The 57,671-nt window shown below is 70.2% G+C and carries 45 protein-coding genes (2 of these 45 running past the window's edge); 17 read left to right on the top strand and 28 right to left on the bottom strand.

Going from position 1 to position 57,671, the window contains the following annotated elements; all coding sequences use genetic code 11:
- From QBE02_RS06630 to QBE02_RS06615, 4 genes are all read left to right on the top strand, one after another.
- On the top strand, window positions 1-617 hold the 3' portion of the coding sequence (locus tag QBE02_RS06630; protein WP_279367613.1) for a glycosyltransferase family 2 protein. The gene continues 319 nt to the left of window position 1, outside the view; the window shows 617 of its 936 coding nt (coding positions 320-936); the start codon falls outside the window, past its left edge; its stop codon occupies window positions 615-617.
- A 62-nt stretch (window positions 618-679) separates the two neighbouring features.
- The gene (locus QBE02_RS06625; RefSeq protein ID WP_279367612.1) at window positions 680-1,207 is read left to right on the top strand and encodes a hypothetical protein; all 528 of its coding nucleotides are present in this window, start codon (window positions 680-682) and stop codon (window positions 1,205-1,207) included.
- Complete coding sequence (locus QBE02_RS06620) at window positions 1,204-3,039, top strand: hypothetical protein (RefSeq protein WP_279367611.1); 1,836 nt, start codon at window positions 1,204-1,206, stop codon at window positions 3,037-3,039. The genes QBE02_RS06625 and QBE02_RS06620 overlap by 4 nt, the downstream gene beginning before the upstream one ends.
- Before the next feature lie 113 nt (window positions 3,040-3,152).
- Window positions 3,153-5,129, top strand: a complete 1,977-nt coding sequence (locus QBE02_RS06615; protein ID WP_279367610.1) for a glycosyltransferase family 4 protein — start codon at window positions 3,153-3,155, stop codon at window positions 5,127-5,129.
- Window positions 5,130-5,218: 89 nt separating this feature from the next.
- Here QBE02_RS06615 and QBE02_RS06610 read toward each other — a convergent pair whose 3' ends face one another.
- Window positions 5,219-6,379, bottom strand: a complete 1,161-nt coding sequence (locus QBE02_RS06610) for a glycosyltransferase (protein ID WP_279367609.1) — start codon at window positions 6,377-6,379, stop codon at window positions 5,219-5,221.
- A 269-nt stretch (window positions 6,380-6,648) separates the two neighbouring features.
- Between QBE02_RS06610 and QBE02_RS06605 the strand changes: the two genes are divergently transcribed.
- Complete coding sequence (locus QBE02_RS06605) at window positions 6,649-8,361, top strand: glycosyltransferase family 2 protein (RefSeq protein ID WP_279367608.1); 1,713 nt, start codon at window positions 6,649-6,651, stop codon at window positions 8,359-8,361.
- A 36-nt stretch (window positions 8,362-8,397) separates the two neighbouring features.
- Here QBE02_RS06605 and QBE02_RS06600 read toward each other — a convergent pair whose 3' ends face one another.
- The 6 genes from QBE02_RS06600 to rfbA all read right to left on the bottom strand — a co-directional run bounded on the left by QBE02_RS06600 (window position 8,398) and on the right by rfbA (window position 15,830).
- Window positions 8,398-10,494 (bottom strand): glycosyltransferase family protein, encoded by a 2,097-nt coding sequence (locus QBE02_RS06600; RefSeq protein ID WP_279367607.1) that lies wholly within the window; start codon window positions 10,492-10,494, stop codon window positions 8,398-8,400.
- Between the two features lie 53 nt (window positions 10,495-10,547).
- Window positions 10,548-11,465, bottom strand: a complete 918-nt coding sequence (locus QBE02_RS06595) for an NAD-dependent epimerase/dehydratase family protein (protein WP_279367606.1) — start codon at window positions 11,463-11,465, stop codon at window positions 10,548-10,550.
- Window positions 11,462-12,469: a GDP-mannose 4,6-dehydratase gene (locus QBE02_RS06590; RefSeq protein ID WP_279367605.1), complete on the bottom strand. Its 1,008-nt coding sequence runs from the start codon at window positions 12,467-12,469 to the stop codon at window positions 11,462-11,464. Before QBE02_RS06590 ends, QBE02_RS06595 begins: the two co-directional genes overlap by 4 nt.
- Window positions 12,470-12,550: 81 nt before the next feature.
- Complete coding sequence (locus QBE02_RS06585) at window positions 12,551-13,963, bottom strand: bifunctional dTDP-4-dehydrorhamnose 3,5-epimerase family protein/NAD(P)-dependent oxidoreductase (RefSeq protein WP_279367604.1); 1,413 nt, start codon at window positions 13,961-13,963, stop codon at window positions 12,551-12,553.
- Window positions 13,963-14,958, bottom strand: coding sequence for a dTDP-glucose 4,6-dehydratase (rfbB, locus tag QBE02_RS06580; protein WP_279367603.1), 996 nt, complete (start codon window positions 14,956-14,958; stop codon window positions 13,963-13,965). The genes QBE02_RS06585 and rfbB overlap by 1 nt, the downstream gene beginning before the upstream one ends.
- A gap of 2 nt (window positions 14,959-14,960) precedes the next feature.
- The gene (rfbA, locus tag QBE02_RS06575; protein WP_279367602.1) at window positions 14,961-15,830 is read right to left on the bottom strand and encodes a glucose-1-phosphate thymidylyltransferase RfbA; all 870 of its coding nucleotides are present in this window, start codon (window positions 15,828-15,830) and stop codon (window positions 14,961-14,963) included.
- Window positions 15,831-16,116: 286 nt separating this feature from the next.
- Between rfbA and QBE02_RS06570 the strand changes: the two genes are divergently transcribed.
- Window positions 16,117-16,893 (top strand): ABC transporter permease, encoded by a 777-nt coding sequence (locus tag QBE02_RS06570; protein ID WP_279367601.1) that lies wholly within the window; start codon window positions 16,117-16,119, stop codon window positions 16,891-16,893.
- Window positions 16,850-18,133 carry an ABC transporter ATP-binding protein gene (locus QBE02_RS06565; RefSeq protein WP_279367600.1) on the top strand — a complete coding sequence of 428 codons (1,284 nt, stop codon included), beginning with the start codon at window positions 16,850-16,852 and terminating at the stop codon, window positions 18,131-18,133. Before QBE02_RS06570 ends, QBE02_RS06565 begins: the two co-directional genes overlap by 44 nt.
- Window positions 18,134-18,300: 167 nt before the next feature.
- On the opposite strand, the gene QBE02_RS06560 is transcribed toward QBE02_RS06565, so the two are convergent.
- Genes QBE02_RS06560 through QBE02_RS06525 form a run of 8 tightly spaced genes read right to left on the bottom strand, consistent with a single transcriptional unit; the run spans window position 18,301 to window position 27,984 of the window.
- Window positions 18,301-19,242: a UDP-glucuronic acid decarboxylase family protein gene (locus tag QBE02_RS06560; RefSeq protein ID WP_056226823.1), complete on the bottom strand. Its 942-nt coding sequence runs from the start codon at window positions 19,240-19,242 to the stop codon at window positions 18,301-18,303.
- 48 nt (window positions 19,243-19,290) lie between these two features.
- Window positions 19,291-20,172 (bottom strand): glycosyltransferase family 2 protein, encoded by an 882-nt coding sequence (locus QBE02_RS06555; RefSeq protein ID WP_279367599.1) that lies wholly within the window; start codon window positions 20,170-20,172, stop codon window positions 19,291-19,293.
- A 37-nt stretch (window positions 20,173-20,209) separates the two neighbouring features.
- A complete protein-coding gene (locus QBE02_RS06550; RefSeq protein WP_279367598.1) occupies window positions 20,210-21,271 on the bottom strand; it encodes a glycosyltransferase family 4 protein in 1,062 nt (353 codons plus the stop codon).
- A 37-nt stretch (window positions 21,272-21,308) separates the two neighbouring features.
- A complete protein-coding gene (locus QBE02_RS06545; protein WP_279367597.1) occupies window positions 21,309-22,553 on the bottom strand; it encodes a lipopolysaccharide biosynthesis protein in 1,245 nt (414 codons plus the stop codon).
- The gene (locus QBE02_RS06540; RefSeq protein WP_279367596.1) at window positions 22,550-23,677 is read right to left on the bottom strand and encodes a glycosyltransferase family 4 protein; all 1,128 of its coding nucleotides are present in this window, start codon (window positions 23,675-23,677) and stop codon (window positions 22,550-22,552) included. Before QBE02_RS06540 ends, QBE02_RS06545 begins: the two co-directional genes overlap by 4 nt.
- Complete coding sequence (locus tag QBE02_RS06535) at window positions 23,677-24,873, bottom strand: glycosyltransferase family 2 protein (RefSeq protein WP_279367595.1); 1,197 nt, start codon at window positions 24,871-24,873, stop codon at window positions 23,677-23,679. Before QBE02_RS06535 ends, QBE02_RS06540 begins: the two co-directional genes overlap by 1 nt.
- The gene (locus tag QBE02_RS06530; RefSeq protein ID WP_279367594.1) at window positions 24,870-26,066 is read right to left on the bottom strand and encodes a glycosyltransferase family 4 protein; all 1,197 of its coding nucleotides are present in this window, start codon (window positions 26,064-26,066) and stop codon (window positions 24,870-24,872) included. Before QBE02_RS06530 ends, QBE02_RS06535 begins: the two co-directional genes overlap by 4 nt.
- Window position 26,067: 1 nt before the next feature.
- Complete coding sequence (locus QBE02_RS06525) at window positions 26,068-27,984, bottom strand: DUF6541 family protein (protein ID WP_279367593.1); 1,917 nt, start codon at window positions 27,982-27,984, stop codon at window positions 26,068-26,070.
- Between the two features lie 166 nt (window positions 27,985-28,150).
- Between QBE02_RS06525 and glf the strand changes: the two genes are divergently transcribed.
- Together glf and QBE02_RS06515 are read left to right on the top strand one after the other, a co-directional pair.
- Window positions 28,151-29,287, top strand: coding sequence for a UDP-galactopyranose mutase (gene glf, locus QBE02_RS06520; protein WP_267786378.1), 1,137 nt, complete (start codon window positions 28,151-28,153; stop codon window positions 29,285-29,287).
- Between the two features lie 7 nt (window positions 29,288-29,294).
- Window positions 29,295-31,337, top strand: a complete 2,043-nt coding sequence (locus QBE02_RS06515) for an acyltransferase family protein (protein ID WP_279367592.1) — start codon at window positions 29,295-29,297, stop codon at window positions 31,335-31,337.
- A 45-nt stretch (window positions 31,338-31,382) separates the two neighbouring features.
- Here QBE02_RS06515 and QBE02_RS06510 read toward each other — a convergent pair whose 3' ends face one another.
- The 3 genes from QBE02_RS06510 to QBE02_RS06500 form a co-directional block, all read right to left on the bottom strand.
- Window positions 31,383-32,354, bottom strand: a complete 972-nt coding sequence (locus QBE02_RS06510) for a glycosyltransferase family 2 protein (RefSeq protein ID WP_279367591.1) — start codon at window positions 32,352-32,354, stop codon at window positions 31,383-31,385.
- Window positions 32,351-34,264 carry a glycosyltransferase gene (locus QBE02_RS06505; RefSeq protein ID WP_279367590.1) on the bottom strand — a complete coding sequence of 638 codons (1,914 nt, stop codon included), beginning with the start codon at window positions 34,262-34,264 and terminating at the stop codon, window positions 32,351-32,353. The genes QBE02_RS06510 and QBE02_RS06505 overlap by 4 nt, the downstream gene beginning before the upstream one ends.
- Window positions 34,265-34,361: 97 nt before the next feature.
- A complete protein-coding gene (locus tag QBE02_RS06500) occupies window positions 34,362-35,762 on the bottom strand; it encodes an O-antigen ligase family protein (RefSeq protein WP_279367588.1) in 1,401 nt (466 codons plus the stop codon).
- Between the two features lie 61 nt (window positions 35,763-35,823).
- Here QBE02_RS06500 and manA point away from each other — a divergent pair, with 61 nt between their 5' ends.
- The 4 genes from manA to QBE02_RS06480 all read left to right on the top strand — a co-directional run bounded on the left by manA (window position 35,824) and on the right by QBE02_RS06480 (window position 41,768).
- A complete protein-coding gene (manA, locus tag QBE02_RS06495) occupies window positions 35,824-36,978 on the top strand; it encodes a mannose-6-phosphate isomerase, class I (protein WP_279367587.1) in 1,155 nt (384 codons plus the stop codon).
- A 146-nt stretch (window positions 36,979-37,124) separates the two neighbouring features.
- On the top strand, window positions 37,125-37,448 hold the full coding sequence (locus QBE02_RS06490; RefSeq protein ID WP_074694106.1) for a WhiB family transcriptional regulator: 324 nt from the start codon (window positions 37,125-37,127) through the stop codon (window positions 37,446-37,448).
- Between the two features lie 88 nt (window positions 37,449-37,536).
- Window positions 37,537-40,380 carry a glycosyltransferase gene (locus QBE02_RS06485; protein ID WP_279367586.1) on the top strand — a complete coding sequence of 948 codons (2,844 nt, stop codon included), beginning with the start codon at window positions 37,537-37,539 and terminating at the stop codon, window positions 40,378-40,380.
- Complete coding sequence (locus tag QBE02_RS06480; protein ID WP_279367585.1) at window positions 40,377-41,768, top strand: DUF5719 family protein; 1,392 nt, start codon at window positions 40,377-40,379, stop codon at window positions 41,766-41,768. Before QBE02_RS06485 ends, QBE02_RS06480 begins: the two co-directional genes overlap by 4 nt.
- A 36-nt stretch (window positions 41,769-41,804) precedes the next feature.
- Here QBE02_RS06480 and QBE02_RS06475 read toward each other — a convergent pair whose 3' ends face one another.
- Window positions 41,805-42,236 carry a hypothetical protein gene (locus QBE02_RS06475; protein ID WP_431844593.1) on the bottom strand — a complete coding sequence of 144 codons (432 nt, stop codon included), beginning with the start codon at window positions 42,234-42,236 and terminating at the stop codon, window positions 41,805-41,807.
- Between the two features lie 300 nt (window positions 42,237-42,536).
- Here QBE02_RS06475 and QBE02_RS06470 point away from each other — a divergent pair, with 300 nt between their 5' ends.
- Window positions 42,537-42,743 carry a DUF3499 family protein gene (locus QBE02_RS06470; RefSeq protein WP_103206488.1) on the top strand — a complete coding sequence of 69 codons (207 nt, stop codon included), beginning with the start codon at window positions 42,537-42,539 and terminating at the stop codon, window positions 42,741-42,743.
- Between the two features lie 93 nt (window positions 42,744-42,836).
- On the opposite strand, the gene QBE02_RS06465 is transcribed toward QBE02_RS06470, so the two are convergent.
- Window positions 42,837-43,667, bottom strand: a complete 831-nt coding sequence (locus QBE02_RS06465; protein WP_279367584.1) for an RDD family protein — start codon at window positions 43,665-43,667, stop codon at window positions 42,837-42,839.
- A 16-nt stretch (window positions 43,668-43,683) separates the two neighbouring features.
- Here QBE02_RS06465 and QBE02_RS06460 point away from each other — a divergent pair, with 16 nt between their 5' ends.
- The 3 genes from QBE02_RS06460 (at window position 43,684) to katG (ending at window position 47,500) form a co-directional block, all read left to right on the top strand.
- Window positions 43,684-44,679 (top strand): stage II sporulation protein M, encoded by a 996-nt coding sequence (locus QBE02_RS06460; RefSeq protein WP_279367583.1) that lies wholly within the window; start codon window positions 43,684-43,686, stop codon window positions 44,677-44,679.
- A gap of 110 nt (window positions 44,680-44,789) precedes the next feature.
- A complete protein-coding gene (locus QBE02_RS06455; RefSeq protein ID WP_279367582.1) occupies window positions 44,790-45,251 on the top strand; it encodes a Fur family transcriptional regulator in 462 nt (153 codons plus the stop codon).
- Window positions 45,248-47,500: a catalase/peroxidase HPI gene (gene katG, locus QBE02_RS06450; RefSeq protein ID WP_279367581.1), complete on the top strand. Its 2,253-nt coding sequence runs from the start codon at window positions 45,248-45,250 to the stop codon at window positions 47,498-47,500. Before QBE02_RS06455 ends, katG begins: the two co-directional genes overlap by 4 nt.
- Before the next feature lie 183 nt (window positions 47,501-47,683).
- Here the strand turns inward: katG and QBE02_RS06445 are convergent, their stop codons facing one another.
- The 8 genes from QBE02_RS06445 to QBE02_RS06410 form a co-directional block, all read right to left on the bottom strand.
- Window positions 47,684-48,643: an NAD-dependent epimerase/dehydratase family protein gene (locus tag QBE02_RS06445; protein WP_279367580.1), complete on the bottom strand. Its 960-nt coding sequence runs from the start codon at window positions 48,641-48,643 to the stop codon at window positions 47,684-47,686.
- Window positions 48,640-51,318: an alpha/beta fold hydrolase gene (locus QBE02_RS06440; protein ID WP_279367579.1), complete on the bottom strand. Its 2,679-nt coding sequence runs from the start codon at window positions 51,316-51,318 to the stop codon at window positions 48,640-48,642. The genes QBE02_RS06445 and QBE02_RS06440 overlap by 4 nt, the downstream gene beginning before the upstream one ends.
- Window positions 51,315-52,337 (bottom strand): 3-oxoacyl-ACP synthase III, encoded by a 1,023-nt coding sequence (locus tag QBE02_RS06435; RefSeq protein WP_279367577.1) that lies wholly within the window; start codon window positions 52,335-52,337, stop codon window positions 51,315-51,317. The genes QBE02_RS06440 and QBE02_RS06435 overlap by 4 nt, the downstream gene beginning before the upstream one ends.
- A gap of 125 nt (window positions 52,338-52,462) precedes the next feature.
- Window positions 52,463-53,764: a DUF58 domain-containing protein gene (locus QBE02_RS06430; protein ID WP_279367576.1), complete on the bottom strand. Its 1,302-nt coding sequence runs from the start codon at window positions 53,762-53,764 to the stop codon at window positions 52,463-52,465.
- Window positions 53,764-54,771 carry an AAA family ATPase gene (locus QBE02_RS06425; protein WP_056226876.1) on the bottom strand — a complete coding sequence of 336 codons (1,008 nt, stop codon included), beginning with the start codon at window positions 54,769-54,771 and terminating at the stop codon, window positions 53,764-53,766. The genes QBE02_RS06430 and QBE02_RS06425 overlap by 1 nt, the downstream gene beginning before the upstream one ends.
- Window positions 54,768-55,946 (bottom strand): DUF4350 domain-containing protein, encoded by a 1,179-nt coding sequence (locus tag QBE02_RS06420; protein WP_279367575.1) that lies wholly within the window; start codon window positions 55,944-55,946, stop codon window positions 54,768-54,770. The genes QBE02_RS06425 and QBE02_RS06420 overlap by 4 nt, the downstream gene beginning before the upstream one ends.
- On the bottom strand, window positions 55,943-56,596 hold the full coding sequence (locus QBE02_RS06415) for a DUF4129 domain-containing protein (protein ID WP_279367574.1): 654 nt from the start codon (window positions 56,594-56,596) through the stop codon (window positions 55,943-55,945). Before QBE02_RS06415 ends, QBE02_RS06420 begins: the two co-directional genes overlap by 4 nt.
- Window positions 56,593-57,671: the 3' portion of a glycerophosphoryl diester phosphodiesterase membrane domain-containing protein gene (locus tag QBE02_RS06410; RefSeq protein ID WP_279367573.1), read on the bottom strand. Its footprint extends 283 nt past the window's final position; only the last 1,079 of its 1,362 coding nucleotides appear in the window; its start codon lies off the right edge, out of view; its stop codon occupies window positions 56,593-56,595. Before QBE02_RS06410 ends, QBE02_RS06415 begins: the two co-directional genes overlap by 4 nt.

The raw sequence follows: 57,671 nt of genomic DNA, 5'->3' as shown, positions 1-57,671 counted from the left end.
TCGACGCGACGACCTCTGACGCGGCCGTCGCCGTGCCGACCGAGATCGTCTACGAAGAGAAGCGCGGCGGGGCGTGGGTCGAGGTCGGGCGCGCACCGTTCTGGGCGGGCATGCAACGCATCTCTCTGACCGAGATGCTCAGCGTCAATCGAGCCGTCCCCATCTCCGTGCTCTACCGGCGGTCGATCCACGACGAGATCGGTTGGTACGACGAATCCCTCGACGCCGTCGAGGACTGGGACCTCTATCTTCGGATCCTCCGGCACGGCGGGATCGGCTTCCTCCCGGGAGAACCGCTCGCTTTCTGGACGCAGAGACCGGATGCCGCCGGTCTCGACGCCAACAGCATGTTCGCGCTCACCGAGGCGCACGCCGCCGACGATGCACGGGTGCGCGACCGGGCACTTGCGGAGTGGATCGGGCGGGAGGGGGATGGGCTGCCGTTGTACCTCGCTGCCCTGCACACGGAGCTCACCGCGCACCTCGACGAGCGTCTGCAACAGACCGCGGCCCGGATGCGCGAGGAGATACGGGACGACCTCCGGCGGGAACTCGACGCGCATCAGCCGCTGTGGTCGCGATTGCGGCGTCTGCGGCGCAGGGTCGTCCGTCGGTAACGACCTGGTGTCTTGCGGCGTGGGTGGAGGCGAGTCTGCGCCCGCACACGCATAATGTTGCCGTGAAGAACGCCTTCGACGCTGCCGTACCGTCCTCCCTCCGGCGCACGCGCGTCGTGCTGCCCGTGCTGCTCCTGGCCGGGGCTCTGTCGTTCTCCGGATGCGCCGGGGCTGCCGGCTCCGCAACCCCCACCCCGAGTCAGACCGCGTCGGCGTCGACCGCCTCGCCCACGACGTCGCCCGAGGCCACCCGCACGCCCTCGCCGACCCCGACTGACGGGGGATCCGCAGCGACGGACGCTCCGTACAACGGCCAGATTCTGATCATCACTTCCGAGGTCCGCGACGGCACCCTCGAGGTCTCAGCAATGGTGCCGGGGGTCTCCGAGTCGGGTGGGACGTGCACGCTCACCCTGGTGTCTTCGGGGGCGAAGGTCGACTTCACTGCGAACGAAGGGAAGGACGTGACCTACTGCGGTCTCATGTCCATCGCCGTCGGAGACGCGACCGACCCGGCTTTCCAGGTCACCTACTCGTCGCGCACCACGTCGGCCACGTCCGCGGTGACGACGGTCGAGCCGACCTCGTGATCCGTCCCACCCGCCGCCGCCTCGCGGCGATGATCGCGGTCTGGGCTTGCGCGCTCGCTCTGCTCGTGGCCGCCCCTCTCGCGCTCCCCGCCACGATCGCCCCCGTGCATTCCGCCGCGGCAGCCACTGCCGCGGACTGGAACCCGGGCAACATCATCGACGATTCCGTCTTCTACGACGGCAACGCCATGGGTTCCCCCGAAATCCAGGCTTTCATGGAACGCCAGGTGCGCAACTGCCAGTCGGGGTACACCTGCGTCAAGGATTACCGGCAGAACACGGACAACAGGCCCGCCGACAAGTACTGCAATGGCTACTCCGGTGCGGCGAACGAGAGCGCCTCGACCATCATCGACAAGGTCGCTCGCTCCTGCGGCATCAGCCAGAAGGCGCTTCTGGTTCTGCTGCAGAAGGAGCAGGGTCTCATCACCTCGACGGCTCCGTCGTCGTGGAACTACTCCGCGGCGACCGGCCAAGGATGCCCGGACACGGCCCCGTGCGACAAGGCGACCGCCGGTTTCTTCTACCAGGTCTACTACGCGGCGCGTCAGTTCGAGGTCTACCGTCTCAATCCGACGTGGTGGGGTTACCAGTCCGGTCGGTGGAACAACATCCTGTACAACCCCGATGGCGGGTGCGGCACGCAGCGCGTGTACATCGAGAATGCCGCAACCGCCGGCCTTTACATCTACACCCCCTACGTACCCAACCAGGCGGCCCTGAACAACCTCTACGGCACGGGCGACGGATGCTCGGCCTACGGCAATCGCAACTTCTGGCGCACCTTCACCGACTGGTTCGGATCGACGCGCGAGCAGAACCACCGGATCGTTTCCGTGGCCAACGACATCTATCTCGTGTCCGGCAACCGTCGGTACCACATGCCGCCCCACGCGTGGGCGCAGTGGCAAGCGGCATTCGGCGATCCGTCGGCAGTGACACGTGGGTACCTCGACCGTTTCGCGGACGGCGGCGATGCGAGCCTCTACGTGCGCAACTCGACCACAGGCGCCGTCTACTACCTTGATTCGCGGGAGCTGCACTACTTCGACAGCTGCGAGCTCATCGCCCTCTGGGGCGGGAATTGCCAGAATCTCATCATCGACGTGACGGGCGCCGACCTCGCGTCCCTGAGCGTGGGCAAGCCGATGAGTCCTTTCGGACGAACCGACTCGGCGGCGACGGTCTACCGGATGGCCGGCTCCGAGATGCAGCCGATGTATGACGACGCGGTCGCCGCGACGTACAACCTCGGCACCGTGCCGTATGCGGCTCTCCTCCCGGGTTCGGTCGTGGCGCGTTACCGCGTGTCGACGCAGACCCGTTTCGCGAACGGCCAATTCATCATGTTCGCCGGTGACAGTCGTGTGTGGCTGCCTACGGGCGACGGTCGTCTCTTCTATCTGCCCTCCTGGACGCGTGCTGCCGAACTCGGCCTCCCCTCCGGCGTCTTCAGCACGAATGTCCCCACCTCGGCCGCTTTCAACTGGCCGCAGATCGGCAACCTGGAGCCCTTCGTCTCGTGCGGCGGGAGCAACTTCTATGCGGCTTCGGGGTCCCTGCGGCCCGCAACTGCCGCGGCGGCCGAGGGTTTCGTCGTCGCGTCGCTCGACCCGTCCACATGCTCCGCGCTGGCCGTGACGACCGAGGGTGCTGGTTTGGTTTTCATCCGCCCCGCCGATGACACGCGGATCTTCTACGCCGTGGGGGGCGCATACCGCCATGTCACCTCCGTGCCGCAGCTCCAGAAGGTCGCGGGCACACCCTCGCCGCGCGTCCTCACCATCAGTCGCGAAGCGTTGGCTCTGCTGAAGATCGGCCCCGCGTACTGACCGTCCCGGACGAGGGACGCCGGGGCCGGGACGGGGACGTCACGCAATGCCACCTAAACTTGGGTGGTCTGTGGTCGAAAGGATCGTGAATGTTGGATCGGTTGCCTCGCGCGGTGTCTCGTCGTCTCGCGCGCCTCATCGAGCGCGTATCGGCGGCGCTGTTCCAAGCCTCGCTCCTGGTCGAGCTCGGTCCTCGGGCCTTCCGCGTACGCCGTCGTGCGCTCGGTCAATGGCGAGCCGTTGAGGGGCTGACGTTTCCGAACGGCATCTCCACCGCTCTGACCTCGCAACGTGCCGCAGGCTGGTACACGATCTTCCGCCCCCAGCTGGTGATCGCCCTGTACGGCACCCCGTCGCCTTCCCTGGGCGCGTGGATGACGCGTACCGCGGGCCGCATGAACGTTCACTTCCTCGTAGGTGATGCGGCGGTTCCCTTCACGCGCAGCCTGTCCGCCGAGACCTGGACCCGCACCGGCGTGCGGGGAGCGGCGGAGTTCGACCTGACGGAGGTTCTGGCCTACATGCACGGGCGACGGCGCAGGTGGGATCTCCTCCTGCTCGACGCCGGTCAACCTCTTCCCGAGATCGCCGAGCTCATGCATCTGCAATTCGCAGCCCATGAGTACCAGCCGGAGAAAGAGACCGGCTTCGTCACTCCCGCCTACCGCGTCGACGGTGTGGTCACGAGCGGGTTCCAGTTCGATCGGCGCAAGGGCGAGTACGTTCCGAGTCCGAGCAGCGTGAAGGACTACGGCCAGGACTCCATTCCGCGCTACGTGCTTACCGCCCCCGCCCATGGCTTCTACGCGACCTCCTTCGCGCTCGACCGTGTAGACGTCCCCACCCGCCACCTGTCCGGTACGCGGCTCGACGTTCAGGTCGCGGAGCTCGTGCGTAAGGGCTGGGCGGGCAACATCCGCACCCTGTGCTTCAGCCCCGTCGTCTTCGATGTGAGAGCACTCCCGAGCTTGTCCGTGAGCTCAGATGCTCGCGAGTGGCTCATGCGGCGTACGGTGTCGGAGGACGGTGAGCGGGTCCGGGTGATCTTCGTCCTGACGGCCACATCGATCAGCGGCGGGATCCGCGCGGTTTTCCAGATCGCCAACGGGTTGGCCGAGCGGGGAATGGACGTCGAGATCTGGTCGTTGCAGACGGCTCCCACCTGGTTCGAACTCCACGTCCCCGTCCGCACCTTCGACAGTTACGGCGATCTCCTGCTCTCCCTGCGCAATGCCGATGCCATCAAGGTGGCGACGTGGTGGGAGACGGCCGAGATCGTGTGGTTGGGATCGGTCAACCATGGCCTCCCCGTCTATCTCATCCAGGAGTTCGAGACGTGGTTCTTCCCCGACGACCAGGTCGTCCAGGCAGCCGTCGTCGCGGGCTATCGGAGCGAGTTCCTCGGCATCACGGAGGCGAGCTACCAGGTCGGCGAGCTGGAGCAGATCGGCATGACGGCGACGCTCGTGCCTCACGGTTATGACGAGACGGTCTTCCATCAGCTCGCCGAAGTCCCTCGCGAGGAGGACACGGTGCTGGCTATCGGGCGGTCGTTCTTCCAGAAGAACTTCGCCATGACCGCTCGCGCGTGGCGGGCGATGGGGGAGCGCCGCCCCCGGCTGCTGATGTTCGGCACGGAGCCCGACATCCTCGAGGACGAGCGGACGGAGTACGTCGTCCGCCCGCTGGATCCCCATGTGAACGAGCTTTACAACACGGCGACCATGTTCGTTCAGACCTCGCGCCATGAGGGTTTCTGCCTCCCGGTCCTCGAAGCGATGGCGGCCGGGTGCCCCGTCATCACCACGGATTCTCACGGTAACCGCGATTTCTGCATCGACGGCGAGAACTGCATCGTCGTCGGGCAGGACGACGACGATGCCCTCGTGGCAGCTATCGACCGTCTCCGGTCCGATCCGGAGGAACGGGAACGTCTCCGGCAGGGCGGTCTCGAGACAGCGGAGCGGTACCGCTGGCCGCGCGTGCTGGACATCGTGGCGGAGTTCTACTCGCGCGCCGCGAGTTCCGGACTCGCAGCGGAGCCGTTCAGCGACGCGGGCATCGACCAGTCGTCGTCGAAATCCACCTGATCCGCGGCGTGGTGCTCACCCCGAGGGATGGGCACTGTCCCGCGGGGTCTCCCCCGAGATGAGAACCTCGGGGGCGCACCGCGCGGCCGCTACGGCGTACCGTCAGCAGCCTCGGCCGTGGCTTCCCCGGGCACGAGGAGGACGTCCCAGTTCTCGACCACCATGCGGAGTGGGCGGGTTGTTTCCGACCATCTCCAGGCGTCGCGAACGGCGTCGATGTGACGCCCCACGCGGCGTCGAACGCGGCGGTGCGTCAACTCGATGATGCCGGCTTTCATGGCCGCCACGTCCTCGCACGCGACGACGACCCCCAGGTCTTCGTCGCGGATGTACTCGGCGAACCAGTCCCCTTCGGTGACGATGCTGGGGAGATGAGCCCAGAAGTGGTCGAGGATCCGGGTGCGGAACGCATAACGCGTTTCGAATGAGGGCCGGTGCGCCGATACCGCGGCATCGGCCCCCAGGAGGTAATCCGCACGGTCGTCGGCGGGAACCCAGCCATCGACGAAGTACACGCCCTCATCGAGCACGCCGAGACGCTGAGCAAGCGATTTCGCCCGCTCGACCGACGGCGGCGCCCCGATCAGTTCGTTCGGGTGCGTCGTTCCGTAGAACGCCAAACAGACCGGATGGCCCTCGCCGCGGAGCTCGGCCACGGCGCGAATCGGGGTCTCGGCGTCGAACCAGTCCCAGATGCCGCCGGCCCATACGAGAAGGAAATCCTTATCCTGCAGTCCGAAGTCCTCGCGTAGGGCGGATCTTTCGGCCACCGGGTCGTCGTCTTGCATACCGAACGGGGCGAGCCCGATGATGTCGGCCACCTCGCGTCCGCGGAGGGTGCTCGGACGAAGAGCGCCGGATGCCAGCGCGTAACCGATCCAGAAATCGCGCTGTCTGTCGTTCGACGTGACGAAGTATGCCCCGATGCGCAAGGCCACTCGGAACTGATGGAGTACATCGTCGAAGACGCGGTCTTTCTGTCGCGCATCGGTGAACCCCCCGATGTTCTCAGCCCCGATGGCCTCGGCGGGGAGGGCGTTGTACAGGTCAAAGATGAAGCGGACCCCTGTCGCGGCGCCACGTGTGATGACGTCAGGGTCGAGGGTCTGGCTGTAGACGACATCGTGCTCCCCCATCATGCCGACCAGCTCATCGCCGTCACCGTAGGTGCGGACGGTGAATGGTCCGGTGCTCAGGAACGGAACCGAAGCCACGTCGCCCGCACTCACGGCAAGCGTCACCGTGGACACGCGAGACAGCTGCTCTGCGATTCGGACCGCTCGGATACCGGGGCCCGCCATGCGCTCGCCGACGACATCCGTTGCGACCACCAGCAACCGCGATCGGGCGACGTCCGCGTTCGTGATCGATATCATTGGGTTTCCTGACTCGCTGATGGACGTAGACCGACATGTTGCAGATTCTTCACGGCGCCGCCAGGCGCCTCTACCGCTTGATGCCGGAGACGTGGAAGGGGAAGTACCGCGACCGCCGTACCCGCCGTTCCTATCTTGCCAACATGATCGGCGGCCCAGCCGACGAAACGACTCTGGTGGCGGCGAGGGCCTGGTTCCGGCACAATGCCCGACCGGTCACGATCGTCATCCCCAGTTACAACGACGTCGACCTCATCCGGGAGGCGGTCGCGAGCGTCGAGCGCACGTGCGAGCACGCCGAGTGGGAGATCGTCATCGTCGACGACTACATCGACGTCGAGGTCGTCGCCCAACTGCGACAGCTCGAGAACTCGCGGGTACGCGTCATCGAGAAAAGCGAGAGGCGCGGGTTCTCCGGGACGGTCAATGTCGGTATGTCCGAGGCCCCCGGCGACATCATCCTGCTGAACAGCGACATCGTCGCCCAGCCCGGCTGGCTCGAGATCCTGCAGTACAGCGCGTACGCGATCGACGCCCGAATCGGCCTCGTCAGCCCTCGCCTGGTCTACCCCGACGGCCGCCTGCAGTACGCGGGGCACTATCACGCACGTCAGCATGCACCGCAGTGGTGGAGCCATTTTCACACCGGTGCGCCGGCGACACGGCCGGTCGCCAACGTCGCCGGCTACAATCGTGGCGCCTCCGGGGCATGCCTCTATGTCACGCGCGAGGCATTCGATCGTCTGGGGGGACTCGATGACGAGTTCTGGCTGGGTTTCGAAGACGTCGACTACGCGATGCGCGCGTGGAAGCTCGGCATCCGCAGCTACTACCAGCCTGCAGCCCTGCTCGTGCACCACGAATCCGCGAGCCGCGGGTACAGCCAAGGGCACCGCGAGCTCGCCTCCATGCGGCGCTTCTGGGCGCGGTGGGAGGATCAGCTCCTCACGCGCCGTCTGCCGGAAGACGCCCCGCTCGACATCGTCTTCGGTCCGGCCTCAGGCTCACTCTGGGAGGCCTACGTGCGGCGCATCTGCGACGCGCAGGCCGGCCGCGCCGTGTCGTATCACCGCGTCTCCGATGCGGCACGCGACGAAGAACTGATCCAGCGGCTGTCCGACGGCGGCGGAATCGTCATCGCGGCCGATTGGACGGCGTCCGAGACGGTCTGGCTGTCCACCGCCGGGGGAGGACTCCCCGTGTACGTCCTCCCGGGCGTCGAGAGCGCGTTCCACCCCGAAGACCCGGCGCTCCAAGCGCGGATCGTCGCCGGATACCGTCCTGACTTCGACTACGTGGCCCCCAACCCCTGGGTCCAGCGTCAGCTGCCGATCGACACGGCGTGGGAGGCGCGGGCACGCGTGGCACCGGCTCTTCCCCCGAGGGAGTTGCCGGCTGAGAGCGAGAGGGTCGTCGTGGTCATCGGCGCGACGGCGTCCCAGCGCGAGCGAATTCGAGCGACCGCCCGGGAGTTCGCGCACGTCGTGATGCCACTCGATGACATCGATTCGCAGGCCGATCTCGACTCCGTGATCGGTCGCCGGCCGCGCGTGATCGTGGATTTCGTGGCTCGCGGCAACTCTCTCGTCGCTCTCGCGTTGATGTCGTGCGGTGCTGTGTACGTCCTGCCTCACGAGCCCGTCCTCGGCCACGAGGTGTTGGATGGCTACAACGCGCTACGGTTCGACCCGGGCGCCCTCGAGACGCTCGACCGCTCGCTCGCCGATTCTCTCGCGATCGACAGCGTCTGGTCGGAGGTGCGTAGCAACGGCCATGCGACCGCACGACGCATCGCCGAGTTGGCGCCGGCGGAATTCGGGCGAGCTCTGGCGACGTTCTCTGCGTCCGCGACCTGAACCGGCCCGGATGCTCCGGCTCGGCCCGGGTGAGCGTCAGCGCAGTTCGAGCGCGCGATCGAGGAGTGTGCGGGCACGCGCGTCGAAGGAGTGCGCCGCGCGCACCTCGGCGCCGATGCGCGCGAGTTCCTCGGGCGGGGGGAACACCTCCTCGGAAGGGCGGCGCAGCAGCGCCAGCAATTCGTCGATCGTGCGATAGGTCGCAACCGCTCCGCCGAAGATCTCACCGATCCCGTCCACCTCGTCGCTGATCGCACGCCCGCCGGCGGCGACGACATCGAAGAGCCGGTTCGAGATGAAGCCCGCCCGCTGCATGGCCGGCCAATGGTCGTTCATCACAATGTCGGCACTCTCGTAAAGGGCGGGCAGTACCGCATTGGGCACGCTTCGCGCGACCACCGTATGGGCAGGGATGTAGCCGGTCCAATCGGGGCCGTACACGCTGAGTTGGAGGCCCGCTTTCAGGGGCTCGACCACGGACGGACGGGCGATACCGCGCGCAGTGCCGACGAACACCCGCTCCGACGTGCGCGGCAATTCCTGCGGGTGGAAACGCCGCGTGTCGGTGCACTGCAGCAGAGTCCCCACCTCTCGACCCCACGAGATGCTCGTCTCGCGGGCCCATGACCGGGATGCCGCGAACACCGCGTCGAAGCTCGCCGCCTCACCAGCGGTCAACTCATCGGGGTGGCTGATGACCCAGAGCAGGGAGACGGCGTCATCCTGAGCGTCGATGGGTTCAGGCCCTCGAAGGGCGAGGACCACATCGTCGAGTCGTGTGGACGGACGCCTCCGCGCCTCGTAGGCGTCGATCACGACGTCTTGGCCGAGACGTCGAAGTGCGTCGGCCAATCCCCGGGCGAAGTGCGTGTCGCCCCAGAACTCCCCGGGTCGGCCCGGGGGAGCTGCGATCTTGAGAGCCCATCTCAGTCGGGGAGTCGCTCCCGCCGAGGTGGCGTCGGGGAGTCGGCGTTCCACGCGCGGTCTTCCCCCCGCTCCCGCGACGGCGACGAGTCCGGCCGGACGCAGATAGGGGTCCAGGTCGGTGTCCGGCCCGGGCGCGGGCTCGACCGGCGGAGGAAGGCGGGGAGCGCGCACGACGGCGCCCAGGAGCGTCCGCGCCGGGCCGTCGGTGCTGCTTCCCAGGGGGTGGGCAAACGTGGGGGCGGCGATGCGCGGCACGGCGATCCACTCGCCCGCCGCCTGCGCATCCTCGGCGGGGTGGCCGCTCAGCAGGTGCCGATACCGTCCGCCGCTGACGACGAGTCCGGCGGAGGCGATCGCCCCGGTCTCGTCGAGCCACAGCGGAGCGACGGGCCCCTCGGCTCCAGCGGCCGCGAGAGCGTCGAGATCGGCGGACGAGATCTCGTTACCAGCACCGCGCACGACGATCACTCGGTCTGGAGCCACCGGGAGGCTGTCGAGCCGAAGAGTATCGCGGGTCTGCACGCGGACCCGAGGGTGCCACGCCCCCACCAGCGCGCAGGCGAGCCACGACTCGACCTCGGTACTGTCGAGGGCGATGACGAGGTCGGTATCGGCGCGGGCCGCGGTGTCCAACACGGCGTCGAGGGCATAAGCGAGGTCGGGCTCGTCTCTGCCCACCTCGCAGACCACGATGCGCGCGGCCGACGCCGAGGCCATCGGTCCGCTCGGCTCTCTTCGCGCGGAGCGTCCCATCGCCGACACGACGGTCGACCAGGGAACGCTCGTCGTCTCCTTCTCGGTGCCGAGCGCGATCCGGCCCTCTGCCCGCGCGAGCCGCCAGCGGTGGCCGAGCGGACCCGCCGGGTCGGAGAGGGCTTCCGGATGCGCCTCCGCCCAGCCCACCGCGTCCCAGTTCACGCTGACGCGGATGCGACGGGGGTCGTTGACCAGATAGGCGTAGAGCGCCGGGACCCGACCGACATCGGAGAGCTGCGAGGCGATGAGGCGTTCCATCGCGAGCGGGTTCAGGGTCACCCCGGTGCGGAAGCCGCCCCGCACGTAGGCGCGCAGCGCGGAGCGCCGGGTGCGGAACCCCTGCGCACGGATCAGATCGTCGTCGATCAGGTCGGCGCGACGGATCACCCGCGCCCACCAGACGCGGTCGAGAGCGTGAACGACCGGGCGTGCGAACGCGGAACCCCTCAATCGCCGGAGGCTCAAGCGCGCGAGCGTCGCGGGATGAGGGATCCGCACGCGGGTCATGCGAGTGCGCCGACGTAGTCGGTGATCGAGGAACGCCAATCAATGGTGGGGGCCCAGCCGAACTCGTCGCGCAGGCGAGATGCGTCACCGCGGATGTCCGCGACGTCACCGGGACGCAGCAGCCCCGCGTCGATGCGCGTGGGAGGAACGGGCACATCGAGCGCCGAGGCAAGTGCTTCGAGCATCTCGGCGCCCGTGTGCGACCGGCCTGATCCGACGTTGTACGTCGCGTGTTCGTGCAGCGAGGCCGACGCGAGGGTGACGTAGGCCGCCGCGACGTCGCGCACATCGGTGTAGTCGCGAGCGGTGGAAAGATTGCCCGTCTGCACGGGCTCGCCGGGCACCGCGGACCGCAGCTTCTGCGTCAGGTCCGGGATGAGGAAGCCTGGTCCCTGGCCCGGGCCGATGTGATTGAACGGACGCGCCACCACGGTGTCGATGCCCCGTCGCGAGTAGTACTCGGCCAGGGTCTCGACGAGCATCTTCGCCACGGCATAGGGCGACGTCGCGGCCAGGGCGTGGGCCTCGTCGACCGATCTCCCCTCGGACGGAGGGGCGTACACGGCGCCCGAGCTGACGACGACCACGCGTGTGCCCTCGGACCGCTCGAGAAGGGTTTCGCACATCACGGTCATGATCGAGCTGTTGACGTCGAGGTAGCGCTGCGGCTCCGAGAAGGACCGCCCGACGGCGGCGAGCCCGGCGAGGTGCACCACCGCGTCGACCCCGATCGGGAACGGCCACTCACCGGTCAGGTCGGTTCCGTAGTAGGCGTCGCAGAACGGAGCGAGCCGCTCTGCCGGGTCCGCCTCACGGCCGGCGGCCCACACGCGCATTCCCGCTCGCTGAGCGAGCTGGGCGACGTGCGGGCCGACGAATCCGTTCGCCCCCGTGATCGCGAGGGTGAAGGTCACGCGGGGTTGCTCAGCAGAGCCGACTGCTGCTGCAGGTCGTGGGAGACCATTCGCGCCACCAGGCCCGGGAAGTCGACCTCGCGACGCCACCCGAGTTCGTTCTCGGCTTTGGCGGGGTCGCCGAGCAGGATGTCGACCTCGGCGGGACGCATGAACGCGGGGTTCTGTACGACGTAGGGCCTCCAGTCGTCGACGCCAATCTCGGCGAAGGCGAGAGTGAGAAACTCCTCGATGGAGTGGGTCTCGCCGGTCGCGAGGACGAAGTCATCGGGGGTTTCGTGCTGCAGCATGCGCCACATGCCTTCGACGTAGTCTCCGGCGTAGCCCCAGTCGCGCTTGGGCCACAGGTCGCCCAGCTCGATGTGCGGCTGCAGGCCGAGCTTGATGCGGGCCACGGCGTGCGTGATCTTGCGCGTGACGAACTCGACGCCGCGGCGCTCGCCCTCGTGATTGAAGAGGATGCCGCACGAGACGTACATGTCGTAGCTCTCGCGGTAGTTCTTGGCGATCCAGTGGCCGTAGAGCTTGGCGACGCCATACGGGCTGCGCGGGTGGAACAGCGAGTTCTCGTTGTATCCGGCACCGGGCCGGTTGTAGTCGAGACCGCCGAACATCTCGGATGTGGAGGCCTGGTAGAACTTGGTCTTCTGGGCGCGCCCGGTGATGCGGACGGCCTCGAGGGCGTTGAGAACGCCCTTCGCGGTCACGTCTGCGGTGAGGGTCGGGTTCTTGAACGAGTAGCCGACATGGCTGATCGCCGCCAGGTTGTAGAACTCGTCGGGGTCGCTCGTCTCGACGGCGCGGACGAGCGATGTCGGGTCGGTGAGGTCGCCCTCGATCAGGGTGACGTAGGGGAACTCGCTCTGCGTGGCTTCACGGCGGGGGTTATTCTGGCCACGGATGAGCCCGAACACCTCGTATCCCTTGGAATGCAGGAGGCTCGCGATGTGCCCGCCGTCCTGTCCCGTGATTCCGGTGATCAATGCACGTCGGGAATCTGCCATTATGCCTCCAGTCGAACTGCTCGTTCCATGCTACTGGGCGGGGCGCAGTGGTCCCGTCGACGCACGTGCGCCCCGGCGGGGTCAGACCCCGAGTAGCGTCGCGAGAGAGTCGGTAGCCGGTGTCGTCCGGAAGCCCGTGGCCTCGAGCTTGGACAGATCCAACACGCTGTGACGCGGGCGGGGGGCGACCGGGGCGGTGGCGGCGGCGAAGTACTCGTCGGTGGAGACGCCCGTCACCCGTGCACTGTCGTGACCGGTGAGGTCGAATACTCGGCGAGCTACCTCGGCCCACGACATCGGCTCGCCGCTTCCCGTGAGGTTGTACACCCCGTGGGGCGCGTTGCTCTCGATGAGATGGCGGATACCGGCCGCGATGTCACCGGTGAAGGTCAGACGTCCCACCTGATCGTCGACGACACGCGGATCGACGCCCCGGTCGGCCAACGCTGCCATCGTGCGGACGAAGTTCTTGCCCTCACCGATCACCCACGAGGTCCGGACGATGTAATGCCGAGGCACCGTCGAGACGAGCGCATCACCCGCCGCCTTGGTCTGTCCGTACACGCCGAGGGGGCAGACGGGGTCGTCCTCGCGGTAGGGCCGATCGCTGGCGCCGTCGAAGACGTAATCGCTGGAGACGTGGACCAGGGTGAGGCCGTTTGCGGTCGCGATGCGGGAGAGGGTCGCGACCCCGGCCACATTGGCGGCCCACGCGGCGCGACGACCGTCGGGCGTTTCGGCGATGTCGACGGCGGTGTGGGCGGCGGCATTGATGATCACGCCGTAGTCGCGCCAGCGACGCGCGCCGTCGATATCGGAGTCGTTGAGGTCCAGGTCCGCGCGAGTCGCGTACTCGACGTGCGGTAACCCGGAGAACTCCTGCTGGAGGGCGAGGCCGAGCTGACCGGACGCACCGACGACGAGGATCTTTCGCGGGGGAATGGGCGTCACGTCGCGCAGACGCGGGTGGGCGAGGTCCTTGGCGGAGATCTCCACGTCGGCGAGCGGGATCGGCCAGTCGATCGCGGAGGTCTCGTCGGCGAGGTTCAGGAACGAGTACTCGGCGCGGGGTGACCAGTGGTCGTTGACGAGATAGGTGTACGCCGTATCGGGCTCGAGTGTCTGGTACGAGTTGCCGACCCCGCGCGGAACGAAGACGGCTCGCGACGGGTCGAGTTCGGTGGTGAAGACCGCGCCGAACGACGGTCCCTCGCGAAGATCCACCCACGCGCCGAAGATCCGGCCCGTCGCGACCGAGACCCACTTGTCCCAGGGTTCGGCGTGGATGCCGCGGGTGGTGCCGACGGCGTCGTTGAACGAGACGTTGTTCTGGACGGGGCCGAAGTCGGGCAGCCCCAGCGCGCTCATCTTCTCGCGCTGCCAGTTCTCCTTGAACCACCCGCGACTGTCGCCGTGGACCGGGAGATCGAAGACGACGAGACCCGGGATGTCGGTCGGTGTGACGCCCAACTGCTTGCCGAAGGCGGTTGCCATCACTGGCCCTTGCTGGCGTAGAACGCTTCGACGCCGTCCTTCGCGGGTGCCCACCACGACTCATTGGCGCGGTACCAGTCGATGGTCGCCGCCAGCCCGGCCTCGAAGTCGCCGTAGGCGGGGTGCCAGCCGAGTTCTGTGCGCAGTTTGGTGGAGTCGATCGCGTATCGAAGGTCATGGCCGGCTCGGTCGGTGACGTGGTCGTACGCGTCGGCGGGCTCCCCCATGAGCCTCAGGATCAGCTCCACGACATCCTTGTTGTTCTTCTCGCCGTCGGCGCCGATGAGGTAGGTCTCGCCGATCTCGCCCTTGTCCAGGATCGTGAGGACGGCGGACGAGTGGTCGTCGGCGTGGATCCAGTCGCGGACATTCTCACCGGCGCCGTACAGCTTCGGCCGGATGCCGCGCAAGACGTTGGTGATCTGGCGAGGGATGAACTTCTCGACGTGCTGGTAAGGCCCGTAGTTGTTCGAGCAGTTGGAGATCGTGGCCCGCACGCCGAAGGAGCGCACCCACGCCCGGACGAGGAGGTCGGAGCCCGCCTTCGTCGACGAGTACGGCGACGAGGGGTTGTAGGGAGTGCTCTCGGTGAACCGCGCGGGGTCGTCGATTTCGAGGTCGCCGTACACCTCGTCGGTGGAGATGTGGTGGAACCTGCGGTCGTGCCGGCGGGCCGCCTCGAGCAGCGTGTACGTGCCGATGATGTTCGTGTCCAGGAACGGACGGGGGTCGTGCAGCGAGTTGTCGTTGTGCGACTCAGCGGCGTAGTGCACCACGGCGTCGGTCTCGGCGAAGAGCTGGTCGACGAGCTCGGCGTCCGCGATGTCGCCCTCGACGAGGCTGACCCGGTCCTCGGGCAGTCCCGTGAGCGAGGCGCGGTTGCCGGCGTAGGTCATCTTGTCGAGGACGGTGACCCGGTGGTCGGTGTGCGCCACGACGTGGTGCACGAAGTTGGAGCCGATGAAACCGGCGCCGCCGGTGACGAGGAGATGCATGGTCAACGCCCTCTTTCCAGGAGTTCGAGCAGGTACCCGCCGTACCCCGACTTCACCAACGACTGTGCGCGTTCGCGCAGATCGTCGTCGGTGAGGAATCCCTGCCGCCACGCCACCTCTTCGGGTACACCGATACGCATGCCCGTGCGTCGCTCGATCGTGCGCACGTAGTCGGCGGCATCCGTCATCTGGTCGAAGGTGCCGGTGTCGAGCCACGCGGTCCCGCGGGGGAGCACCTCGACACGGAGCTTGCCGGCGTCGAGGTACGCCCGGTTCACGTCGGTGATCTCGTACTCGCCGCGCGGTGACGGAGCGAGCCCGCGGGCTATCTCGACCACGTCGTTGTCATAAAAGTACAGACCGGGCACCGCGTAGTTGCTGCGGGGCATCGCGGGCTTTTCCTCCAGGGACACCACGCGGCCGGTGTCGTCGAACTCCACGACGCCGTAGGCCGTGGGCTCGGACACCCAGTAGGCGAACACCGCTCCGCCTTCGACCTCGGAATACCGTTTGAGCTGCGTCCCGAGCCCCGGGCCGTACAGGAGGTTGTCGCCCAGGACGAGGGCGACCTTGTCGTCGCCGATGAAATCGGCCCCGATCGTGAACGCTTGGGCGAGTCCATCCGGCGACGGCTGCTGCGCGAAGGAGATGTTCACGCCGAAACGAGAACCGTCCCCGAGGAGGCGTTCGAAGAACGGGCGGTCGTGGGGGGTCGTGATGACGAGGATGTCCCGGATGCCGGCCAGCATGAGCGTCGACAGCGGGTAGTAGACCATCGGCTTGTCGTAAACGGGGATGAGCTGCTTCGAGACCCCGAGGGTGATCGGATGCAGCCGTGTCCCCGAACCGCCGGCAAGAATGATTCCCTTCACACGGTGATCCTTACACACCGGGGTCCCCGCGCTGTGCGCGCGCGTCGCGCGCGGGAGAAGACGCCGTCTCTCTCCGGGGCCTCACAGTGAGCGCCACATATACTGAGGCTCCTCAGTTCCGAGTGACGAAAGCCTGAGTATTACTTTGACGGACAGTGCCCGGGCGCGCTTCGAGCGGCTCTCTCGCGAATCCCTCGTTCAGACGGGCGGCGGAGGAACATCATTCCTAGGCACGTGGAGTTCGTTCCGTGCGGTTTTCTCCCATAGAGAACTCCTCGCCCTCCTCGTGCGGCGCGACATCAAGGCCCGGTACAAAGACAGCGCGTTGGGTCTGCTCTGGACCCTGATCAACCCCATCGTCCAGTTGTGCGTGTACTACCTGGTGATGGGGGAGATCCTAGGGGCCGCGCGTGGCCTCCCCGACTTCGCTATCTATGTCTTCTCCGGTCTGACGATCTACGCTCTGTACTCCGAGACGCTCTCGGCGTCCACGGGCTCCATCGTTGCCAACAGTGGATTGGTGAAGAAGGTCTACGTCCCACGCGAGATCTTCCCGCTGGCGAGTGTCGGGTCGGCGCTGTTCACGTCGGGTGTGCAGATGGTCGTCCTCGTCGTCGCGTGCTTCGTGCTCGGAGCGCCGCCGCTCGGCTGGGAGATCGTCTATGCGATCCCGTCCATTCTTCTGGTCGTGCTGTTCGCCGGATCCTTCGGCATCCTGCTGTCGGCGCTGAATGTCTACCTGCGAGACGTGCAGTACCTGACGCAGATCGTTCTGATGCTGTCGCTCTGGGCCGCGCCTATCGTCTACGGCTGGAACATGGTTAACGACGTCATGACCCGATACAACCTCCCGGCGTGGGTCCTGGAGGTCTACACGAACAACCCACTCACCTTGGCTGTCCTCGGCTTCCATAGAGCTTTCTGGACAGCCGGGAGCCCCGCCGACTACCCCCCGCACATGGCGATGCGCATGGCGATCGCAACCCTCGCCGGGATCCTGCTCCTGTGGGTGTGCCAGCGTGTTTTCGCTCGCCTGCAGGGCAACTTCGCCCAGGAGCTGTGACATGAGTATCGAGAACGTCAAGACGGTCGACATGCCCGAAGTGGTCGTCGTGGACCAGGTGTCCAAGTCCTTCACCATCCGGAAGGACAATTCGCTGAAGGAGCGCGTCGTCACCCTCGGCAAGAGAGGGCGCGTGCACGAGGAGAGATTCGAAGCGTTGAAGGGCGTGTCCTTCGCGATCCGCGCCGGCAGCTCCATCGGCCTGATGGGCAGCAACGGCTCGGGCAAGAGCACGCTCCTCAAGCTCATCGGCGGGATCATCGATCCCAGCGAAGGGCGCATCATGCGTCGTGGGCGTCTCGCCGCGTTGCTCGAGCTGGGTGCGGGATTCCACCCGGACCTAACGGGGCGAGACAACATCTACCTGAACGCCGCCATCCTCGGGATGTCGAAGGAAGAAACCGACGAGCGCTTCGACAGCATCGTCGCGTTCTCAGAGATCAGCGAATTCATCGACACCCAGGTGAAGTTCTACTCCTCGGGGATGTACGTGCGTCTAGCGTTCTCGGTGGCGATCCACACGGACCCCGACATCCTTCTCGTCGATGAGGTACTCGCGGTGGGCGATGAAGTCTTCCAGCGGAAGTGCATGGACAAGATCCGTCAGTTCCAGCGCGAGGGTCGCACTATCATCCTCGTCTCCCACTCGCCCGAGCAGGTCGCCGAGGTCTGCGACGTCGCGGTGGTCCTGAGTCATGGCAAGGTGGCCTTCTCCGGCTCGGTCGGTGAGGCGACGAAGGTACACCGCGAAATTCTGGAGGGGCGTCGCCGCGAGGTGCGCGCCGAGGAGGACGCCGCTGAAGACGGCGCTATCCAGACCGTCACCCCCGCCCCCGCGAAGGTCACGGCCGTGCGCGTCCTGGATGCGTCAGATTCTGTCGTCGATCTGATCAAACCGGGCGACTCGGTGACCGTCGAGCTCGACGTTGAGTTCGAGGCGTCCGTCGGTGAGTGGAATTCGAGCATCAGCATCGAGACCCCGCAGGGTCATCAGGTCTTCGGCACCGGCACCCGCCGGATGAAGACCGTTCACCAGCCCTCACCTGCGGGAACCTCGACGATCCGGTACGAGATCGGGTCTCTCCCGCTCGCGGGTGGGCAGTACTTCATCAACTGTGAGATCGCGGACGCGTGGGACACCCCGTGGTCAGTGCTGTTCCAAGGCACGATGTTCTTCGTCCCCAGCGAGTTCCGACAGTCAGGAATGGTGCACGCGATCGCGAGCGTGTCGCAGAACTGACCCGCGGACCCGTCGTCGATGGCATCGCTCCGGCGCGCTCGTGGGACGTGCGCTCGCCCTGCGGCTGCCCGCGCGCCCACCCGGTTGTGGTCGGGAGTGCTCCCGTTCGGGGCGAAACCCTTGCGGCGACGGATCCGAAATGACCGGCGCCACAAGGGTTTCGACGCTCAGGAGGCGAGCACCCCGCGGAAGTACTCCACCGTCCGCTCGAGGCCCGCGCGCAGGGCGATCGTCGGCTCCCAGCCGAGCTCGCGGCGGGCGAGGTCGATGTTGGGCTGGCGCTGCTTGGGGTCGTCCTGGGGGAGTTCCCGGTGTTCGATGGTCGAGGTGCTGCCCGTGATCTCGAGCACGGCGTTCGCGAGCTCGAGCATGGTGAACTCGCCGGGGTTGCCGACGTTGATCGGTCCGGTCACCGAGTGGTCGGTGTTCATCAGGCGCACCATGCCGTCGACGAGGTCGTCGACGAAGCAGAACGAGCGCGTCTGCGAGCCGTCACCGTAGATGGTGATCGGTTCTCCACGCAGGGCCTGCACGATGAAGTTCGACACGACTCGGCCGTCGTTGGGGTGCATGCGCGGGCCGTAGGTGTTGAAGATGCGGATGACCTTGATCGACAGGTCGTGCTGGCGGCGGTAGTCGAAGAAGAGCGTCTCGGCGGCGCGCTTTCCCTCGTCGTAGCAGGAGCGGGTGCCGATGGGGTTCACGTTGCCCCAATAGTCCTCGGTCTGCGGGTGGACGGCGGGGTCGCCGTAGACCTCGGAGGTCGAGGCCTGCAGGATCGGCACACGGAGGCGCTTGGCGAGACCGAGCATGTTGATCGCACCCATGACGCTCGTCTTGGTGGTCTGCACCGGGTCGTGCTGGTAGTGCACGGGGGAGGCGGGGCACGCCAGGTTGTAGATCTGGTCGACCTCGACGTAGAGCGGGAAGGTCACGTCGTGACGCATCAGCTCGAAACGCGGGTTGTCGAAGAGGTGCTCGACGTTGCGGCGGGAGCCCGTGAAGAAGTTGTCGACGCAGATGACCTCGTTGCCCTCGGCGAGGAGGCGTTCCGACAAATGGGACCCGATGAATCCGGCTCCGCCGGTGATCAGAACTCTGGATGACACTTCCCCACCCTATCAGCGGGGGTCGGCGGTGCCCGGGGGAGGACCCGATCAGCGGGTGGCCGACACCATCCGGGCCTGCCCGAACGTCCTCCCCAGCGCGCCCTCGAGACGCCCCACGAACATGGGCCAGCCGTCCAAGAGAGTGATCGGCCGGGGGTTGCGGACGCCGTAGAGCAGACCAGCGCCGGTGAACGCCGCCCGCCACCACAGGGGGTACCCGTGCACGGCGAACGCACGGCCCGTGCCGCGACCGTAGGCGCGGAGCTTGCGGCGACGCTCGGCTGCCCCGAGACCGAAGCCCGTCGAGATCCCGTCGACATGGACGGATGCCGGCAGCCATCGGAAGTCGCGGACGAGACCCGGCTCGTGCGCCAGGGCGCGCAGCAGGAGGTCGGTTCCTTCGGCGACCTGCCACGGTGTCGAGGCCCCCGGTCCCATCCGCTCGTCGAAACCGCCGACGGCGTCGAAGAGGGATCGGCGCATCAGGATCCCCATCTCGATCACCGACCACACGTTGTACTTGTCGAGAGGGGTGCCCGGCTCGGGCAGCGTGGTCTTGGGGCCGCGCTCGTCCCACGAGGTGAACCCCCCGGCGCGGAAGGTCGCGTCGTCGACGGCGTCGTGCAGGGCGGCCACGGTGCCCGCCGGGTAGGTCGTGTTGTCGTTCGGGAAGGTCACGACGGCTTCACCGGCGGGGAGAGCCGCCACCCCGGTGTTGCGGCCGAGCGACGCACCCCGTCCGGAGGTCGTGGCCGACACGGCGACGCCGCGCTCGGCGAACTCCGCGGCGAGGGCCGCGACCTCGTCCTGCGCCCCCTGCGCGACGAGCACGACGTGGTCGCCGTCGCGCAGCTGCCCCTCGAGGGAGGTGAGGAGGGCGCGGAGGGGGTCCAACCGACCCAGGGTCGTCACGACGAATCCGATGTTCACCAGACGATTCTGCCTGTCGGGGAGCCCGGTGCGGGAATCAGCGCGCGTCGCGGTCGATGATCCGGTTCCAGGCGGTGGTCGTGGCATCCCATGTGAAGCGTTCCGCGTTGGTGAGGCTCGCCTCCGACAGGGTCTCGCGGAGCGCGGGGGAGTCGGAGATCTCCGACAGGAGGGATGCCAGTTCCTTTGGCTGCGTGGGCGCGAAGTACCGCGCGGAATCGCCGAGGATCTCGCGGTTGATGGGGATGTCGGATGCCAGGACCGGAGCCCCCAGTCGCTGCGCCTCGAGGGGAGGCAGTCCGAAGCCCTCGTGCAGCGACGGCCACACGAACGCGTCCGCCCGGGCGAAGGCGGCCGCGAGCTCGTCGTCGCTCACCGGCCCGGTCCATCGGATCCTCGCCGGCGCAACGCCCCGAGACGCCGCGTGGGGCTCCAGCTCGGGGTCGAGGTTGCCCACGAACTCCACGTCGACATCGGATGACGCGGGCAGGAGGGCGAGGGCGTCGATCACGGCGCGGGTGTTCTTGGCGGCCCCGTGGCGTCCGAAGGCGACCACGCGCGTGCGGCGCTCGCCGGGCGGCGTCTGCCGCGGCGTGAGCGGAAGGCTGTCCGCCCCCTCGTAGACGACCTCGATCCCGGTGGGATCCACCCCGAACCGTTCGGCGATCTCTCGCTGCGAGGCGTGGCTGACGGTGACGAGGCGCTGTCCGCGACGGAGCATGCCGAAACGGACCGCGAGCTGCCACTGGAGGCGGAACGGAAGCGTGAAGTCCTGCGGGCGGATGGCGGGGGCGATGTCGTGCAGAACGGTGATCTGGTGGCGGTACGTCATCGGCGCGATGTTGGCCAGGTTGAGCAGCAGCGGCGATCCGTGCCGCCGCAGCCAGCGCGGCAGCTCGAGCTGCTCCCACGCGGGCCCGGCGAGGCGCCCGACCGTCTCGGTGCGGATCCCCTCCACACTGGAGGTGTCGGCTGACGCCGGAACCAGCAGCACGATGTCGTCGCGGGACTCGGCGAGGTGGTGGGTCAGCTCGGTCGCGAAGCGTCGCACTCCGCCGAAGGAGTCGATGAGGAAGCGGCCGTTGACGGCGATGGTCATCGCGCGGTCCTTTCGTGGGGGCGTGCGGCGTGAGGGCTCACGCCGCGGCCTCGGCGGGGGTGTGGCGCAGGTCGTGCAGCACGCGCAGGCAGCGGCGAGTGAGCAGGAGAGCTGCGGCTCCCTCGGTGAACGCGTAGCCGAGGGCCGCGCCGATCGGGCCCCACGCGATGCCGAGACCGATCATGAGGGGGATCCCTGCGGCCGTGGCGATCAGCGTGGCACGCATGACCGCGGATGCCTGCCCGGCGGGGAAAAGCACGAGGCGGGCGACGGCGGTGCGGACGGAGAAGAAGAAGAACACGAGGCCCATGACGAACAGGATGTCGAAGGGGGCGGGAGCGGCGGGCAGGTACGTCTGGGTCAGCCAGGGGCCGACGAGCGCCAGGCCCGCCCACCCCAGCAGCCCGGCCACCGCCGACAGGCCGATCGACATGCTCATGCGACGCCCGCGGTGGTGCCCGTGCGCCTCACCCACCCAGGCCTGCAGCGCGTTGGCGAGCGTCATCGGGATGAACTGCCCGAGCTTGAGCATCTTATCGGCCGTCGCGTACCCGGCCGCAGCGGACGGGATCGCGGTGACGTTGACCACCGGGGCCGGAACGCTCGAGTATCCGCTCAGGCCCGCGTCGTTCAACGCGACGGCGAGGTTCGCCCGGAGGAGGCGAGGCAGGTCGCGCACGCGGGGCCAGGATCCCGGATGCCGCCGCAGCAGTCGCACCGTGAAGATCGAGGTGCCGACGAGGGTGACCACGATGCCCGCGAGCGGGTAGAGGACCACGACCCCGGTGGTCAGGACCAGACCGGCCGCCGCGAGGTTCGCCAAAAGGCGGGGCGCTGCGTCGAAGATCACGATCGTGCGCGGGTCGCCGACGCCCGCGCAGAACCAGGTGAACGACAGGGCGATCAGAGCGCCCTGCATGCCCATCAGGATGGTGAGCCATTCCGAACCGGGCGACGCGACGAACCAGCAGATGACGGCGAGCGCGGGGAGGGCGATCACCGAGATCGACAGGCGCACGGCGATCGATTCCCGATACAGGCGGGCCCGCTCGTCGTCGTCGCCGGCGATCGAGATGAGGGCCGGTCCGACGGTGGCCCATCCCCAGCCGATCGCGATGGCCGCGAAGGTGCCGATGGACTCGCCCGCGATCGCGCTCGCCCACCCGGATGGACCGGCGATGGCGGTCACGGCCGGAAGGGCGATCAGCGGTGAGAGGGCCGCGATCGCGGGAATGAGCAGGAAGCCGAGCAGGCGCCGCTTCATGGAGGGCGCGGCGGTCATCGTCGCGCTCCCGCGGCGACGGAGTCGAGCACTCCCGCGGTCGCCTCGGCGGCGGCATCCCACGTGAACCGCGACGCCCACCGCTGCGCGTCCGCGCGCGCGACGTCATCGACGGGAGCCCGCAGCGCCACCGTGATCGCGGCGCCGAAGGTGTCGGCATCCCGTGCATCGGCGTAGCGAGCAGCGTCGCCACCGACCTCCCGCAGGACGGGGACATCGTGGGCGAGGACGGGAACGCGCCGGCGCAGTGCATCGACGACGGGGAGGCCGAAGCCCTCGGCGAGGGAGGGGCAGACGTAGAGGGCGGCGGCCTGGTAGAGCGCCTCGAGCTGCTCGTCGCTGACCCAGCCGGGCAGGATCACGTCGCGCTCCAGGCCCAGCCGGGCGACGTCGTCGGCGAGCGGGTCGGGCAGCGTGCTGCCGGCGATGACGGTCACGGGTCGTTCGGCGGGCGCTATGGTCGCGAGGGCGCGGAGCAGCCCCGGGAAGTTCTTGTGCGGCATGCGGTTGCCGACGCTGAACAGGACCGGGCGATCCGCGGGAAGGGCCAGAGCCGACAGGATGCCGCCCGGTGCGGCGACCGGAGCCGGCTCCGAGCTGCCGTTGTGCACGACCGCGATCCGCGAGGCCGGAACGCCGAGGAAGCGCCCGATGCTGTCGGCGGCGGCGTGCGAGACCGTCACGACCCGGTCGGCCGTCTGCGCCGAGCGGCGCATGAGAAGAGAGGTCGCGCTCCGCTGCGCCCGCTGGGCGAGACCGCCGGGCACCTCGTCGTAGATCGCGTCGTGCACGGTGACGACCCGGGGGACACCGCGGAAGACGGGACCGAAATTCGCCGGCGCCCACACGAGATCGGCGCGCCCCCGCCGAGCGAGCAGATCGGTCGCGGCGACCGCGCCCAGAGCCCACGTCGCCGGGTCGGAACCCACCCACGACACCGTCTGCACGTGGCCGGGGAAGAACGCCGACACGCGGTCGGTGCCGTCGCGCCCGGTGAGCGCGGCGAAGCGCGTGTCGGGCAGAAAAGCGGCGATGCGGGGGAGCAGCTCGCGGACGTAGGTCTCGGTGCCCCCGCGCGAGCCGGTGAATCCCAGGAGATCGACGAGGATGCGGCGGTCGGCCATCAGCTCTCGATGACGGCTTCGGGGCGCTGCTCGCGCCGGGGCGTGGTCAGCACGCCCGAGAAGAAACTCATCATCGCGGTCTGGAAGCCGAGGATGATCAGCAGCGCGCTGGGTACGGCGATGCGCACGGCCTGGGCCGCGTTCTGCGCGCCGAAGTCGAGATTGCCCCAGAGTGCTACCTGCACGATGCCGATGACGATGCCGAGGAAGAACAGGCCCACACCGATCAGCAGACCGCGCTCGGCCGACCACTTCGCCACAATCCGCCGGTATCTCTCGCTCGTGGGGAGGAACCCCTCCTGCGTGGCATAGAGCTTGGTCAACCAGAAGAACAGCAGGGACTGGAACCCGATCACGCACAGCGCGCTCGCGTAGACCATGGTCGTCACGTCGAAGCCCACGTCGCCGATGCGGACACCACCGAACGACAGCACGCCGACCGCGATGGCGCCGAAGAAGAAGGCCACCAATCCCGGGTAGACGAAGAGCCAGCGGGGAGCGAACAGCAGGAGGAAGCGGAGGTGGCGCCACCCGTCGTGCCAGCTGCGCAGGTGCGGCGGACGCGAGCGCCCGTCCTTCTTCAGAGTTGTTGGCACCTCTTCGATGCGGAAGCGGGCCAGCGAGGCGCGCACCACCATCTCGGAGGCGAACTCCATTCCCGTGGTCTGCAGGTCGAGCTCGCGAATGCGGGCGCGGTTGAAGCCGCGCAGGCCGCAGTGGAAGTCGCGGATGCCGGGCTTGAAGAACAGCTCGCCAATGAATGACAGGACGGGGTTACCGAGGTACTTGTGCAGCGGGGGCATGGCACCCGGCTCGATTCCGCCGCGGAACCGGTTGCCCATGACGAGGTCGGCGCCCGCGCGCAGGCGCTCGACGAAGGGCTCGAGGTTCTCGAAGTCGTAGCTGTCGTCGGCGTCGGCCATGATGATGTACCGACCGCGGGCCGTCTCGATGCCGTTGATGAGCGCGGCGCCGTAGCCACGGCGCGGGGCGTGCGAGACCCGCGCACCGAGACCCTCGGCGAGGGCCTGCGAGCCGTCGGTGCTCCCGTTGTCGGAGATGAGGATCTCTCCCTGGATGCCGCTGCGCTCGAGGAAGCCCTGCGCTTTGCGGATGCAGACCTCCAGCGTCTCCACCTCGTTGAGGCAGGGCATGAGGATCGTCAACTCGAGGTCGGACGGTGCGGGAGTGGTCACGGGCTGTCTTCTTTCGTCTTCACCGTGGCGGGGCTCGGCAGCGGCAGTGCCGAGAGGATGCCTTCCACGGTGCGGCGGATGGTTCGGGTGCCGACGGCGGTGTCGTACCAGGCGCGCGAAGAGCGGCGCAGGTCGTCACCTCCGTCGGCGACGTCCCGGATGGCCCGGGCGAGGTCGGCGGGTCGAGTGGTGGGCGAGACGACGCCGTTGACGCCGTCTTCGATAAGTTCGGTAGCCGCGTTGCCCTCGTCGGCGACGAGGACGACGGGGGTGCCGTGCGCGTTCGCCTCGACGACGACGAGACCGTACCCCTCGCGGCGCGAGGGATTCGCGAGGGCCAGGGCGCCGTGCATGAGGCGGTCCAGCTCGGCCTCGGACACGAAGCCGGGGAAGTCGGTCCACGACTCCCCGCCCACGCGGCGGACTTCGGCCCGGACGGCTTCGGAGCTGGGGCCGGTGCCGAGGATCACGAGGCGCAGGTCGGGAATGTGCTCGCGGGCCGCGGCGATCGCGGCGGGGAGGACGTCCACGCGCTTGTCGGGGATGTGGCGACCGGCGTAGAGGACGTAGGGCGGAGTAGCGGCCGGCGATGGGACCCCCACCTCGACGGCGCCGTCGATCAGTCCGGGACTGACCAGAGGGGCGCGACGCAGCCCCTCACGTCTCAGACGGGTGGCCGAGAGCTGCGAATGGCAGGTCGCCAGCGGTGTGATCGCTATGGCCACGCGCTGGAGGGCCCAGGCGATCGTCCCGGTGACGAGACCCGAATACTCGATCCACTGACGTCGATGCCACACTTCGAGGTAGTCCACGACGAGGCGCGTGCCCGAACCGAGCAGGGCCAGTCGGGCGGCGAACACGTTGAAGATCGGGAGACCGCTCACGATGACGGCCGCGTAGCGACGGCGGCGACGCGCCAGCGCACCGAACAGTCGTGCCGCGTAGCGAAGCGCAGCGGGGATTCGCCGCACTCCGTCGGACGAGTAGAGCGAAAGGCGACCGGTGACCGGCACGATGCGGAAACGGTCCTCGCGCGGAGCGGCCCCGTCCCACTGCACGGCGGTCAGGTAGTCGACGTCGAGGCCCGTGCGGCCCAGCTCGTCGGCGAAGGCACGGTACTGTCGCTCGCCGCCGCCCGTGGAGTACGGGAACAGGCAGTCGTAGGCGACCGCCACGGTCGAGGCGCGCGACACGTCAGCACCCCTCGATGCGGAACAGCCGCGCGGCGGGGCCCTGGGAGTCCACGAGCACGAGGTGCGTGCCGGGAGTGAGGTCCTGGATGCCGCTGTAGGCCGCGGCGCCCGCGGGATCGATGACGTCCTGCGTGCCGAAGTCGAGCACGTAGTCGACGCCGAGCTGGTCGACGGTGCGGCACACGGCCGGGTCGGAGTCGATGTCGCGAAGATGCGCGTTGAGGAAGAGCACCTCGGGGGAGGGGTTTCCGAAGACGTGCTTCTGGGTCACCTGGCGGTCTGCGAAGGCGAGCGCGAGGGAGGTACCCGTCCGGGGGCTCCCGGCGATGAGCGCGTCGGGGGGCGTCTCGTCGTCGAGGCGGTCGAGCAGGGCCTCTTCGTCGGACGACAGGATCAGGGAGCTGTCGGTGTAGGCGTACGCCTCGTGCACCTGGCTGAGCGCGATGCGGACGTTCGGGCCGACGGCCACCGAGAACACGGAGGCGACACCGACAGCGACGGCGCCGACGTGGAGCCATCCCGGCACGCGTCGACCGCGAACCCCCGCTCGGACGAGATCGACGATCGCGAGAGCGCCGAGGGTAGCGACGGGGATGGCCACCAGCGGCAGGAGCGCGGCGAGCCGGTTCGAGTCGTTGTACCAGGGGTTGGTGAGCAGCTGACGCAGGGGACTGTCGATGCGCAGGCCCGAGGCCACAGCGAAAAGCGTCACCGCGACGGCGAAGGGAGCCAGCACCGTCAGCAGGCGCGGGCGACGGGCGACGGCGACGAAACCGGCGATGAGCAGCAGGGATGCGACCACGGTCGGGGTGAACCCGCGGGGCGCGGCGAACAGGCCCTCGCCGAGCGACTGCGACAGCTGCTGCCACGGGGCCCAGCCCGAGTGCTCGGCCCCCGTGCGGAAGACCGCGACGGTGCCCGCCATCGCCACGGCGAAAGCGACGACCGAGATAAACAGCCCGAGAAGAGCTCCGCGGGTGCGTTCGGTGATCGCGCGCACCGCGAAGGTGGTGACCACGACGGCGGCGGCGAAGAACAACAGACTCAGGAACGCGTTGGGGTGGCCGAGGAAGGTCCCGCCGGCCAGCAGGGCGACGAGGAGAGCCGAGCGCACCAGGGCGGGCGTGCCGCGCTCTGGCAGCATCGTCACGATGACCGCGAGGGCCGCGGGGAGCATCGCGTAACCGACGAGGTTGGGGTACAGCACGCCCCAGTTGAAGAACAGGGCGGGGAAAGCCCCGAACCCCGTCGACAGCGCGGCGGAGACGACATAGGCGGTGCGCCGCTGAGCGAAGAATGCTCCGGCGAGAGCCATGACCGAGGCGGGCCAGAGGATCGACACGATCGCCAGGTTCGACCCGTTCACCGCGACGGGGACGCTCGCGCCCGTCAACTCGGCGCCGAGGGTGGTGAGGGCGTGCCAGGCGTTTGGATAGAAGCCGATGTCGGAGGTTGACCCGATTTGGAACGGCGAAGCGCTGCCGTTTCGCAGGCCGAGAGCGATCGCGTTCAGGTGGACGATGTTGTCGAAGCGCTGCGCGATGTTGCCGGGAGCGCCGAAGGCTCGAGCGAACATGACGGCGCTGACGAGCGCCGTCGCCACCAGCGACAGCAGCGCGACCAGGCCGGTCCGGCGTGCGGCGGGAGCGGCATCGACCCCGGCGAAGCGGCGGAGGACGAGCGCGATGCCGACGACCAGGAGCGTGACCAGGGCGAGGGGGATCAGGTTCCACCGCAGACCCACGAGGGGAGCGACGGATGCCGCGGCGGCGGCGATCGTGACCGAGATGGCCGGGGCGAGGAGCAGGCGCTGAGGGCTCCGCCAGCCCCAGCCTGCGACGACCACGGCCGCGCCGGGGATGATCAGGACCGCAGCGACCGCGACGTACGCCGGAATCGCGCTGATCCAGTCACCCATGCAATTCCGTCTCCGTCTGCGGCCGTTTCGACACGCCATCGTATCGGACGGTCTCTGCGGGGCCGCTGAGCGCGGCCGCGGGGGCTCGGATGCGCCCCGGGTAGTATCGAGCGGACGTCTCCCGCGGGGTCGTGCCCCATCTCTCGACACGAAAGACGCTGCTTTCATGGACCTCCTCATCGTCGGTTCCGGCTTCTTCGGCCTCACCATCGCCGAGCGTGCCGCCGCCGCGGGCCGCAAGGTCACGGTCATCGACCGCCGTCACCACATCGGCGGCAACGCCTACTCGGCGGACGAACCCGAGACGGGTATCGAGGTGCACCAGTACGGTGCTCACCTCTTCCACACCTCCAACCCGACGGTGTGGGAGTACGTCAACCGCTTCACGCAGTTCACGAACTACGTGCACCGCGTGTACACGACCCACAAGAACGTGGTCTTCCCCCTGCCGATCAACCTCGGCACCATCAACCAGTTCTTCCAAGCCGCATACACGCCCGACCAGGCACGCGCGCTCGTGCACGAGCTCGCCGGGGAGTTCGATGCGAAGGATGCCGCGAACCTCGAGGAACGCGGGATCGCCCTGATCGGTCGGCCCCTGTACGAGGCGTTCATCCGCGACTACACCGCGAAGCAGTGGCAGACCGATCCGAAGGACCTGCCCGCCGAGGTCATCTCGCGCCTGCCCGTTCGCTACACCTACGACAACCGCTACTTCAACGACACGTGGGAGGGTCTGCCCGTCGACGGCTACACCGCGTGGCTGGAGCGCATGGCGGATCACCCGAACATCGACGTGAAGCTCTCGACCGATTACTTCGACGAGTCGCAGCCGCTGAACAAGAAGGCGACCGTCGGGCAGGTGCCCGTGGTCTACACCGGACCGGTGGACCGCTACTTCGACTACGCCGAGGGTGAGCTGTCGTGGCGCACGCTCGACTTCGAGCAGGAGGTCCTGCCGATCGGCGACTTCCAGGGCACCAGCGTGATGAACTACGCCGACGCCGACGTGCCGTACACCCGCATCCACGAGTTCAAGCACTTCCACCCCGAGCGCGCCGATCGATACCCGACCGACAAGACGGTCGTCGTGCGCGAGTACTCGCGCTTCGCGACGCGCGCGGACGAGCCGTACTACCCGGTCAACACCGCCGACGATCGCGCCGGCCTGCTCGCTTACCGCGAGCTGACCAAGGGGGAGCGGGACGTGCACTTCGGCGGTCGCCTCGGCACCTACCAGTACCTCGACATGCACATGGCCATCGGTTCCGCCCTCTCGATGTGGAACAACCAGCTCGCGTGACGTCGTCGTGCATCTGACCCTCGGGTCGCCCACCCGTCCCGTGCCCCTCCAGCGGCCGGCGGAGGGGCGTTGGGCGTACCGTCGCGACATCGACGGTCTGCGCGCCGTCGCGATCCTCCTGGTGGTGTCGTACCACGTCTGGTTCGGGCGGGTCTCGGGCGGCGTCGACGTCTTCTTGATGCTGTCGGCGTTCTTCCTCACCCGCGGTTTCGTTCGTCGGATGGCGGGCCCGGCTCCGGTCCGTCCGATCCGACACCTGCTCGGTGTGTTCCGCCGCCTGCTCCCGGCGGCTGCCGTGACCCTGGTCGGCATCCTGGCCGTGGTGTGGGCGGTGTATCCCGAGGCGATGCGGCGTTCGGTCGCCGAGCAGGCGTGGGCTTCGCTGGGGTACGTGCAGAACTGGCTGCTGGCATCCGAGTCGGTGGACTACTACGCCCGCACCGACGTCCCGAGCCCGCTCCAGCATTTCTGGTCGATGTCGGTGCAGGGGCAGGCCTTCGTGCTGTGGGTGCTCCTGCTCTGGGGCTGCCAGATCGTGGTCCGACGTCGCGGATGGTCGCCCGACCGTGTGGTCGGTGTGGTCTTCGGCGCGGTGTTCGTGATCTCTTTCGTCTACTCCGTCGTCCGCACCGCCTCGGCTCAGCAGCTGGCGTACTTCGACACGGGGGCGCGGCTGTGGGAGTTCGCCGCGGGGTCGTTGCTGGTCGTCGCCCTGCCCCACGTGCGTCTCGGGAGGGTGGCGCGCACGCTCGTGGGATGGGCCGGGCTGGCCGGCCTGCTCGTCCTCGGCGCCGTGCTCGACGTCCAAGGCGGGTTCCCCGGGTTCCTCGCGCTGTGGCCCGTGCTGTGCGCGGCGGCGGTCGTCGTGTCGGGCTCGGGCGAGACCGGCCGGTTCTCCCTCGCCGCGCTGCTTTCTTCGCGACCACTGCAGGCGATCGGTCGCGACGCGTACGCGCTGTACCTGGTCCACTGGCCGATCCTGGTCACCTTCCTCATCGTCAACGGCCGCACCGAGGTGGGCCTGGTCGGCGGGGCGGGGATCATCGCGCTCTCGCTGCTGCTCGCTCGTCTTCTGACGTGGGCCGTCGACCGTCCTGTTCGCGCCTGGCGACGCGGCGACAGCTCCCCGCTGGTGCCGGTCGCGGTTCTCGCGGTCGCTGTCGCGATCGTCGCCGTTCCGGTCGGCACCTGGCAGACCGCGACGTGGGTGCAGGAGCGGGCGATCGAGGCGAGGGCGCTACAGGCCAACCCCGGAGCTGCAGTCCTGCGCGATCCTTCGCTGGCCAAGCCTCCCGCCGATGCCCCGCTGCTTCCCCTGCCGTCCCTCATCGACGACGAGTGGGTCCATCTGGACCGCGAGTGCTCGGCGGAGTGGGCGAATGACATCGAGGAGTTGCGGGGGACCTGCTCCGAGACCTCCGGCACTCCTCGGGCTCGTCACACGGTCGCCGTGATCGGGGACTCGCACGCTCAACAGATCACGGCCGCCCTGCTTCCGGTGGCCGAGGCGAACGGATGGGGCGTGGTCTTCCTCGTCAAGGGTGGATGCTCGATGGGGCTCGACGAGCCGGGAATGGACGAGCGGTGCGACGGGTGGCGCGAGGCGGCAATCGAGCTCGTCGAACGGGTGCGGCCCGATGCGGCGCTGACCGTGGTGACCCGGTCTGATGCCGGCGAGGACGACGAGCGTTTGCGTCCGGGCATCGAACGCTTCCTGGACCGGATGGACGGCGCAGGGGTGCCGGTGTTGGGGGTGCGGGATAACCCGCGCTTCGCGTTCAACATGTACGACTGCGTCGTCGCATCGGAAGACCCGCTCGACTGCGCCGTTCCGCGGTCGGCGTCGCTCGCCGACCGGAACCCCGCCGACGATCTCGACCGCGCCGATTTTCACCTCCTCGACCTCACGCCGTGGATCTGCCCCGATGACCTGTGCGTCGGCGAGATCGGGAATGTCGCCGTGTACCGGGACGACAACCACCTGAGCCGCCTCTACGCACGCACGTTGAGTCCGTCGCTGGCCGAGCAGCTCCCGGGCACGATCGGCTGAGCGGGGCGCGCAAGAGCGTGCCCCGCGTCGAGCCGCGCGATCGGTTCAGCTGACTGGCTGCGACTGCTCCAGCGGCGGCATGGGCTTCCACGACGCGTCGCGCAGGATGCGCCGGCCGTCGCGGAGTCCGCGGAAGAGGTGGCTCGTGCCGGTGATCTTGCGCTCGACGACGGCGAGGCGGATGAGTTCCTTGACGAAGGTGAGCGTCGTGCCGAGGGTGAAGGGCAGCGCGCGGTAGACGCCGAGCGCGCGGTAGTACTTCTGCAGGTAGGCGCGGTTGCGCATGATGTAGTACCGGTACGCGTCGCTCGAGGCGTTCATGTGCCGGATACCCATGTCCCACTGCTTGATCTCGCGCGTGCGACGCAGCACGAACTCGTTCACGATGACCGAGGGCGTCTGACGTGAGGCCAACCACCCGTAGAGCTGGTCGTCCCAGTAGATGAAAAAGCGCGGATCGGGCAGGCCGATCTTGGCCACGATGTCGCGGTGGATGAACATGCCCTCGAAGCAGCCCGAGTTCATCGGCTTGAAGCCGGAGTCGTCGAAATCCGCCGGAGCGAAGGGGATGGGAATCGCCAGCGACTCGGCCACCCGGTACTGCCAGTAGAACTCGCTGCCGTCGTAGTCGTACCGACGGCCCTGGATGCTGCGGAAACGCGGCGTCCAGTGGCCCATGCGTGCGAGCCCGTCGGTGACCACCTCGACGTCGTCGTCCATGAGCCAAATCCACTCGGACCCGAGTTCGTAGGCGACGCGCATGCCCTCGCTGAAGCCCCCGGAACCACCGGTGTTCGTCTCGAGGCGGCGGTAGACCAGCTCGGTGGGCAGGCGGTCGCGGAACGACTCGACCACCGCGGTCGTGTCGTCGGTCGAGGCGTTGTCGATCACGACGAGGTGACCGGGCGCCGGGTCCATGCGCTCGATGCTCTCCAGCAATCGCGTCAGCAGGTGCGTGCGGTTGTAGGTGACCACGACGATGGTCGCGGTCTTCGCGTCGAACGGGGCCGTGGTCACGAACGCTCCTCGAAGGTCGCGCGCCAATTCGCCTCAGAGACGAGGTCGGGTAGGGCGCGGCGGTACTGACGGGACAGGCGGGGCCATTCGCGCTGGAGGCGGCGGTGCAGCTTCCAGCTGTCGATGAGCATGCGGCGGAACATTGCGCGGTCGCGCGTGTAGATGTTCTTGCCCGACCCGTCGGCGGCGCTGACCAGCGCGCTGTCGTAGAGCGGGACACGCCACCAGTTCGCATCGCCCTTGCCGAACTCGACCTCGGGCTGCGCGACGTTCTCGGGCTGGGGGGTGTGGAACCAGTGCGACACCAGCGTGCGCAGCGTAAAGGTGCGCAGCGACAAGCCGGTCGGACTGTCGAACTCGTGCTTTTTCAGGCGCTTGAAGACCTGGCGTCCCCGACGCGAGCGCAGGGGGACGCCGGAGTCCTTGTGTACAACGGTCTCGGCGTGCTTCTTCGCCACCAGTCGGGCCTCGGGCATCGCGGTGGCGAGGTTCGCGCGCATGTGATCGGGGCCGGAGAGCACGTCACGGAGCGCGCGGTGACGCAATTCAACCGGGTAGTACTGCATCATCATGAGGTGCTTGAGGTCGACGCGACGGCTGTGCCGGATTAGCGTTCCGCCCAGCGGCGATCGCGAGTGCAAGAGGGCGGCGACGATGCGGTTGCGCGCGTGGAAATACGCCTGCCAGTCGATCGAGTCGTCCTTACCCAGCCACGACACGTGCCAGAGCGCGACGCCGGGCATGGAGACCGTGGGGTAGCCGGCATCGCGAGCCCGGACGCAGAACTCCGCGTCGTCCCACTTGATGAAGGCGGGGAGCGACAGGCCGATCTCGCCCAGGATGCTGGTGGGGATGAGGCACATCCACCAGCCGTTGTAATCGGCGTCGAGCCGCATGTGCAGCAGGGGGCTCTGGCGAAGATTGGCGACGCTGAAGTCGTGGGGGAGGCGCTCCTGGTACAGCGCGCGCCACATGAAGGGGGCGTCGTCGACGACCTCGGCCCAGGCGTGCAGCTTGGGGCGGTCGAGCAGGTCGAACATGTGGGCGCCGACAATCGTGGGCACCGAGGCGTACCGTCCGAACACCACGGAGCGGCGGATCGACTCCGGCTCGATGCGCACGTCGTCGTCGAGCAGCTGCACGAAGTCGCTCCCCTCGCGGGCGAGGGTCTCGACCATGGCGCGGGCGAAGCCGCCGGATCCGCCGAGGTTGGGCTGCCGCAGCACCTGGAGAGTGTCGCCCAGACGCTCAGCCACCTCCGGGTAGGCGTCCTGCGCCTCGACCAGGTCGGTGCCCTGGTCGATGATGAACACCCGGTCGACGACGTCGAGGACGTCGGGGGCGTCGGCGAGGGCCTTCAGCGTCTCGACGCAGTAATCGGGCTTGTTGTAGGTCGTGACGCCGATGCTCGCCTTGCCGCCGCGGACCGGCTCTTGCTCGGTGGTCCATTCGGCGCCCTCGAACATGGCGTCCGCGTGGTCGGCGGCGACATCGAACCAGATCCAGCCGCCGTCGCTGTACTGATCGAGGACGAGGTCGAACGAGGTGGCGACGGCGTCGCCGCGCACCTCACGGGTCTCGATGCGCTGCTTCGTGCCGCCGCCGTTCGAGCGGTAGACGAGCACCGTGGCATCCCCCGAGGTGTGCACGGTGAGGCGGACCTGGCGCACGGCCGTCCAGTGCTGCCAGTACGAGGCGGGGAAGGCGTTGAAGTACGTGCCGAACGACACGCGTCGACCCGCGACGATGCGGGCGCGGTGGCGATCGAGGATGTTGCTGAGCTGGGCGACGTTGGTGACCCGCACCGGCTCCTCGTCGATGGTCGACCAGGTCTCGGGGTCGACGTACAACGGGAGGAGGTCGGGGTCGCGGTCGAGCGGCAGCACGGCGTTCTGCAGGGTGTACGTCACGAAGAGATCTTTCGGTCGAGGAGCCGCGGCCGCGGACGGCCAGCCGCAAGTCTACCGGGCGCTCTCCGCGCCACCCTGAGCGTCCGACGCTCGGCGGTCAGGGCGCGGGGCGCTGCAGTTCGCCGCGTTCGATCGAGATGCTCTGTTCGCTCGGGCCGACCCCCACGAGCGGCGTCTGCTTGATCTTCGCGCCAAACAGGACCACGAACATCCAGCCCCACAGCAGCAGGGGGCCCGAATCGGTCAGTCCTTGCACGACGAGGAGGGCGCCCACGAGCGTCGGCAGGAGCGTGAGCGGAGAGTGCGGGCGATCGGCTCGTAGGTCCCACCGGGGGCGATCGACGGCGAAGAACCACGACCTCCACAGGTAGGCCAGGTACACGAGCGCCAGCAGCGCCACGCCCACCCCGCCGAGTTGCAGGTACGCGTCGAGCCACATGCCGTGCGCCTGGGCGACGATCTGCCCCTGATCGACGATCCAGCCGTCGATGAGCGGCTCCGTCGTGATCCACGGCGTCGAGAACCCCCAGCCGATGAACGGATGCTGGTCGGCCCGGGTGAGCACGTCGGCCCAGATGCCCTCGCGACCGGTGAGGTCGGCGCCGCGGCCCAGCATCTCGAAGATCGTGTCGCGCCCGAACCACAGCGCCGCCGCGCCGCCGAGCCCGATCGCGGCGTAGAGCAGGTACCACCGCGTGCGCTCGCCGGGGCGCTTGGCCGTCCGCATGACCAGCACGGTGCCCAGCACGAGCGCGACGAAGGCCGCGGCGATGACGGCCGTGATCGACGCGGCGCGGACGAACAGGAATCCGGCCACCGCGATCCACACGATGAGCAGGGCCCGCCGAGGCGCACCCACCGCCAGCCGCACGCCGAAGACGATGATGGCGACGAGCATGACGGCTGCCAACAGGTCGGCATCGCCGTAGATCCCCTGTATCCGGCCGCCCGTGAGGAGGGCGCCGTCGGACCAGGGGGCGACCGGATCCGCGCCTGCGGTCGGCGCGGCGAATCCCGGGAGCAGCGGTCCCCGGACGATCAGGGCGACCGCGATCTCGAAGAGGAGCGAGAGTCCGACCACCCACTTCGCGGCGGACGCGATCGCCCGCACGACGTCTCTCCAGGTGAGGACGGCGCCGACGAACAGTCCCTGGAAGGTCGTGATCCACAGCAGGAGGAGAGTCAGGACGGATGCCGCGGGCCACGCGCTCCACGCGAGCGACGCGGTCGCCCAGACGAGGTAGCCGGCGGCGATCCACGGCAGTCGCCGGACGGCGAGGGGCGGGCGGACCACGAGCCACACGATCGCCGATACGACGGCGCTGGCCGCCACGATCACGGCGGTCACGGCCGGTCCGACGGTATGCACGAGGCCGACACCGCCCAGGGCGAGAACGAGCAGGAGGACGCACCAGGCCCGGAGCAGCAGGTGCCCGGTCGTCTCGCGCGCCGGTGCCGTCGGCAGCGCCGACACCGGGTGACTCGTGTGCATCGCCATGGTCTGTTCAGGGTAGCGGTCGTCATCCGTCGCCGTCGGGTGCGCGCATTATGCTGACGCCGTGCTGATCGCCATCTCGAACACCCCCCGCGACTACGCCTGGGGGAGCCCGACCCTCATCGCCGACCTGGAGGGGCGCGAGCCCACCGGGGCCCCCGAAGCCGAGGTGTGGTTCGGCGACCACCCGGGATCGCCGGCCGAGGTGCACGACGGCTCCGCGCGCACGCTCGACGCGTGGCTGCCGGCCGTCGCGGCCGAGCAGGGTGTTCCCGCGAAGCTGCCGTACCTGTTGAAGCTGCTCGCCGCCGGAGCTCCCCTTTCGATCCAGGTGCACCCCTCGAAGGAGCAGGCCGTCGAGGGCTTCGCCCGCGAGGAGCGTGCCGGGGTTCCCCGCGATGCGGGGGAGCGCAATTACAAGGACGACAATCACAAGCCCGAGGTGATCGTCGCGCTGAGCGACACCTTCACCGCCCTCGCGGGGCTCCGCGACCTGGAGCGCACGCGTGCCCTCGTCTCGGCCCTGGGCGACGCTCCCGCCGTCGAGACCCTGCGGGCCCACCTGGCCGGCGACGACCCGCTGCGCTCCGCGATCGGTTGGCTGCTCGGCGAGGCCGAGCGCGCCGAGATCGAAGAGATCGTGGATGCCGCGGCCTCGGCCGAGGCGCCGGAGTTCCGCGCCGAGCTGGCCCTGACGCGGTCGCTGCACGCGGCGTACCCCGCCGACCCGGGCATCGTGGTGGCCCTGCTGATGAACCTCGTCGAGCTGCGCCGCGGGGAGGCGATCTTCGTCCCCGCCGGCGTCCTGCACGCCTACGTCGCCGGTCTCGGCGTCGAGATCATGGCGGCGAGCGACAACGTGCTGCGCGGGGGCCTGACACCCAAGCACATCGACGTGTCCGAACTGCTCGCCCTGGTCGACTTCCGGCCGGCCGAGCCCCCGTTCCTGCGCCCGGTCGCGACGGGGGAGAACGCCGAGGTCTTCGCGCCCGGGATCGCCGACTTCGCGCTCGGTCGCTTCGGGGTGGGCGCTGTGGGCAGCCTGGAGCTCCGCGGTGTCGCGATCGCCCTCGGCGTGACGGGCGAGACCGTGCTCACGGGCGCCTCGGGGCGGAGCATCACCGTGCTCCCGGGTCAGGCCGCCCTCGTCACGCCCGACGAGTCCCCTCTCGCCGCAGACGGTGGCGGCGAGGTCTTCGTCGCCATGCCCGGTGCGTGAGAGCCGCGACACGCCGGGGACGCGGCTAAAGGTTCACCTCGCCCTTGAGGGTTTACGATCCGCGACTTGACTCAGCGGAATGACACGGGTGTAATTATGACTGCGCGGAACCGCGTCATGGGGGCTTGAACGAGGCGGAGGACGATATGGCGACGTCGCAGTACCGGTCCGGTGTCCCGGAGAATTGGTTCGTCGATCCGGTCGATCTCGGTGTACCAGGCGTTCGCCGCGACATCGACTCCACCGAAGAGAACACGCTCGCCTGGCAGACCGACGCGCTCTGCTCGCAGACCGACCCCGAGGCGTTCTTCCCCGAGAAGGGCGGCTCGACGCGAGATGCCAAGCGCATCTGCACGTCGTGCGACGTCAAGTCCGAGTGCCTCGAGTACGCGCTGCAGAACGACGAGCGCTTCGGCATCTGGGGCGGCCTCAGCGAGCGCGAGCGCCGCAAGCTCAAGCGTCGCGCCTGATCCGCGTCATCCGTCCGCTCGAGCGATCCTCGCGCCGACGGCGCGGCGTCCGTGATCAGGGGAGCACGCGCTTAGGCTGATCCGCGTCATGCCCGCCCGTGTTCACGCCATCCTCGTCGTGCGTCCCGAAGGACGCACTCCTGCAGCGAACCATCTGGAGCGCACCCTCTCGGCCCTCGCCGCCCAGACCCGCCCCGTCGACGCCCTCACGATCGTGCTGTGCGGCTCCGACCCCGCTCTGACGCGTCTCGCCGCCTCCTCCGGCGCGGAGGGAGTGATCACGGCCCCGGCCGGCACCTCATTCGCCGCCGCCACGGCCCTGGCCACCCCGCGCCTCACCGGCGATGCGGTCTGGCTGCTCGCGCAGGACACCGCGCCCGACCCCGACGCCCTGGTGCGCCTGGCCGGCGCCCTCGAACTCTCGCCCCCGCTGGTCGTCGCGGCCCCCAAGCTCGTGGCGTGGGACGACCGCGACGCGATCCTCTCGCTGGGCGTGAGCATGAACCGCTACGGCGGCACCGTCGAGCTCGCGGCCGGCGAACTCGACCAGGGACAGCGCGACGGCGATGCCGACGTGCTCGGCGCCGACGTCCGCGGCCTGCTCGTCCGCCGCGACGCTTGGACCGCCCTCGGCGGTCTCGACCCCGCGCTGGGCGGCGCCGACGAGGGGCTCGATCTGGGCGTGCGCGCACGTCTCGCGGGCCACCTCGTCTCGCTCGTGCCCGCCGCCCGTGTCGCCGTCGCCGGCGACGGGGTCGCGGCGATGGCCCGCGGTCGCCGCCGCGCGCGGCGCCGCGCCTTTGCGACACGGACCGCGCAACTCCACCGCCGCCTGGTCTACGCGCCCGCTGCGGCGGTGGCGCTGCACTGGCTGTCGTTGCTGCCGCTCGCCCTGTGGCGCACGATCCTGCACCTGGTCTCGAAGGTCCCGTACCGCGTCCTTCCCGAGTGGGGGGCGACGCTGCTCGTCATGGCCCGACCGGCGGCCATCGCCCGGGCCCGTCGTCGCATCCGCTCCTCGCGGGTGGTCGGATGGTCACGGCTCGCGCCGCTCCGGGTCTCCCGCTCGGAGATGCGGCTGCGCTGGGAGAGCGACGTCGCCGACCCCGACGCCCCCGTGCGCTCGGAACTGCGCTTCTTCGTCGGCGGGGGAGCATGGGCTGTGCTCGGCGCCCTCGCGGTCTCGGCGGCCCTTTTCGCCCCGTTGCTGGCGTGGCCCGTGCTCGGCGGGGGAGCCCTCGCCCCGCTGCGCCAGAACGTCGCCCAGCTGTGGCAGGACGCCGCCTGGGGAGCGCGCCCCCTCGGCCTGGATGTCATCGGCCCGGCGGACCCGTTCTCGGCTCTCGTCGCCCTGATCGGCACGCTGTCGCCCGGTGACCCCTCACGCGCGTTCGTCGTGCTCTGGGTGCTCGCCCTTCCGCTCGCGGTGCTGGGCGGGTGGTTCGCCGCGACCCGCGTGACCGAGTCGTCGATGCTGCGCATCGTCGCCGGTGTCGCCTGGGCACTCGCCCCCACCTTCCTCGCCGCCCTCACCGAGGGGCGCCCGGCCGGTGTGCTCGTCCACCTGCTCCTGCCGTGGCTCTTCTACGCCGCCTGCGTGGCGCATCGCTCGTGGGCGCCCGCGGGGGCGGCATCCCTCCTGCTCGTCGCCGTCCTCGCGTGCGCGCCCTCGCTCGCGCCGGCGGTCGTGGTCCTGTGGTCGGCGGCGCTCGTCGTCGTCGCGCTCGTGGCCGGCCGCGGTGTCGCCCGCGTCGTGTGGCTCCTGATCCCCTCGGCCGTCGTCTTCGCCCCGCTCGTGTGGACCCAGGTGCGCGCCGGCAACCCCTGGGGCCTGCTCGCCGACCCCGGCATCGTCTACGCGGGAGCCGAGGCCTCGGCCACGCCGCTCGGCCGCGCGCTGTTGGCAGCCGGGTTCCCCACGTCCGACCCGGGCGGGTGGGCCAGCCTGACGGAGGGACCGGTCTGGTGGGTGGGCCTGCTCGTGGCCCCTCTCGCGGTCCTCGCCGTGCTCGCCGTGCTCACGCCGCGGTGGATCACGGCATCCGCCCTCATCGTCATCGCCGTCGCGGGCCTGGCTACCGCCTTCGCCGCGGTGGGGATCGCCGTGTCGTTCGACCACTCCGAGCCCGTGCCGATCTGGCCGGGAGCGGGACTGAGCCTCGCGTGGATCGGTCTCGTCGGCGGGGCCGTGGTGGCGCTCGACGCCGGCATCCCCGCGCGCGTCCGCGTGCTCCGCCCCGTCGGCGCGCTGCTCGCCCTCGCCGCTCTCGCCGTCTCGGTCGCCCCGGCCCTGACCGCGCAGACCGCAGGCCCCGGCACCGACCGCTCCGTCCTCACGAACGGTCCCGTCTCGACCCTCCCGGCGTTCGTCGCCGCCGAGGGCCGCGGGTCGCTCGACATCGGCACGATCGTCCTCGACCCGCGCTCCGACGGCCTGCGCGTACAGGTGGTGTGGGGCGGGAGCGCCACCCTCTCGGGACAGAGCACCGTCGAAGCCACGCGCACCACGGCCGACGATCAGGACGTCGAGCTCGCGGCCCTCGCCGCCGACCTCGTGACTCCCTCCGCCGACGACGTCGTGTCGCGGCTCGCCGCACGCGGGATCTCGTTCGTGCTGCTCGAGTCGGCCCCCGCCGGCGAGGACGATGTGATCCGCGGCACGCGACTGGGCGCGGCCACCTCGCTCGACCAGCGCGACCTGCTCGACCCCGTGGGTGCGACCACACGCGGTGACCTGTGGCGGGTGAACGCGGCGATCACGCCGCGTCCCGCGCTCGACGACCGCCGTCTGGGCCTCCAGCGACTCGTCGCCGTCGGTTCGCTCGGTGTCGTTCTCGTCGCCCTCCTGCTCGCGGTGCCCACCGCGGCCTCGCGCCGGGTCGCCCGCCGGACGCCGCGCATCGTCGGCCCGAACCCGGGAGGATCCCGATGAGCGAGCGTCGTCTCGTCCGTGTCGCCGCCACGAGCGCCCGCGTCGTCGCGGGAGCCGCGGTGGCGACGGCCGCCGTCATCGGCACGGTCGTCGGCATCGCCGCGCCCTGGCCGCAGTACTCCGCGACCCCCGTGCGCGTGCAGGCCACGCCGGCCCCCGGCGATACGCTCCTGGCGTGCGACGGTCCGTTGCTGGCCCTCGGGCGAAGCGCCGACTCCGCGAGCTCGCTGAGCTCGGCGGCCGGCCAGCAGGTGGTCAGCGGTCCCGTCGACTCCGACGCCTCCTCGACCGCGCTGACGGGGGCGACCTCCGACGCCTCGGGCGACGCCGAATCCCTGCGCGCAGCCCCCCGTGACGGCGTTCCGTCCCCGCTCGCCGCCGCCGGGTCCGCCACGGCCGCCGCGAGCGACCTCGTCGGTTTCGCGGCATCCGTCTGCCGCCCGCCCCTGGCGGAATCCTGGCTCGTCGGGGGCGCGACCACGACGGGCGCCAACGATCTGGTCGTCCTCGCCAATCCCGGAGCTGTTCCCGCGACCGTCCAGCTGTCGGTCTACGGTGCCAAGGGAGTGTCGGATCCTCCCAGCGGTCAGAACCTCGTGGTCCCCGCGGGCGGTCGCCGTGTCGTGCCCCTTGCGGGTCTGCTGCTCGGAGAAGAGAGCCCGGTCGTGCGCGTCGTGTCGTCGGGTGCCCCGGTGCACGCGTCGCTGCAGGCGCAGCTGACGCGTCTGCTGCTGCCGGGCGGGGTGGATCAGGTGGCGCCTCTCGCACAGGCCGACACGCGACTGGTCATGCCGGGCGTGCAGGTCCTGGCCGCGGACGCCAGCCAGGCGGGCACGGTGCTGCGCCTGCTGTCTCCCGGATCCGACGCTTCAGCGACCGTGACGCTCGTGCCGAACGACCCCTCGGTCAGCGCTCCCGCCCCCACCGACATCCCTCTCACGGCGGGGCTGCCCACCTCGGTGAACCTGTCGGGCGCCGCTGCCGGCGCGTACACGGTCGAGGTGTCGGCCACCGCGCCGATAGTCGGGGCGACGTGGTCGACCACCGGTTTCGGCGAGGGCTCCGATTTCGCCTGGTACGTCCCCGCGCCCGCCATCTCGACGCCCAGCGCGATCGCGGTCGCTTCGGGTGTGGGCGCGAACCTGGTGATCGCCGGCGGCGACACCGACGCCACCGTCACCCTCACCCCCGCGGATGGCGGCGCCGCGGTCACCACGGCCGTCGCCGCCGGCGCCAGTGTCGCCGTGCCGGTCGCCGCAGGCGTCTATCGTCTCGAGACGGGGGCGCCCGTGCGCGTGGCCATGACGTACGCGGGCGCCGGAGCGCTGGCGTCGTACCCCCTGTGGCCGGCGGATGCCGCGGCCTCGGCGCTCACGATCCTGCCGTAGCGCTGCGCCGCACTGGGAGGTCGGAAGACGCGCGGGTCAGAAGAAGCGGAAGCGTTCGGGGCCGAGGTCCCACGGGTCGCGGTCGAGGTACTCGGCGGCCGCCCGGAAGACCGCGCCCTCGATCATCATCCGCCGGTGCAGGTCATCGTCGTGATGGGGGTGACCGAGGCGTTCGATCGGCACGCGGTAGAGGATGATGCGCTTCTGTTCGCGCAGGACGGTCCAGCGCGGGATGCCGTCGGCCGCGGCGGGAGGCATGATCCCGATCTCGAACGAGACCTCGCGCAGGTCGGTCCAGGCCGAGCGGAGGAACTCGGCCGCGGCGCCGACCGCGATGTCGAATCTCTCGACGCGCGTGTCGATCGGGGGCAACGGCGGGCGTACGACCGGGCTGCGATTCTCACGGCCGTGACGACCGTGCCGCGAGGGGCGGGCCACGGGTCGCGCTTCGCGGGATCGGCGACGCATCATGGGCCCATCCTACGTTCGGGGGCCCGGCTCGGTCGTGCCGTGTCCCCCCTCGTCGACGCCGGAGCGATCGGCGGGCCGGGGTCCCGGCATCCGGACCGGGGTCGTCCGGGGCGGCCTCGGCGCGTCGCGTGCGCGACGGGGGAAGCCGTCGAGAGGCCGATGCCGCGGGTGTGTCGGGTCGAGGGCCCGCCGATCTGCCCCACCCCCGGTCTGGATGCTGCCGCCCGGGCGCCGGCATGCGCTTCGAGCGGCGCGGCGCCGCGGCGGTGTCGGAGGGGTTGACTAGGCTGACCCGCGATGCGCGACAGACTCTGCTCGAAGGTGGGATGCGCCCGCGAGGCGATGAGCACCCTCACCTACGACTACGGCGACCAGATGGCGGCTCTCGGCCCCCTCGGTCCCGCGGGGGACCCGCACGCGCACGATCTGTGCGCGATTCACGCCGACCGGCTGTCGGTGCCCAAGGGCTGGGTCGTCGTTCGTCACGAGACGCTGCGCACCTGATCCCCTGAGCGCTCTCGGGCGTGAGCGTCCCTCAGGCGCCCGACGTCGGGAATCGCCGCTCGCGGGGTGCCCGAAGCGACGATCCTCGGCGACTCACGTTCTCTCGGTCAGGGCCGCCGCCCGTTCGTTCTCGAGCAGCAGCGCGCGGTACTCGCGGTCCCGGCGCACCGCGGAGACCGCCCGCACGAGCCCCTCCGGGTCGGACGGGGGCAGCGGTGAGACGAAGGGACGCACGGCCTCGGCGAGCGAGGCGGCGACGCGCACCCGGGCGGCCGGCTCGAGCGCGTCGGCTCCGCGGACGAACTGCGCGACGCGCGCGGCCAGTCGATCGGGTAGGCGCGACACGTCGGCGATCGCCGCCCAGGATTCCCACCCCGGGGGCAGGCCCGGGGCCGGAGGAGGAAGTCGACGCGTGCGCGTGCGCTCGCTCGCGGTCCCGGCGAGCAGATCGCCCAGACGCTGAGCGCGCGGGGTGAACATGCCGACGACCGCCGCGATCGCGCCGAGCGTGAACCACACCTCGAGCACCCCGGTGAGCGAGCGGATCAGGGCCTGGCGGAAGCCCGCGGCCCCGCCGTCGGTACGGACGATGCGCGCTCCCACGGCGAGGCGGCCGAGGCTCCGGCCGCGCGAGAGGGTCTCGACGGTGGTGGGGATCGCGACCGTCACGAGCACCAGCAGCGAGATGACGCCGATCCGGACGGCGGACTCGGGCAGGGTGCCCGCCGCGACCATCGACACTAGCAGCAGTGCGCCGCCGATGAGCAGCACGACCCCGACGAGGAAGTCGATGACGGCGCCGACCGCGCGCAAGAAGAAGCCGACGGGCTGGACGTCGAGGGCGACGGCCTCTCCGGTCAGCGTCTCATCGGCGCTCGTGTGGACGAGGGCGACCGCGGGAGCGGGGGTCGACGACGAAGCCATGCGTACAGTTGACCACATGGACCTCGACGCCCTGACGGCCGCCCGGCGCGACGAGTGGGCGCGACTCGACGAACTGGGCCGCCGCAAACGCCTGAGCGGCCCCGACGTCGACGAACTCGTCACCCGTTACCGCGCGGCCTCGGCCGACCTGGCCGACATCAAGACCTCGGCCGGACGCACGCCCGAGGGGGACTACGTCTCGATCCTGCTGGCGCGGACGCGCCTGCGTCTCACGGGCGTCCGCGACAACGTCCTGCGGCAGCTGCCGCGCTTCTTCGTGCTGCAGCTGCCGGCGGCGTTGTATCGCGTGCGCTGGAGCACGCTCGCCGTGACCCTGAGCTTCCTCGTGGTGGCGACGCTCGTCGCCCTGTGGATCTCGGGCGATCCCGCGGCCGTGGCGGCGCTGGGGGAGCAGAGTCAGTTGCAGAACTACGCCGACGAGCAGTTCGTGAGCTACTACCGCGAGAACCCGAACGCCATCTTCGCCGGGTCGGTGTGGACGAACAACGCCTGGATCGCGGCGCAGTGCGTGCTGTTCGGGGTCACGGGCATCTGGCCGCTCATGGTGATCATGCAGAACGCCGTGGGGGTGGGGACGTCGGCGGCGATCATGTTCTCGTTCGACCGCGGCGACCTGTTCTTCCAGTTCATCCTCCCGCACGGTCTGCTCGAGCTCACGGCGATCTTCGTCGCGGGAGGGGCGGGCCTGCAGATCTTCTGGGCGTGGGTCGCCCCGGGCCGGCGGACGCGGGCGGAGGCGCTCGCGGCGGCGGGTCGATCGCTCGCGACGGTGGCCGTGGGCCTGGTCTTCGCCCTGGCCCTGTCGGGCCTCGTGGAGGGATTCGTGACCCCGCGCGAGTGGCCGTGGCAGATCAAGATCGCGATCGGCGCTCTGGCCCTCGGGGTCTTCCTGTTCTACATGCTGGTCGTGGGTCGACGCGCGGTGCGCGTGGGCGAGACGGGTGATCTCACTGAGTACGAGGCGGGCACTCCGACGCTCACGGCGGGGTGACGGCATCCGGATGCCGTGTGCTCCGCACCGTGACTGCGATCGAGTGAGCGTTCCCGAGCGTTTCCCGGCGTGTCATTTTTGATTCACTCAAAAATAGATACGCTGGTCGCATGCTCGACAATCGACCGGACGCTCCCGCGGATGCCCTCATCCGCGGGGCGGGTCTGCGGGTAACGGCGACACGCATCGCCGTCCTCGAAGCCCTCCGCGCCCGGCCGCACGCCACCGCCGACGCCGTCTTCGACGGGATCGTCGGCACTCTCCCCGGAACGAGCAAGCAGTCGGTGTACAACGCGCTCGGCGACTTCGCCGACGCGGGACTCGCCCGCCGTATCGAACCCGCCGGCCACGCCGGAACCTTCGAACTGCGCGTGGGCGACAACCACCACCACGTGGTGTGCACCGGGTGCGGCCGCATCGACGACGTGGACTGCGTCGTCGGGTCCGCGCCGTGCCTGCACATGCCGGAGGGAAGCGGATTTCTCATCGAAACCGCAGAGGTGACGTTCTGGGGCGTGTGCTCCGATTGCCGGGCGAAGTCCGAAGCCGAAAAACCGAGAGGATCCCGATGAGCGACGCTCTGAACGGGTGCCCCGTCTTCCACGATGGTGCCGCCCCCGACGACAACCGACTGCCCGTGGGCGAAGCCCCCGCCGACAGCGAGCCCGCCGGCGCCCTGCCCCACCCCACCCAGGGCTCCGCCAACCGCGTGTGGTGGCCCGAGAGCCTGAACGTCAAGATCCTCGCGAAGAACAACGCCCTGCGCGACCCGCTCGATGAGGGCTTCGACTACAGGGCCGCCTTCGAGGCGCTCGACCTCGACGCCGTCAAGCGCGACCTCAAAGAGGTCATGACGACGTCGCAGGACTGGTGGCCCGCCGACTTCGGTCACTACGGCCCCCTCATGATCCGCATGGCCTGGCACAGCGCCGGCACCTACCGCGTGACCGACGGTCGCGGCGGATCGGGCGCGGGAATGCAGCGCTTCGCCCCGCTGAACAGCTGGCCCGACAACGTCAACCTCGACAAGGCGCGCCGCCTGCTGTGGCCGGTCAAGAAGAAGTACGGCCAGTCCATCTCGTGGGCCGACCTGATGATCCTCGCCGGCAACGTCGCGCTCGAGGACATGGGCTTCCCGACCTTCGGCTTCGCCGGCGGCCGAACCGACGTGTGGGAGCCCGACGACGACGTGTACTGGGGCCCCGAGACCACGTGGCTCGGTGACGAGCGCTACACGGGCAACCGCGAGCTCGAACGTCCGCTCGCAGCCGTCCAGATGGGCCTCATCTACGTCAACCCCGAGGGCCCCAACGGCAACCCCGACCCGCAGCTGTCGGCGCACGACATCCGCGAGACGTTCGGCCGCATGGCCATGAACGACGAGGAGACCGTCGCCCTCATCGCCGGTGGCCACACCTTCGGCAAGACGCACGGTGCCGCGAGCGACTCGCACGTGGGTGTCAACCCCGAGGCCGCCGACATCAACGACCAGGGCCTGGGCTGGAAGAACAGCCACGGCACCGGCAAGGGCGACGACACCATCACCAGCGGTCTGGAGGTCACCTGGACCTACCACCCCACCCGCTGGGACAACGAGTTCTTCCACATCCTCTTCGCCTACGAGTGGGAGCTCTTCCAGAGCCCCGCGGGCGCCAACCAGTGGCGTCCCGTCAACGGCGGGGGAGCCGACATGGTCCCCGAGGCGCACTCGGCCGGACGCCGCGAGCCCCGCATGCTCACGAGCGACCTGGCGCTGCGCGTCGACCCTGCGTACGAGAAGATCTCGCGTCGCTTCGCCGAGGACCCGGCGGCGTTCCAGGACGCCTTCGCCCGCGCGTGGTTCAAGCTGACCCACCGCGACATGGGCCCGCGCGAGCGCTACCTCGGCTCCGAGGTGCCCGCGGAGGTGCTCGTGTGGCAGGACCCCGTGCCCGCGGTCGACCACCCGTTGATCGACGAGGCGGATGCCGCCGCCCTCAAGAAGCGCATCCTCGACAGCGGTCTCACGGTGCAGCAGCTCGTCACCACGACGTGGGCCGCGGCATCCACGTTCCGCGGCAGCGACAAGCGCGGCGGCGTGAACGGCGCGCGCATCCGTCTCGAGCCGCAGAAGAGCTGGACGGTCAACAACCCCGAGCAGCTGGCATCCGTGCTCGAGGTGCTCGAGAGCGTGAAGGCCGACTTCGACGCGCAGGGCGAGAAGAAGGTCTCGATCGCCGACCTGCTCGTGCTCGCGGGCAACGCCGGTGTCGAGCAGGCCGCCCTCGCCGGCGGTGTCGAGGTCGAGGTGCCCTTCACCCCCGGCCGCACCGACGCGTCGCAGGAGCAGACCGAGATCGAGTCGTTCCGCTGGCTCGAGCCGATCGCCGACGGCTTCCGCAACTACGCCTCGCGCGAGGCGCGGCTTCCCGCGGAGTTCCTGCTGCTCGACAAGGCGAACCTGCTCACGCTCACCGCTCCCGAGATGACGGTGCTCGTCGGTGGCCTCCGCGCGATCGGCGCCAACTGGGACGGCAGCGACTGGGGCGTGTTCACCGACACCCCCGGGGCCCTCACGAACGACGTCTTCGCGAACCTGCTCGACCTCGGGACGACGTGGAAGCCGCTCGACAGCGGCAAGCACGCCTTCGAGGGGACGAAGGACGGCTCGGGCGACAAGGTCGGCATCGGAACGCGCGTCGACCTGGTGTTCTCGTCGAACTCCGAGCTGCGCGCGCTCGCCGAGGTCTACGCCTCCGACGACGCGAAGGAGAAGTTCGTGCGCGACTTCGTCGCCGCCTGGCGCAAGGTCACCGAGCTCGACCGGTTCGACCTGGTCTGAGCCCGGCATCCGGAAGGCCCGTCCCCTCGCGGGGGCGGGCCTTCCGCGCGTGTGGAGCGTCGCGGTGCGGGCTGACCATGTCCCACATTTTGCTGACTGGGCCGGCGTCAGGCAGCCCTTTTCGGGACATGCTCTGCGAAAAGTGGGACGCGGGGGTCGGCGGAGGGGCCGGATGCCGCGGGCTCAGGCGCGCGCGAGGCGGCGGAGGCCCTCGTCCAGTGACACGGTGGGACTCCACCGCAGGTCGCGGCGGATCTCGGTCTGGTCGAACCAGTGCGCGGTCGACAGCTGCTCGGCGAGGAAGCGGGTCATGGGCGGTTCGTCCTGACCCGGACGCACGGCCCAGACCCGCTCGATGAGCGAGCCTGCGGCTTTGGCCACTCCCGCGGGCACGCTGAATCGCGGGGGAGTGACGCCCGAGGCGCGGCAGATGCCGGCGAGAAGGTCGCCGACCGGCCGCGGTTCGCCGTTGGTCAGCACGTAGGCGCGCCCGCTGACCTCGTCGACACGGTGCAGGGCGGCGACGATCCCGGATGCCGCGTTGTCGACGTACGTGGAGTCGATGAGCGCCGTGCCGCCGTCGAGCAGGGGCAGGGTGCCCCGGCGCGCGCGGGCGACGACGCGCTCGATGAGTTGGGTGTCGCCCGGGCCCCAGACGAGGTGCGGGCGGATCGCGACGAGGGCCGTCCCCCCGCCGGCGCGGGAGAGCGCGAGCACCTCTGCCTCGGCCTTCGTGCGGGCGTATTCGCCGCGCGCGGCATCCGGATCAGCGGGCTCCGCGCCCACGCCGGCGAGAGCGTGGCCCGCGTGCGCGACCGACGGCGACGACACGTGCACGACGCGCGTGACGCCCGCCGCCGCGGCGGCGTCGAGCAGGGTGCGGGTGCCGCCGACGTTGACGGCGCGGAACTGCGCGGGGTCACCGGCGAGCGAGACTTTCGCCGCGAGGTGGACGATCCCGTCGATGCCCTCGAGGGCGGATGCCACGGCATCCGGGTCCGTGACCGATCCGAGCCGGTCATCGGCGCCGTCGACGCCCGAGGGGCGGCGCTGAAGGGTACGCACCTGGTGCCCCGCGTCGTGGAGAGCGCGCACGACGGCGCGGCCGAGGAAGCCGGACGACCCGGTGGCGAGGACCTTCACGGCGCCGTCGGCTTCTCTCCGGCCAACACGCGCTCCGCCCACCGGGCCAGGCGCGAGCGGTCGATCTTCGAGTTGTGGCGGATGTCGGTCGGGAGCGTCGGGACCACGAGCACGGCCGCGAGACGCTGAGACGTCGCCGCGCGGACCTTCTCGGTCAGATCGGGGGATGCCAGACCGGGGCGCCGCACGCCGGCTTCGACGACCGTCACGACGACCTGTCGGCCCACCGGTCCCACGCCCACGGCGGCGGCGCGTTCGACGGCGGGAACCGACTCGACGTCCTGCTCGATTCCGACGGGAGTGACCGGTCCGTCGGCGGTGGTGATCACGTGGGGGAGGCGCCCCTCGATCCAGAGGCGGCCGTCGGCGTCGAGGTGACCGACGTCGCCCGTGCGGTGCCAGCGCTCGGAAAGCCCGCGCCGGGCCTCGCGGTCGGTGAGGTACAGCCGGAAATAGCCGCGCTTGAGGTGGGGCGCCGAGATGACGACCTCGCCGGTGACCCCGGCGTCCGTCCCGGGTTCGCCCGCGGCGCGACCCTCCGCGTCGAGGGCCGAGATGCGCACCTGGCCGGTGCCGAGCGGGCGGCCGACGCAGACCCCTTGGTCGCCGCGCGCCTGTTCGATCTCGGGCAGGGTCACGTCGGCGACGAGCAGGCACTCGGTCATGCCGTAGGGGGTGTGGGCCACGGCGTTCGGCATGAGCTCCTGCGCGCGGCGCAGCAGATCGACGCTCACGGGAGCACCGGTCGAGAGGAACGTCTCGACCTTCTCGAGGGCCGCGCGGTCGTCGCGGGTCAGGTCGGACGCCGTCGCGACGACGTTCGAGACCGCCGCCGGCGACAGGAACACGATCCGCGCGCTTGACGCCCGGACGGCGGCGGCGACGGCGGCCGCGGTCAGGGTGCGCGGGGCGGACACGTCCATGTCGGGCGTCGCCGAGCGCGTGCCGAGCGCCGGTCCGAGCAGGGCGAAGGGGGCGAAGCCGGTGACCAGGCCCGTTTCGGCGGTGACGCCGAAGTGCGCGGCGAGGGTGTCGCGCAACGCGGTCAGCTGCGCGTGCGTGTACACGACGCCCTTCGCCGGTCCCGTCGAACCCGAGGTGAAGAGCACCGCCGCGTCGGCGTCGGGGCCCGGGGCAGCGGGCACGGCGCGGCCCCGACCGGCGCGGGCCAAGTCGGACAGGCTCGCCTCGACACCGAGCGCGCGGGAGGTGACGGCGGGAAGGGCGGCGGCCGAGATCCGACGCCCCGGCCAGCCGAGGGTGCGAGCGGCGGCGAGACCCGCGACCTCGCCGATGACGACGTCGGGGACGGCGCCGCGCACGGCGCGCGACAGACCCCGGATGCCGAGACCCCGGTCGGCCACGACGACCACGGCCCCGATGCGCAGGCACGCGTACAGGGCGGCGGTGAGGGTCGGGCCCGGCTGCACGAGCAGCGAGACACGGTCGCCCGCGCGCACGCCGAAGGCGTCGAGTCCCGCGGCGAGCTCGTCGACGCGGGCGGACAGCCGGCGCCAGCTCACGCGCAGCGGTTCCCCGTCGGTCTCGGTGGTCATGTCGATGACGGCGGTGCCGTCGTCATCGCGCCGGGCGTCGAGAGCGTCCCACAGGTGGCCGGAGGGCGCGGCGGCGGCCTCGGGGGCGGGAACGGCGGCGGCGCGCTTCGCGGCGGCGGAGCGACGCGAACGGGTCGCGGGGGCGACGGCATCCACGACCTTCTCGTCGAGCCAGTCGAGCACGACGTCGGCGTACGGGCGCTCCTCGGCGACCAGGTGGCCTGCCCCCTCGAAACGGTGCACGTCCGCGTGCGGCAGGCGGTCGATGAGGTCGTCGAGGTGGTCCTCGCCGAACACCGGGTCCTTCGGGCCGCGCAGCAGCAGTGCGGGCACCTCGAGCTCGCGCAGACCCGCCGACATGCGGTGCAGCGCGGGCGTGCTCTCATGCTCGGGGGTCGCGGGGATGTCGGCGACGAAGCCGCCGATCCCGCGGCGACGGGCGACGGTGGCGTACGGCGCCCGGAACGCGGCCGTGACCGCCGGATCGAGCTCGGCCAGCGCCAAGGTGGTGTCGAGGAACGCCGTCGTGCCCGTCGTGCCGGCGGCGAGCAGGCCGCGAGCCGTGGCCACGCGCAACGCGAACGGCAGCGACGCCCCCTCGGGATGGTGCACGGCGGTGTTCAAGGCGATCACCGCGGCGAGACGATCGCGATGTTCCACGGCCCAGCCGAGCGAGACCGGCCCGCCCCAGTCGTGACCGATGGTCACGATCGGACCCCGGATGCCGAGACCCTCGACGAGAGCGTCGAGATCGGCGATGCGCTGGGCCAGGGTGCGCCGCAGCGAGGATCGCTCCGAGAAGCCCATCTCGAGCTGGTCGACGGCCAGCACGCGCCACACGGCCGCTCCGGCTTCGGCGCGCGCGAGGGAGGCGTTCACGAGGGCTCGCCACAGGTACGACCACGTGGGATTGCCGTGCACGGCGACGATCGTGCCGATCGGCTCGAGGCCGCGCTCGGCGAGGGCGTCGCCCGTGTCGAGGACGTGCCACAGGCGTGTGGCGCCGGCATCGGCGAGGACGCCCTCGACGCTCACGAGGCGCGACAGGGCCGGGTCGAGCCCGGGCAGACCCGCGGGGGGGAGCGTGGCCTGGGGTCCTGTGACGCGCGCGAAGCTCACCAGGCCAGCTCCAGCATGCCGGTGTTCAGGCCGGAGCCCACTCCCATCAGGAGGACGCGATCACCTCGGCGCAGCGTCTTCTGCTCGGCGGCGAGCGTGATCGGGATCGAGGCCGGGCCGACATTGCCGAGGGTGGGGTAGGTCACCGGGACGCGCTCGCGATCGAGCTTGGCGGCGCGCACGATCGCCGAGGTGTGCACGGAGGACACCTGGTGCGTGATGTAGCGGTCCATGCCGGTCCACGCGAACTCGCCCTTCGCCTCTCTCCAGGCGGAGACGACGAGGTCGAGCCCGCCCTTCAGCAGGGCCTTGGCGTCGGTGAACATGCCGTCGACGCTGCCGACGCAGAGGTCGTAGAACTGCGTCGCGGCGCGCGTGACGCCGCCCACGATGCGGTGGCCCTCGGGATGGTCGCTCGCGCGGCCGAGGACGGCGGCGGCGGCTCCCGAGCCGAGGGTCAGGGAGGCGAACTCCTGCATGAAGGCGTCGCGGTCGAGGTCCTCGCGGACGAGACGGTTGATCGTGTTGACCTGGATCTCGTCGGCATCCTCACCGTTGACGATGAGGGCGTACTTGACCTGACCCGACTGGATCATGCCGGCGGCCAGGCTCATGCCGTTGATGAAACCGAGGCACGCGTTCGCGACGTCGAAGTTGATCGCCGAGCTCGGCAGGCCCAGGCCGTGGTGCAGGCGCACGGCCACCGAGGGCTCGAGGTGCTTGCGCGTCACCGAGGTGTTGATGATCAGACCGATCTCGCTCGGGTCGACGCCCGCCTCGGCGAGGGCCTGCTTACCGGCGGCGATCGTCGCCTCGTCGGAGGACTCGCCCTCCGCCCAGTTGCGGCGCTCGTTGACGCCCGCCACGCGACGCAGGAGTCCCGGCTTGAGCTTCAGGCGCTGCAGCGCCGGGGCGAGACGGTCTTCGATGTCGTCCGACGTCGTGACGCGGCTGGGCAAGACGCTCGCCACCGAAACGAGGGCCACATCGTCGAAGTGCGTGGTGGCGTTACCTGGCAAGAGATCTCCCGCATCCTGTGCGTAGACGGCGCAGCCGGGCGCGGAGGGAACGCATCGACGGCTGGAAGGGTACCCCCCAGGATAAGCCGCGAGATATGTCGCAGGCTGCATGGGGGGTGGGTGTGCTACAGCCGACCGGCGGCCTTCAGCGCCAGGTAACGGTCGGCGACGAGGGGCGGCAGGTCGTCGGCCGATGCCGAGACGGCGTCGCCCCCGGCGCGCACGATGGCCGTGGCAACCCGCTCGGCGTCGTGACGTGCCCGCTCGATCGCGGCGGCGGCGTAGACGTCCGACGCGTCGCGGTGCACCGGGGTGTCTCCGGGGCCGTCGGTGGCGGTGGCCACCAGCAGGCGCGAGCGCGAGGCGACCGCGGGGAGCGAGGCGAGGAAGGCCCGCGCGGCCTCGGGGTCGTCGGCCGCCGTGAGCAGGACGACCAGCGCCGGGCGCACGGTGAACCCGCGGACGTGGGCGAAGGCGGCATCCCAGTCGGTGTCGATGAGCTGCGGGTCGACCGGGGCCATGGCATCCACCAGGGCGGGAAGCAGCTGGGTCCCGTCGACGCGGGTGACGCGCGCCCGGGGCAGGCGGTCGAACATCAGCAGGTGCACGTGGTCGCCCGCGCGCGTCGCCAGCACCGACAGGAGCAGGGCCGCTTCCATCGCGGCGTCGAGGCGCACCCCGTCGCCCACGCGCGCTGCCGCCGTACGACCCGTGTCGATGACGATCACGACGTGCCTGTCGCGCTCGGGCCGCCAGGTGCGGAGCATCGTGGTCCCCGCGCGGGCGGTGGCGCGCCAGTCGATCGAGCGCACGTCGTCTCCGCGCACGTACTCGCGCAGGCTGTCGAACTCGGTGCCCTGCCCGCGCACCTGCAGGCTCGTGTTGCCGTCGAGTTCGCGGAGCCGGGCGAGACGAGACGGCAGATGCCGCCGCGAGGTGAACGGCGGCAGCACGCGGATCCGGGCGGGGGCGTCGACGCGCCCCTGCCGGCCGGCCAGCCCCAGGGGGCCCAGGGCGCGCACCACCACGAAGGCGCTGCGCAGCTCTCCTCGACGGCGGGGGAGCAGCGGCAGGGGGGCGGCACGCCGCTCTCCCGGGGGAACCGTGAAGCGCTGGCGCTCGTCGGGGGCCCCGGCCGTCGGCTGCCACGCGTCGCGGACGCGCGCGCGCAGCAGGCGGGTGCCGAGGTTGCGGACTCTCAGCTCGCCGGCCACGGGTTCATCGCGCAGCGCCCGCTCGGGGTGCGTGCGCGTGATCTCGACGCGACGCGGATCGGCCGCGAGCGTCGTGTCGACGACCGCCAGCACGACGCACAGCAGCACCCATCCGCCGGCGACCGCCCACGCCGGAACCCCCGCTGTGCTCAACAGCACGAGAGGGAAGACGCCGAGGGCGATGAGCAGGGCGAGACGGCCGGTGACGAACATCAGATGGGAACGCGGGTCTGCTGCAGGACCGAGGTGAGGATGGCATCCACCGAGACGCCCTCGATCTCGGCCTCCGGGCGCAGGCGGATCCGGTGGCGCCACACGGGCACGAGCATCGTCTGCACGTGGTCGGGTGTGATCGCGGGGTAGCCGCTCAGCCAGGCCCAGGCCTTGGCCGCGGCCAGCAGTCCCGTGGAGGCGCGGGGGCTCACGCCCACCAGCACCGAGGGGCTCTGGCGGGTCGCGCGGGCGAGGTCGACGACGTAGCCGAGCAGGTCGTCGTCGACGGCGACGGATGCCGCGGCACGCTGAGCCGCGAGGATCTGCGGCGCCGTGACGACCGGCGCGACACCGGCGTCGTCGAGGCGGCGGGGGTCGAAGCCGGAGGCGTGCCGCCGCAGCACGTCGACCTCGGCGTCGCGACCGGGCAGGTCGACGACGAGCTTGAGGAGGAAGCGGTCGAGCTGCGCCTCGGGCAGGGTGTAGGTGCCCTCGTGCTCGATCGGGTTCTGCGTCGCGGCGACGAGGAAGGGATCGGGGAGCGCGCGGCTCTCGCCGTCGGACGACACCTGTCGCTCTTCCATGGCCTCGAGCAGCGCCGCCTGCGTCTTCGGGGGCGTGCGGTTGATCTCGTCGGCGAGCAGCACGTGGGTGAAGACCGGACCGGGGCGGAACTCGAAGTTCCCCGCGCGGGCGTCGTACACGAGCGACCCGGTGACGTCGCCGGGCATGAGGTCGGGCGTGAACTGCACCCGGCGGGTGTCGAGGCCGAGGGCGCGGCTGAAGGAGCGCACGAGAAGGGTCTTGGCCACGCCGGGGACGCCCTCGAGGAGCACGTGCCCCCGGGAGAGGAGGGCGATGAGCAAGCCCGTGATGGTTCCGTCCTGTCCGACGACGGCTTTGCCGACCTCGAGGCGGACCCGGTGCATCGCGTCGCGCAGCTCCGCGTGGTCGTCGCCGCGCGCGACGGGGGCCGCGGCTGCGGGGGTCTCGGGGCTGTCAGTCATCGGGTGGTCCCTTCGGTTCGGACGGCGGCGCGCACGCTCTCTTCGAGGTCGCGGAGGCGATCGGCCGCCGCGACGAGTTCGCGGTCGGTGCGGGGGGTGTCGTCGACGAGAATGCCGCGCACCTGGGCGCGGTCCGCGCCGAGGCGTTGCGCCACGGCGTCGGCGACGTCGTTCGGCGAGGTGCGCGTGGTCAGGCCGAGCAGTCGGCCCAGGCGCGACCGGGCGGCGCGGCGCAGCTCGTCGAGCGCGTGCGCGGCGTCCTTGGACGAGGCGTACAGACGAGCGCGACCCTCGGTGGTCTCGGTGGCGCGGACGGTGACGGGCAGGCGCTCGGCGACGAGGGGCCCGAAGCGACGGCCGCGCCAGATCGCGGCCGCGAGGGCCGCGGTCAGCAGCAACAACAGGGCGGGCGTCACCCAGTCGGGGGTGAGGTCGCCGAGGGTGGGGGCGGTGGTCCCCTGATCCGCGTCGGAGAGCGAGGGGACGTACCAGACCACGGAGTCGGTCTGCCCGAGCACGCCGAGGGTGAGAGCGGCGTTGCCGTCGAGGGGGAGAGCGGTGTTGGTCAGCACCGAGAGACCGTCGAGGGCCGTCACCGTCGTGCCGTCGGCCGCGACGGAGCGGAGGAGTCCGAACTCGCCGTCGACGGGATAGCACCCGTCGACGCCGTCGCCGGGACGCAGGAGCTCGCCGACGCGGGCGGTTCCGGCGTTCGCCGCGGCGGGGAGGGCGCACTCGGGACTCGTCGCCAGGTCGGCGGAGAAGCCCCCGAGCGCCGAGCCGTCGAGGAGGACGTCGAGAGCGCGGGAGCGGGGCTCGACGAGGACCACGTGGGCGGCGCGTCCGGCCAGATCGCGCAGGCCCTCGTCCGACAGCATCGGCGCGTCCCGCATGACGAGGGTGGCCCCGCCGCCCGCGAGGGCGCGCTCAGCGGCTGACCGGTCACGGGCGACGGTGACCGTGACCCCCTGCTGCTCGAGGACGCGCACGGCCGCGCGGCTGCCTTCGGGCCCCGCCGACTCGGGATCGAGGATCGCGCGCTGCGTGTATCCGCCGAAGACGAGGGTGCCCCCGACGAGGGCCACGACCAGGAGCCCGACGACGAGTGCGACCCACCCGAGCGCGGCTTTGCGCCGGGAGCGCACGGGAGCGGCGGTCGCCGTCGGCGCGCTCATCGGGGTGCCACCGGCAGAGCGCGGGCGCGCACCGCCGCGTCGTCGAGATCGGCCACCGCGCGGTAGCGCTCGGCGGTGCCGGGGCGGCGGAGGTATCGGACGTCGTCGAAGGTCGTCGCCGCCGGATCGAGCAGGGGGACGAGCGAGGGCAGAGCGGTGGCCGTCTCGCGGGCGAACGCGCGCACGGTGGCGCCCGGCGGAGGGTCGACGAGCCCGCGTTCGGTGAGGCCGCGGGCGACGGCCCGGAAGCGCAGCACGATCGCTTCGTCCCATTCGCCTCTGCCGGCGGCGGCGGCGGCGTCGGCGCGGAGTTCGTCGGCCGAGCGCGCATCGTCGTCGTCGAAGAGCGCGCGAGCCGGCTCGGTGGCGCGCGTCGACAGCCGCGGGCGGCCCCAGATCAGGATGCCGACGATGATCGCGGCGACCACGATGACGCCCAGCACGATCAGGGCCGACGGCCCCCATCCGCCGGTTTCAGGGACGCGCAGGAGGTCTTCGAGGAACCGCCCGACCGCTTGCGAGATGCGGTCGATGAACGTGGGCTCGGCGGCCTGGTAGGTGGGATCGCGCAGTTCCTGCTCGGCCCATTCGCGAGCCTGGTCGGGGTCGGGGAGCAGCGGGAACGCCGCCGCCAGCGCGGTGGGGATCACGCGTCTTCGCTCGACCCGGGGGCGGCCCACGTCGTTCGCGAGCGGTCCGCTGCGGGCGGCGAGGGCTTGGTCGTCGCGCCGGGCGCCGGCACCTGCGGGACCGCGGGTCCCTGCGGCGGCGCGTAGCCCTGGGGCGCCGGTGGGCTCTGCGGTGCCGGCGGGCCCTGCGGCGGCGCGTACCCCTGCGGCGCGGGGGCGTAACCTCCGGCCGACGGTGCGCCGTATCCGGCGGGTGCGGCGTACCCCGCGGTGCCCACCGGCGGCGCGTAGCCCGCGAACGCGGGGGCGGCGCCGAACGGCACGGGGGCGGGGCGCTCGACGACGCGACCGACTCCCACGAGGTAGGGGTCGTTCAGGTCGCTGGCACCGGCGTCGCGGGCCTCGACGTACGACTGCAGGTCGTGATCGAGCGCCTCGACGCGCATGCGGGCGTCGACGTAGACGAGGACGGCGGAGGTCGACTGCACCACGAGGGCGATGCACTGGACGAGGAGGATGCCGAACTGCCCGACGACCTGCAGGGCAACGAACCCGATGACGGCGCTGACGTCGCTGTCGCCCGTGGGGGCGATGATGGCCGGCACCAACCCGCTCACGAGGCTGAGGGGGATCGAGATGATCTGGGCGACGAGGCCGAACGCCATCGAGATCACGATGATGACGCCGAGCGTCGACCAGAAGCGCCCCCGGGTCAGCTGCCACGACCGGGCGATCGCCCGGAACACGGGGGCCTGCTCGAGGATGATGACCGAGGGGACGAGGAACAGCTTCGGGGTCAGCCACAGGGAGAGCGGGATGAGCGCGAGGAAGAACAGTACGCCGACGAGCGCTCCGACCCAGGTCGCGGCGATCACCAGCAGCGTCACGATTCCGGCGAGCACGCCCACCACGATCACCACGACGCCGATCGTGAGCGCGCTGTAGCCGATCAGCCGCCAGAACACCGGGCGGACGCGGCCCCAGACGGCCCGCAGGGTCGGCTTCTCGGAGACCACCGCGTGGGCGACCTCGGCGACGACGACGCCCTGGACGACGACGCCGAGCGCTCCCGACAGCACCCCCAGTACGAGAGCGG

Source organism: Microbacterium testaceum, assembly GCF_029761935.1.
Classification (GTDB): Bacteria; Actinomycetota; Actinomycetes; order Actinomycetales; family Microbacteriaceae; genus Microbacterium; species Microbacterium testaceum_A.
The sequence above is the reverse complement of the archived record's forward strand: the minus strand, read 5'-3'. Positions and strand labels throughout refer to the sequence as shown.

Bases quoted from the DNA above. Each gene is read 5' to 3' on its own strand.
- QBE02_RS06545 (WP_279367597.1), bottom strand. From the start codon at position 22,553: ATGACCGCCGCGCCCTCCATGAAGCGGCGCCTGCTCGGCTTCCTGCTC.
- rfbB (WP_279367603.1), bottom strand. From the start codon at position 14,958: ATGCATCTCCTCGTCACCGGCGGCGCCGGTTTCATCGGCTCCAACTTC.
- QBE02_RS06420 (WP_279367575.1), bottom strand. From the start codon at position 55,946: ATGAGCGCGCCGACGGCGACCGCCGCTCCCGTGCGCTCCCGGCGCAAA.
- QBE02_RS06550 (WP_279367598.1), bottom strand. From the start codon at position 21,271: ATGACCATCGCCGTCAACGGCCGCTTCCTCATCGACTCCTTCGGCGGA.
- QBE02_RS06485 (WP_279367586.1), top strand. From the start codon at position 37,537: ATGCCCGCCCGTGTTCACGCCATCCTCGTCGTGCGTCCCGAAGGACGC.
- QBE02_RS06470 (WP_103206488.1), top strand. From the start codon at position 42,537: ATGCGCGACAGACTCTGCTCGAAGGTGGGATGCGCCCGCGAGGCGATG.
- QBE02_RS06455 (WP_279367582.1), top strand. From the start codon at position 44,790: ATGCTCGACAATCGACCGGACGCTCCCGCGGATGCCCTCATCCGCGGG.
- QBE02_RS06605 (WP_279367608.1), top strand. From the start codon at position 6,649: ATGATCGGCGGCCCAGCCGACGAAACGACTCTGGTGGCGGCGAGGGCC.
- QBE02_RS06590 (WP_279367605.1), bottom strand. From the start codon at position 12,469: ATGGCAGATTCCCGACGTGCATTGATCACCGGAATCACGGGACAGGAC.
- katG (WP_279367581.1), top strand. From the start codon at position 45,248: ATGAGCGACGCTCTGAACGGGTGCCCCGTCTTCCACGATGGTGCCGCC.
- QBE02_RS06465 (WP_279367584.1), bottom strand. From the start codon at position 43,667: ATGGCTTCGTCGTCGACCCCCGCTCCCGCGGTCGCCCTCGTCCACACG.
- glf (WP_267786378.1), top strand. From the start codon at position 28,151: ATGGACCTCCTCATCGTCGGTTCCGGCTTCTTCGGCCTCACCATCGCC.
- QBE02_RS06540 (WP_279367596.1), bottom strand. From the start codon at position 23,677: ATGGCCGACCGCCGCATCCTCGTCGATCTCCTGGGATTCACCGGCTCG.
- QBE02_RS06425 (WP_056226876.1), bottom strand. From the start codon at position 54,771: ATGACTGACAGCCCCGAGACCCCCGCAGCCGCGGCCCCCGTCGCGCGC.
- QBE02_RS06430 (WP_279367576.1), bottom strand. From the start codon at position 53,764: ATGTTCGTCACCGGCCGTCTCGCCCTGCTCATCGCCCTCGGCGTCTTC.
- QBE02_RS06500 (WP_279367588.1), bottom strand. From the start codon at position 35,762: ATGGCGATGCACACGAGTCACCCGGTGTCGGCGCTGCCGACGGCACCG.
- QBE02_RS06585 (WP_279367604.1), bottom strand. From the start codon at position 13,963: ATGGCAACCGCCTTCGGCAAGCAGTTGGGCGTCACACCGACCGACATC.
- QBE02_RS06480 (WP_279367585.1), top strand. From the start codon at position 40,377: ATGAGCGAGCGTCGTCTCGTCCGTGTCGCCGCCACGAGCGCCCGCGTC.
- QBE02_RS06460 (WP_279367583.1), top strand. From the start codon at position 43,684: ATGGACCTCGACGCCCTGACGGCCGCCCGGCGCGACGAGTGGGCGCGA.
- QBE02_RS06525 (WP_279367593.1), bottom strand. From the start codon at position 27,984: ATGGGTGACTGGATCAGCGCGATTCCGGCGTACGTCGCGGTCGCTGCG.
- QBE02_RS06490 (WP_074694106.1), top strand. From the start codon at position 37,125: ATGGCGACGTCGCAGTACCGGTCCGGTGTCCCGGAGAATTGGTTCGTC.
- QBE02_RS06475 (WP_431844593.1), bottom strand. From the start codon at position 42,236: ATGCGTCGCCGATCCCGCGAAGCGCGACCCGTGGCCCGCCCCTCGCGG.